The organism is Rhizobium zaerense, from assembly GCF_051810725.1.
Taxonomy (GTDB): Bacteria; Pseudomonadota; Alphaproteobacteria; order Rhizobiales; family Rhizobiaceae; genus Rhizobium; species Rhizobium leguminosarum_I.
In genome coordinates this window covers 111,898-169,568 of the sequence record NZ_JBPWQY020000005.1, presented here as the reverse complement: position 1 = coordinate 169,568, position 57,671 = coordinate 111,898, and the positions used below count along the sequence as shown (strand labels likewise).

Here is a 57,671-nt window from a genome sequence, read left to right as displayed (position 1 = left end):
GCAGGGCGCCGATGGTAGGCTTGGCAACGATCACATTGAGATCAAAACCATCACGCCATTCAAGTCCAATGACGAGGTTTCCGTAAAGGTGTCAGGCAATTTCAGCAAGCTGCTCGTCGTGAAGATCAATGCCGACTTTGAAGTCTCATCCCGGATGGTCGATCGCTCGAAGCTTCCTAAAACGGCTAAACCTCTCTTGAGGATAAGGTGGAGTGATCTGCCTCACATCGGATGACGACTTCATCAGCAACCAACGGATCGGTTCTTTCGTGAGCGGATTTTCAGTGATCATAGCAGAGATCGCGGAGGGTCCGTACCGGAAGAGATGATGGCCGACGTAGCCTTGGTGCATGTCGGCCTGACCCTTGAAGAGTGAAAGGCCGGTTTCCCCACGAATTGTCCGGTGGCCAGCTGCAGCGCGTCGCCATCGCCCGCGCGCTGATCCCGCAACCCCGCCTGCTGGTGGCCGATGAACCGGTCTCAATGGTCGATGCATCGCTGCGCATGGCCATCGTCAACCTCTTCGGCCGGCTGAAAGCTGAGCTTGGGCTTTCCATCGTCTACATCACCCACGACCTCGCCACCGCCTATTACATCAGCGACAACATTATCATCATGCGCAAAGGCGAAATCGTCGAGCGAGGACAGGCGCGCAGTGTCTTGGACAACCCGCAGCATCCCTATTCGCGGGCGTTGAAGGATGCGGTGCTGGCGGCGGACTTCAGCGCGGCGACATAAGCGCTGCGGGCAAGATGCGGGAATGCTACGTCTGTTACCCCGGATCCAGGACGAACAGGCAATTTTCCTTTATAGGACGCCGGCAGGTTTAGCGTTGCCTTAAAGAAACCGTGCAAGGATGAGGGCTTCTCATCCACGCCGGCAACCTGATGAAACTTCGAAGAAATCTCGCTCGCTCTGTCATAAGCCATATCAGCGCATTCGCTCCGGCAATATTTGCGGCCATTATTGCGGCAATCGTCGTCTGGATGGCAACGAACTGGCGGCTGGAGCGATCGCTGGCCGATGAACGCTCGATCGTTGCCGGCGAGCTTGCCACCATATCCTCACGGCTTCAGACAAACCTCAACAGCAATGTGAAGCTGTTGCAGGGGCTGGCGGCTGGCATCGCAGTCAATCCGGCGATGGACCAGAACGGATTTTCCAAACTTGCCGCTGAGATCCTGAAGCCCGATTCACAATTGCGAAGCTTCGCCGCCGCGCCCGGCATGGTGGTCAGGTGGGTTTATCCGGAGAAAGGAAACGAAAAGGCCATCGGGCTCGACTACCGAACCAATGAGAAGCAACGGGCTGCCGCGATGCTGGCGCGCAACACGCACAATATTGTTCTGACAGGCCCGGTGGAGCTTATCCAAGGTGGAACCGGTTTTGTGGTCAGGTACCCTATCTACATCAATGACGGAAAAAGCCAGAATTTTTGGGGCCTGCTTTCCGGGATAGTCGACATACCCAAGCTTTACCAGGAAAGTGGCCTTGCTTCGACCGAGCTCGAGATTGCTATCAGCACCGTACCGGAGCCGAATGCGCCCAAACAGGTTTTCTTCGGCAGCCTGGCAACGTTTTCCAGGAAACCGGTCCAGGCATCCGTCGATATAACCTATGGCCGATGGGCTCTCGCCGCACTGCCAAAGCAGGGTTGGGGCCAAAATAATGGGATCGGCATTTTTGAATTCTACGCGAGCCTGTTGGCATTATGTGTCGTTGCGCCGATTGTCTGGATCGGCTTTCTGACAAAATCGCGCCAAAGAACGATCGAAAAGCTTCGCCTTCACAAGAAAAAGCTCGTTCGCGCACGACAGCGGCTGGAGTACCTGTCATTGCATGACGCATTGACAGGGCTTCCCAACCGACGATTTGTCGACCGGATGATCTCGCAACCGCCGAGACCCAGTCCACAAGATTGTCTGATATTCATTCATATCGACCTGGATCGATTTAAAGAGATCAACGACACCAAAGGGCATGCCGGCGGTGACGCGGTCTTGCAAGCAACGGCTTCGCGCCTTGCCGATTTGGCTGGTCCCAACGACGTAGCGGCTCGCATCGGTGGAGATGAATTCATCTTCGCCAGCTGGAGTACCGATCCGGAGCCGAAGGCAAACGCGTTGGCCCGGCAAATTGTCGATACGCTCGACCAACCCCTGTTCATTGACGGTGCGGCCTGTGTTGTCGGGGCAAGTGTCGGGGTCGCCTGGGAGAGTGAAGGTGCCCTCGGGCGGGACCTCGGCCAATTGCTTCTTAATGCCGATTTGGCTCTGTACGAGGCGAAGAAGGCGGGCCGCGGCCGCGCGGCGGTTTTTACGGAAGAGCTTCGCAGCGCCGCGATCCATGCGAAAGAATTGGCGGACGAATTCAACCATGCGCTCGATCGCGATGAGCTCGTTGCATTCTTCCAACCGCAGTTCGATGCAGACACATTGGATATTGTCGGCGTCGAGACACTTGCCCGTTGGGATCACCCGCAAAAAGGTCTGCTCGCCCCGGACAAATTTCTTGAGGTCGCGGAAAGGCTGGGGCGCACCGGCGACATGGATAGGCTGATCCTGCAAAAGGCCCTGTTTGAGCTGACAAGATGGGACAGCTTGGGAATGCAAATTCCCCGTGTTTCGGTCAACATTTCAGCGCGTCGACTGGCGCAGGCAAATCTGCTTGCCGAACTGTCCGAGCTTCCCATAGCGAAGGGTCGCTTGTGTTTCGAGCTGCTCGAGACAATCTCCTTTAATGCTCTTCAACCTGTTCTCAACGAGATCATTCCCGCCGTCAAAAAGCTTGGCATCGAAATCGAGATCGATGACTTCGGCACCGAACATGCCAGTATCGTCAGCCTGCTTCGATTTGAGCCGCGACGGCTGAAGATCGATCGCGAAATTATCAAGCCGATCATCGCGTCTCCATCGCAGCGCCGCCTGGTCTCCTCCATTATCGAAATCGGCCGATCGCAGAACATCGACATCGTTGCAGAGGGCGTGGAGACCATGGAGCATGCGAAAATCCTGAAAGACCTCGGTTGCCATATACTGCAAGGTTACGCTCTGGCACGACCAATGCCCTCGGGGCAGTTGATCGAATTTTGCCGTATAAAGGACAAAGGAATGACAGAGGCAGGCCGATAGCCAAACCCTGTATTCCGGGTATGAGTATTTTTCGTCCGTGTTTCTCTATTGTTTTGTGGCCGCCTTTAGCACGCACTGCGGGAAAGATGCGGCAATGTCTGTCACCCGGCGCGATCTTTTTTCGGGCGCACCGAAATACGATCGATCCGGGCTTCACCTTCCAAAGACTTTACAGTTGCGCCGAAAGCTCTTCCGCGGATATCACCCCTGACCATGACGGGCGCGATATTCGATCTCAATCTGGTTCATGTGATTTTCTCAAGTTTCTCTCTGACGACCGTTCCAGGCAGTAGAAACGTTGTTCATTCTAACATCCGAGTTTGTTCGAGCCGGCACTGCGCAGCTTATGAATGTACATTTTGAGATACAACTAAGAGTTCAATATTTGCTTATTTTTCTCAAGTGGGACGAAAAATATCGGGCGTTCATTCGAAATGACTATCGTCTACTGAGGCCATTCCGGTGAATGCCGGTCCTTGCCACAGATTTCAGCCGGCGATGTAAGCGCCGCATGGAAGATGCGGCGAGTGCGGGCGTCTGCCACCGGATTGGTAGTCAATCGACGAGGATCGGTTCTGCAAAGTTTCAATTGACCGTTTCCGATGGCGAGGCGACACTCGCAACCTGTAGCGAGGCAGGAGGAAAACGATGGACGACACAGACCGCTGGCGCGACATGGTAAGCGCACCGAGAGACGGTAGCCGGATCCTCGTCACGATTCGCCCGTCCGAACAGGGGCCGGCAGAAGTTGACCTCGCCTACTGGTCGCATGGCGATCAGTTCGGTGCAGAAGGCTGGCGCGCTTCTGATTCCTCGCCCGGGCACATCATCGAATATGCCGAGCCGGAATTGAAGTGTTGGATGCCGATGCCATCGGCCAACCTCAACCGCACCTCGATGCCCTCCCCCTGGGAAGGCGACGATGACCAGGAGCTCTACGGGTCAGGGATCTGAGAACGCGCGCGATGGTGCGTTGTTGCGATACGCGGCGGGTGACAAATCCAGTTGAAAATGACCCGAGGCCGCCAACTCAGCGGCGCCTTAAGGCAGCCGCGCGAACGGCGTGTCGTCGATTCCGGCTTCCGTTCCACTTCAACGCAGGTGCCGTTTTCAATCGTGATTGGACATCGGCTGCGACCTGAGCGACGCTGTCTTCGGGAGGCGGACCATCTATTTTTCCGGAGATAGGAGGCCGAAATGGAACAGTACGCATTAGACCAGTTGAAAAGCATCGCAACTGTCAGCCCGACCTGCAAGCGCCTTGAAATGACTTGGCGCGAACGGCTTGAACGCTGGGCCGAAAGTCTCGAAGGCAGCCCCAGACCGTTTCTCAAGACACTTCACGAAACCGAGTATCAGCCGATGGCCGATCGGCTTGCTCTCAGGGCTGACGGCACGCCGATCTCTGTTGCATTCGCTGATCCCATGCTGCGGGCGGCAGGAATGGAAAACGACAGTTATGGAGAGGCCAAACGGTTCTTCGAACTCGGCGATGAGCAATTGCATGATCTTGTGTGCTTCTGCCATTTCGGTGAACGCGTCAGCGCGGCAGTCGTCGCTCGCCGTTTGCGAAAGATGGCAGGCTGCAAACCAAGCGGGTTTTTCGCTCAACTTCGTGCGTTCTTTGGTTGATTGAGGCGAAAGGCCACCATCTGACGTGCTGGTCGGAGATGCATCGATCCCCGTCGCGGGTGGCACGCGCGACGCCCCACGCCGGATCGGTCGGGTCGTCGCTCCTGCGGCATAGACTATCGCTGACATTTTGAGGGGGCAGATTTCTGGAGCAGTTGGCTCCCGCAGGTCAACTGGCGGGTCCAGGGTTTCTGCCCTGGCCGACCACGCCCCCAAGGGACTTGGGTCAGGGCGTCCACCAACAGCACCCACATTCTATGTCAGCGTGCCGTGAAAGATGCCTCGCCGAGCGACTATCCAGTCAGGCAGACGCTTGAAGAGGCCGTATCGCTACTTACCGCAAGCTAACCACGCGCTTGCCATTGTAGGTGATTTAACGGAAAGTCCTCGGCGTGGCCCTTGAGGCCTGGGCAGCCTGCCATGAACGGAGAACGCCGTGCCTCTGAAAAACATTTTTGCCGCAGCAGCAATCGTCTTCATGACACTCTCAGGATGCGCAACCAGTGGATCGGACAACACGACCTATGCACAGCCGCTGGGGATTGGCCCAGTTCGCGGCAATATCGGCGGTTACTAGCCGATAGAGGGTGTTTCGACCGCTTTAGAAACACAGCCTGGCTGTTTACGACGAACCAACCTCGGCGCTCGATCCGATGTCATGGTCGCTGTCGCGCAGGAAGGCGTGACGATGATGATGGTGACCCACGAAATGGGCTTTGCCCGCGAGGTCGCGCAACGCGTGGTGTTCATGGATGCCGGCGGCAAGATCCTGCGCCACTCGTTCCGCCCGTTACGTGACTCGGTCACGGCTCCGACGAGACCTCACCGCGTTTACCACCCAAGGATCGCAGGTGACAGTCTCGATGGGGGATATCTGGAATGTCGATCTTGCTCAGAGGTTTGTCGTCCCTATTGGTCGGACTAACATTGGCGGCGCCCGCCTCTGGCAATTGCTTGAGCGCTAAAGAAACCAGGCAGGGCGTGCTGCTTACCAGAGAAGTGCCTTTCTTTTCCGCGTTCTACAAGCCGGACGGTCCGGGCCTCACCGAACAACGGCTGATGGAGCGTAACCGTTCACTGCAGCCGGTGTCGGCTGTATATTTGCACCCCTTGCTCGTCGAAAAGAGAGTTAGTGCCAGCGGGACGCATGAGCTGAAATACGCGAATGCGATTACGTTAGACGATCTACCACAGAAGAAGAACTGGCAATCCGAGACTACGCTTTTCATCAATGGCAAAAAATCCGTTTCGGGCGCGACTATTATTAGGTTCGACGGCTGGGGAGAAGAAACGATCGCGTCTTGTTCCTACAAAGTTTGGGCCGTCAACAGCCGTCTCGAACTGACGGGATTGCCTCCGATTATTTTTGAACAATACTATTCCCCCGAGCTCCGTCTCGTTCTTCGTTCGGTAAGGCTGGGCCCCTCCAACCAGCCGTTGAGCGAGGTTCGATTTGATCGGTTCCAAATTGGCTGGGGCAACTGATTGATCGTGAGGTCAGACTGCCAGTACGAAAGCAGCTTCGCATCAATTTCCTGAATGCTGAGCGACCGCCTCCGAACTAAACTGATCTTCGGGAGACGGCCATGAGCTATCGAGTAGATCCGATCGACAAAGCCAACCACGTGCGGGACCAACTCCGACTGATCGAAACGGCATCACACGTCTTTGGTCAAAGAAACTGTGTCGGCCGCGTGGACACCACGTCGATTTGTTCTCTCGGATCTCGCACTGCCAACCTTCTTAGCACCACTCGTCATTCTTAAGGTCAAGTTGTTCGTGAGCGCGGTTCCTTTAAATCAGTCGGCTTCATCGCCTGTCTTTGGAAATAGGTACAGGACATTCGATCCGTTCGCGCGTGACAGTCCCAGTCGTTCGACGGCCGGAGCTTCGTTCTCCCACGCTTTGGATCGCCGATACGAGCCCCTCACGCTGGCGATAGTAGTCAGGCTTGGTAGGCAGCGTCAGACCGAACTGTTCGAGCATGCGCTCAATCAGGTCCATGGCCTCGGCTGCAAGACCCGCATAACCTTCCTGGCGCTTTTCAAAGAAGCCATCGTACCCGGGCCTAGAGAGATCGAGGCTATCCAACGCATAGTTGAGGTTCTTGACCCGGTTCGACAGCCACAAGATTTCGTCTGACAACTCGGTAGCGAAAAGCTTCCAATCGGCGTCCTTCGGAAGCGAAAGGACAGGATCCGGAACGTGAAACACGAATTCGCCTTCATCCATCGGATTGAATTCTGGGATGTCCCGGACTGCCGCATAGCTCGCTCCGGCGAAGTCGTCGAGCGCCAACACCGTCATCATTGCCAGATTTCTCGCCTCGCTTCTGGGGCGTCGATTGATCTGCTTTTTTGCGAGCTGAATTACCGTGGGGATGCAGGCGCCAGCTGTTAAGCCAGCGGCAGCAATCAGCGCTCCCATTACCATTATTCCTTGAGTAGTTTCGAAGAATTGCGTCAAAAGTCACCTCATTCGATTGGAGATGCGGGTCACGTCAAAAGCACGCGCAGACGGAATCAGAGCTGGTTTCCCTGACGTCACTAGGCGTCTTTGCTGAGCACCGGCGGCAGCTTCTTTGGCAAGGAGCTGTCAGTTCAAAATTGAAGTCAGCATATCAAGTGAGATCGAACGGTATCGCTTTCAAGGACCATTTGTTGATTGAGTAGATCGGCTTCATCCTCACGCAAAGAGCCCCGCGGTTGTTGCGACCGCGGGGCTCCTTGACGCCTTACCCGGGAGAGGGGATCAGGCGGCCTGTACCTTGCGGGCCGTGCGCGCCCATTCGGGCAGCCAGTCGCCGTGGGTGGCGAGCAGATCGTCGACCAGCGACCAGATCTGGTCGAGGTCGAGTTCGGCGGCCGTATGCGGGTCCATCATCGCGGCGTGATAGATGTGCTCGCGATTCTCGGTCGTCAGCGCCTGCACCGTCAGCTCCTGGACGTTGATATTGGTGCCCCCTCCAACGCTCGATCTGCTCGATGCAGCGCTTCGGATATTCGTTGAGCGGAATACTGAATTTCTCGATCAGGTCCTCGCGGCCCTCCTTGATGAAGAGCATACGCCAAACAGCATGGTGAGCCAGAAGCGATGCGGCCGGGCATGCGTCGCGGGTTTGAAGAGCGCATGATTATCAAGCCGCAGTCCAACAACCGATTCATAAATTAGCATCGCCGCACGAAAAGCTTGCATGCAAGCTATAAATCGGATGTCCTGAGAAAGGCTTCTGTGGTGTTGGGCGACCCGGCATGAAAAACCTCGACGCGCGAATTCGGTTTACAGGTGAGCGGCGACAGGTCACTGCCCTTTTCTATGACATCGTCGGCTCGACGGAGCTCTTGTTGCGGAGCGAGCCGGAGAAATTCTTTCGCTCCGTGTCGGCTTTACATCAGAGCGCCGAGACGATCATAAAAAAGCATGGAGGCTTTCTTCATCAGCGGCTCGGTGATGGGGGATGCTGTTTCTTCGGATATCCCGATCAATCCGAAGATGCGGCTGAAAGTGCGGTACAGGCTTCGTTGGAATTGTTGGGCATTGCAACGAGCACCAAGGGCAAGGCGCGCACCGCTTTCAGGCTGCGGATCGGGGTTGCCACAGGTCTTGTCGTATTCTCCACGCAAGGAGACGAGATCGTCGGCACAGCACCGATCCTGGCGGCTCGCTTGCAAGCAGAGGCCGAACCGAATTCGGTCCTGGTCGCAGATTCGACCGTTCAGCTCACGCGACACAAGTTCAACTATAGCCTGGTGCGGAAGGCCAAACTCAAAGGCTTCGAAGAGCCGTTTGCGCTCTGGCGCCCGCAGGAACTCGATCGATCAACGGCCGCGCTGTCGCCATCCAATGAATGGGACCGGCCGATAAGAGGCAGGGAAAGAGAGCTTGCCGCTCTTTCGAGCGCCTGGAATTCAGCTCTCGACGGCAAAGGCAGTTCGATCACCGTGGTCGGAGAGGCAGGCATCGGCAAATCCAGACTGATGGGCGAATTCGCCCGCAGTCTATCGCAAACTTCGCACGAGACCCTGATCTTTCAGTGCGGCAGGCGCCTCGAGAGCCAGCCTCTGCACCCTTTTATGTCGTTTCTTGAGAGGCTTGTGGCCGAACCTTCGGTTCTGAAGGATGGCGACAGGGGCGCTTTCATGCAGGCTCTTGAAGCATCCGGCCGAGACGTCGACGCAGGCATCGTCGACACCATTCTCTCATTTACGTCAGACCGATCGCCGGCGACCTCGCGCAATATTCGCGTGTCGGATCTGTCGGGGCGGGCATTCAGACGGAAGGTCATCGAAGCCGCTGCCGACATCCTGACGTGCAAAGCGACTGGCATTCCGACGCTCCTCGTCTTCGAGGATGTGCACTGGGCTGACGGCATGACGTTGGAACTGATCGATCGGCTTGGGTTGCTCGCAGGCAGGTTGCCGATCCTCGTCGTTCAGACATCGAGGATCAGACGATCCCTGGCACTGGCGACCGAGATAGAATTATCCGGATTGGCATCTGCGGCGGTTCGCGATCTCGTCGCCTCGGTCTGGCGTGAGCGTCCCCCGCCGGGCCTGTCCGATTTCATTCTGGATCAATGCGATGGCATGCCGCTCTACGCGGAAGAACTGGCCAACTTCTTCCTGGGAAGGCAACCCTTGGGCAAGGCCGCATCCGAATGGAAAGGGCTGCTTCTGGAAGGTGGCGTCAGCTCGCTGAATGATCTGCTTTCCGCCAGACTCGCGGCGACCGGATCCGCACGACGGGCGGCGCAATTTGCGAGCGTCATCGGCCGCGAATTCAACATCTCGCTGCTCGCCTACCTTCTCGAAGGGGTCAGCCGGCAGACGGTGGAGGTCGCGGTCGAGCGGCTTGTTTCCCAAGGCATCATCGAGCCTTCATCCGCCACGCCCGGCTCCTTTCAGTTCCGGCACGTACTCACTCAGGAAGCGGCCTACAGCAGCCTTCTCAAAAGCGACAGACGACGCATACACAGGCGGATCGCCGAACTCCTGATCGGAGAAGCAAAACCCAGTCTGCCGGCTGCCATCGCGGCCTGGCAATGCGCCGAAGCAGGCTTGCACGACGCCGCGGCCAGGTTTGCCCTGGCGGCGGCCGAGGCGAGCGTTCTGCGCTCCGCCATGCACGAGGCGAACGTGTCGCTCGAGCTCGGCACGCAGGAGGTCGACAGCCTTTCGCGGCGCCATCCCGATCACACCGAACTGGCATTGGGCCTGCTCGAACTTCAGGGGGTCGTTGCGACCGCACTGGAGGGAGAGGGCTCGGAAAGCGCGCGCCGGGCCTACTCCCGCGCAATGCAGCTTTTGAGGAAACAGGCCTCGGCTGTCCGGTCGAAACATTTCCCGGTCTATTGGGGATGGTGGTTCACGGCGCCCAATATTCTGACGCAGCAGTCTCGTGCGCGCATCCTCGTCGGCGACATGCAAGCGGTCGAAGATCAGGAGACGCGGCTGCAATCCTATCACTGCGGATGGGCGACGAGCTTCCATGCCGGCGAGCACGAATTCTGCCTCGATTGCGTCGCCAGAGGCCTTGATCTTTACGACCCAGAAAGCGCGGTCAGAAATCGCGCCTTCTTCGGCGGACATGATGCCAAGGTCTGCGGCTTGGGCGAGAGCGCCCTGTCCTACCTGCTTCTCAACGATGCCGATGCCAGTGAACATGCGATCAGACAGTGCCTGGACTGGGCGGCCTCGACCGATCATGCCGGGAGCATGGTTCACGCGCTTTATTACGCCATCGTCCTTCGCCGCTGCCAAAGCAGATATGACGATGTCCATGACCTCGGCGAACAAATGCTGGCGCTTGCCGAGCGACACGGCCTCGCCGCCAGCCAGGCGCGCGCCAACATGTATTGCGGCTGGGCGGAGCTGATGACGTCGTTTGCCGAACGGGGTGAAGAGCGATTCCAACACGGTCTGCTGCTCCAGCAGCAGTTGGGCACCGACGATAATTTTTCCATGCACAGCGACATGCATGCGCAGGTGCTGCAGCGGCTCGGCAAGCCTGCTGAAGCCCTGGCGACCATTCACAATGCGATCAATGTCGGCCGCAACAGCGGTCAACGGTTCTGGCTGGCCGAACTCTACCGCCTCAGCGCAAGACTGAGACGAGATCTGAACGACCCTCCATCCTTGATAAGGAGAGACCTGATGAGGGCGGTGCAGATTGCCGAAGGACAAAAAGCCGCCTGGCTGGCCGAAAGGGCAAAGCGCGCCTTAGACGGACTGCCAAGGTCGTAGGGCCAGGAGGAGGCGATGGACCACGGGGTGCTAGACAACATCTTTGATGCCCCTACCCTCTCGCCCCCTGATCCCTGGCAGACGGTGCGGCGCATCCTGGCGCGCAAGCACGAATACGGGATCACCAGGCTGGGCTCGGTAACAGAGCTCGACCGGATCGGCATCCCCGTCGTCCAAGTTATCAGGCCGCGCTCCCTTTCCGTCGCAGTCAGCCAAGGAAAGGGTTTGACCCTTCCGCTTGCGGCGATATCGGGCCTGATGGAATCCCTGGAGGGATGGGCCTCGGAGCGGAATGCCCCAGAGCGCGTCTTCAAAGCGGCTTTCCGCGAGATGAACGAGCAGAAATTCTGGTCGCACCTCGGCTTCGGGCGAGAGGCGGAGAGGCTTTCCTGGATCGACGGGCTGGATCTCGCTTCGGGCCGGAGAACCCCTGTCCCGCTTGCCCTTGTCGACTCCGCCTACACCGTCCCCTCGCCTCATCCGCATTGGATGCCCAGAGACACAACGGGTCTGGCAGCCGGCACCAGCCTGCAAAGCGCGGCCTTGCATGCCTGCCGGGAGATTCTGGAGCGACAGGCGCGATGCACGGCGATGAAAACGCCGCATTTCTTCGACCGCTTCCAGATCGACTCCCGGTCGGTCCACTCAGGCAGCGCCGGGGAAATCATGCGACGGCTGGCCAAGGCGGGGTTTGTCGTCGGCATCTGGAAAATCCCGGCGCCGCACGCGCTGCCGATCTACTGGTGCCACGTGATGGAAGATGCAAGCAGAGCCCCCTTTGCGCCCTTGCCGGCAGAAGGCTTCGGCTGCGACTTCAGCCATGATCGCGCGCTGACGAGCGCATTGCTCGAAGCGTGTCAATCGCGGCTGGGGGTGATCTCGGCTGCGCGCGACGATATTAGCAGCGAAGTCTACGCATATGCCGATGCTTCGGAGCTTGCCGCATGGCGCGCGCAACTCGTAAAGGGCGGCAGCTCCTACCGCCCCGATGAAGGTCCTGTCGCCAGCGGCCGCTCCATCCTGGCGATCGCCGAGGCGTTGAAGCTGGCCGGCGCAAAGGCGGCGATCCTTGTGGTTCTTCATTCGGATGATCGCATCCCTCTTCACATCGTCCGGGTGGTTGCTCCTCCGCTGGAAACAAATCCGGAGGCGGATCTTGCGTGACGATGTCGTAGTCTTTCTCGGCCCCACCCTCTCCACGACGGAAGCGCGGAAATACCTGGAGGCGATCTATCTACCTCCGGTCGGCTGCGGTGATGTCGTGCGCGCCGTGGCGGACTACGCTCCGTCGGCGATCGTGCTGATCGACGGCGTCTTCGCGCAGCGCCCCGCCGTTCGCCACCAGGAAATTCTCTGGGCGATGGCCCGAGGGCTCCGCATATACGGCGCGGCCAGCATAGGCGCGCTCAGAGCAGCGGAGCTCGCTCCCCAGGGAATGCTCGGGCATGGGCTGATCTACCGGTGGTACCGACGGCAGCCGCTCGCCGACGATGCCGATGTCACGGTGCCGATGGCTCCCGTCGAGCTGGGCTCGCGCGCATTTGGTGATGCTCTCATCGACATCAGGCTGAGCCTGAAAGAAGCGGAACGCGTCGGGATCATCGAAAGACGGCTGAGACATCAGCTTGAGTTCCTGGCACGCTCGCTGCACTTCAGCGAAAGGTCGTTCGCCAGGCTTTTCGCAGCGGCAGAAAACAATCTCAGCGATGTGGACCAGCTCGCAGTTCTAAAGGCGTGGTTGAAAGCCGGAGCCATAAACCAGAAGCAAACCGACGCTGTAAATCTCCTGATATATCTGGCCGATCACAAGATCAATGTTCTGAACGAGCCTCTTTCCTTCGAGTTTGAACTTACGGAATCATTCGCCAACGACATGGAGTACTACGGAATGCTCGACATGCTATTGTCGAAATGCCAGTAGTACTGGTATAGTTCAAGATCGCTCGGCGCTGGGCAACGAGCGGTGGGGGCAGCTTTGGATGCCATCGCACATTCACGGGGAGCAGGCGACAGGTCGGCTTTGGAGCGGCCGCTCGGAACGCGTTTCCTTGTCTTTCCGCAGCCATCCTTCATTTCCGGTTACGAAAAGCCTGAAGTGGTATGGATCGGACCTTCAGCGGGACCCATCCTGGCAGGGCCGTCCGACAGCCGGATCTATGTGGCAAATCCCATCGAACCGAAATCGCCCTATGCCGCGCCTTATATCCCTCCCTATCCCGGCCTTTTGCAGCCGCCTGCAGAGCCCGGCCCCGACGGGCATTTCGATCACATAGGGCCTGGCTCACCGGCATTTCTTTCGACACACAGCTATGCCTGCGCCCGCCGGATTCTCGATATCTGCGAGAGCTATGCTGGGCGCCCGATTGCCTGGTTCTTCGAGCCGACGCTGGAACGGCTGGAAATCGTTCCCCGCATTCCCCATTGGCAGAATGCGCAATCCGGCTTCGGCTTTCTGGAACTCGGCGAGAGCGAGCCGGAAAGCCCGACATCCTGTTTCGCGCTGAATTTCGACGCGGTTGCCCATGAAATGGGGCATCTCATTCTGCTGAGTGAACTTGGGATCCTCGAAGGCGACGGATCCGGCAGCGACTTCTTTTCCTACCACGAAGCGATCGCCGATTTCATATCGCTCTTGGGATTGCTGCAATTCGATACCGCGCTCGACCGGCTGCTTCGGCGCACAAGAGGCAATCTGCTCCTGCACAACGAACTCGACAAATTTGCCGAACTCAGCGACGAAAAGCAGCTTAGATCGCTCAACAACTCGCTTCGCATCGGCGATGTCAGCCAGGAAGTGCACGACCGATCGAAGCCCTTTGCGGCGGGCCTGTTCGACTGCCTCATCGAGGTCTACCAGTCGCTGCTGTTCGAGCGCGGACTGTCGAAGATCAATCCCAGGAAGTTCAGCGATCTTCGCCAGCAGATGGCGCCGGCGCTGATAGAAGAAGGATTTCGGGCATCGGCGACATCCTATGACGTCACGCATTTCGCCACGAAAGCCGCTCTGCAGGAGGCACGGGACGTGGTGGGCGAAGCTGTGACGCGCTCCTGGACGTATCTCGACCCCGATAGCCTGACCTTCGAGGCTGCGGCTTCGGCCTTGCTCGAGGCCGCCTGGCGGGGGCGCGGGCGGACTTATATCGACCAGCTGGAAGATTGCATGAGGTGGCGCGGCATTCTTTAACCAAACGACGGGAGGCATCGATGATAGACGACAGCGTTCCAGCACCTTCACTTCCTGGACTCCCCTATGTGGCGGGCCAGATCATACTCTACGGCATAGACTTGAACGACGCCCACGGCATTACCCACCTGGATGTCGGGATGGCGGGAAAGGCGGAACTGCAGATAAAACTCGCAAGCGGAGTCGGCATCACCGGATCGACAGTCCTTGCTTACGGCTATGCGTTTGAGGGTCACTGCTACAGGCTGGATTCCAACCGCATTTTCGTTGTCACAGGTCCGCATGCCGAGCCGGCTGCCGGCTGCGGCTTTGACCCCACGTTGGGGTACAAAATGTGGCGGCTGACGGCATCCTCGCAAATCCTCGAGATCTCGACGGCTTTCGGCGACGCCAGGACGCTTATTCTGGATGCCCAGTTGCCCGGCAAGAGGTCTCCGAGCTCCTACGCTATCACACTCAGAATGGCCCATCGCAATGGTCGCCTCAGCAACGATTAAACTTCCAACGGGGGAGAACAATCATGCCATGTGACGTGACAATAGACGTGACGGAAGCCTTCACCGCTTTCACAGTGGACGATGGGCTTAGTCCCTACGTGGACAAAAAGGGTCAAAAGCTCGAGAACTTAGCTGTGAGCCCCGGAACTTTCGACATGTCGGTTGCGCTAGATAGCAACAACGAAGCTATGGTCTTCGTCCGGGCGACGGATGCCAAATCAGCACAGCGAATATTCAAATACAACATTCCCGATGAACGCGATGCCGGCGGGAAGATCTATGTTCCCAAGATAGTGGCGACATCGCAAGCGGCATCGCAAAGCGATCTCGACGAGCTGGCCGAAGAGGTCGAGAGCTTGAAGGAGCGTATGGCAGGCGGTCCAAGGTAGACAATTGCTGATCCCGGCCGTCCCGCCCATCCTCACGCAAAGAGCCCCGCGGTTGTTGCCACCGCGGGGCTCCTTGACGCCTTGCCCGGGAGAGGGGGTCAGGCGGCCTGTACTTTGCGGGTCGTGCGTGCCCATTCGGGCAGCCAGTCGCCGTGGGTGGCGAGCAGATCGTCGACCAGCGACCAGATCTGGTCGAGGTCGAGTTCGGCTGCCGTATGCGGGTCCATCATCGCGGCATGATAGATATGCTCGCGATTCTCGGTCATCAGCGCCTGCACCGTCAGCTCCTGGACGTTGATATTGGTGCGGATCAGCGCCGTCAGCTGCGGCGGCAGGTCGCCGATAAAGGTCGGCTGGATGCCGGAAGCATCGACGAGGCAGGGCACCTCGGCGGCGCAATTGGTCGGCAGCGAAGTGATGCAGCCATTGTTGCGGACATTGCCGTAGATCACCGAGGGCTCGCCGGTCCAGACCGAGTTGATGATCGAGGAGGCATATTCCTTCGACGGCGCGACCTCGATCTTGTCGGCCGAACGATAGGCCTCCGCCTGCCCTTTCCAGCGCTCGATCTGCTCGATGCAACGCTTCGGATATTCGTCGAGCGGAATACCGAATTTCTCGATCAGGTCGTCGCGACCCTCCTTAATGAAATAGGGCGTGTATTCGGCGAAATGCTCCGAGCTTTCGGTGACGAAATAGCCGAGCCGCGTCAGCATCTCGTAGCGCACCTTGTTCGGGCAGCGCGGGTTCCAGCCGGGCTTCGGCGCCCTACCCTCGCGATAGGCGCGAAGCAGGTCGGGATAGAGATTGCGGTAGGAACCGTCCGGCTGGCGATGCTCGAATTTGAGATAGAAGGCCATGTGGTTGATGCCGGCCGCACGGTAGCGGATTTCCTCGTAGGGAATGTCGAGGTCATGCGCCAGTTCCATCGCCGTGCCCTGCACCGAGTGGCAGAGTCCGACCTGGCGAATGGTCGGATATTTCTCCGATATCGCCCAGGTGTTGATCGCCATCGGGTTGACATATTGCAGCATGATCGCCTCGGGGCAGACGGCGAGCATGTCCTCGCAGACCTTCCAGAGATGCGGCACGGTGCGAAGCCCGCGCATGATGCCGCCGACGCCGAGCGTATCGGCGATCGTCTGGCGCAGCCCGTATTTCTTCGGGACTTCGAAATCGGTGACCGTGCAGGGCTCATAGCCGCCGATCTGGAAGGCGACGACGACGAAATCGGCGCCCGAAAGCGCCTTGCGCTGGTCGGAATAGGTTTCCGCCTTCGCCTTCACGCCAAGCGTCGAGATCAGCTTGTTGACGACGACGGCGCTTTCCTCCAGCCGCTGCGGGTTGAGATCCATCAAGGCGATCGTCGCACCCGACAGCGCCGGGCGCTGCAGCACGTCGCCGACGATGTTCTTCATGAAGACGGTGGAGCCTGCTCCGATAAAGGTGATTTTGGGATTTCTTGCCATTATAGCCTCCGGCATTCGGTAATCATGCTACCTCGAAAGCGGCCTTGACGAGCCGTTCGGTGTAGGCGGTCTTGGGATGGGTGAGAACCTCGTTGACAGGACCCTCTTCGACGATCTTGCCATGCTGCATGACGATGACGCGATGGCAGAGCGCCCTGACGACCTTGAGATCGTGGGAGATGAAAAGGTAGCTCAGGCCGCGCTCGTCCTGCAGCTTGCGCAGGAGTTCGATGATCTGCGCCTGTACGGAAAGATCGAGCGCCGATGTCGGCTCGTCGAGCAGGATGAACTCCGGCTCCAGCGCGATGGCGCGGGCAATGGCGATGCGCTGGCGCTGGCCGCCGGAAAATTCGTGCGGGAAGCGCGACAGGATATTGCCCGGCATGCCGGCGGCGACAAGCGCCTCACGCACCCGGTCCTGGCGTTCGGCCTTGGTCGCGCCCAGCCTGTTGACGACGAGCCCCTCCTCGATGATCTGGCCGATCGTCATGCGCGGATTGAGCGATGAGAAAGGATCCTGGAACACCACCTGCATGCGGGCGCGCAAGGGCCGCATCTCGGCTCTGGAAAGGCCATGGATCGGCTGGTGGTCGAAATGGATCTCGCCGCTGTCGGGCGTGTTCAGCCGCAGGATCGCCTGGCCGAACGTCGTCTTGCCGGAGCCGGATTCGCCCACCAGCCCCAGAGTCTCGTGACGGCGAAGCGTCAGGTCGAGGCTGTCGACGGCGACAAGCTCGCGCATCGCCGGCTTCAGAAAAGTACCGTGACGCATCATGAAGGAGACCCGCACGCCCTTGGCATCGAGGATGACGTCAGACCCTTCGGGCAGCGGATTCGCCTGGCCACGCGGCTCGGAGGCAAGCAGATGCTTGGTATAGGCGTCCTGCGGATTGGCAAACAGCGCTTCGGTGGTGTTGTGCTCGCGCACTTCGCCGTACTGCATCACATAGACGTAATCGGAAAACTGCCGCACCACGGTCAGGTCGTGAGTGATGAGGATGACGGCCATCCCCAGCTCCTTCTGCAGGTTGCGGATCAGGTTCAGGATCTGCGCCTGCACGGTGACGTCGAGCGCCGTCGTCGGCTCGTCGGCAATCAAAACGTCGGGATCGTTGGCAAGCGCCATGGCGATCATCACGCGCTGGCGCTGGCCGCCGGAAAGCTGATGCGGATATTGCATGAGCCGCGCGGCGGGATCAGGGATCTGAACATGTTCGAGCAGCTCGAGCGCCCGCTTTTGCGCATCCCTCTTGCTGATCCGGCGATGCACGCGGATTGCCTCGACGATCTGGCTGCCGATCGTATAGATCGGGTTCAGCGAGCTCATCGGCTCCTGGAAGATCATCGAGATGCGGTCGCCGCGCAGCTTGCGGCGCGCCCGCTCGGAAAATTTCAGGATGTTGCTGCCGTCATAGGCAACCGTCGATTTCTCGGAGACGACGGCGCGCTTCGACAACAGTCCCATCACCGTTCGCGCCGTTACCGATTTGCCCGAACCGGATTCGCCGACGATTGCGATCGTCTCGCCGCGATAGAGCTGAAACGAGACATCCTTGACGGCTTCGACCATGCCGTCTTCGACCTTGAAATTCACCGCCACATTGCGGGCGTCGATGATCGGCGTGTCCGAACGGCCATCATGGTCGTGGCGGACGGGCGGGGCGAAGGAATTGACCAGTGCAAGAGCCATCTTCATCACCTCAATAAGGATCGACCGCGTCGCGCAATCCGTCGCCGAGCGCATTGAATGCGAAGACGGTGACAAGCACGAAGCCGACTGGGGAGAGAATCCAAGGATAGGAGCCGATGACAGAATAGGTCGCCGTATCCTGCAGCATCAGCCCCCAGGAAATCAGCGGCGGCTTGACCGCGAAGCCGAGGAACCCGAGGAAGGATTCCAAGAGCACGACGCTCGGTATATGCAGCGTCACCGCGACGATGACATGGCTCATCACGTTCGGGAAGATGTGCTGCATGATGATGCGCGTGTCGGTGGCGCCGACGGCCATTGCTGCCCTGACATAATCGATGCGGGCAAGTGCTAAGGTCTTGCCGCGCACCTCGCGCGACATCTGCGCCCAGCCGAGCGCCGACATCACGGCGATGACGAAGGCCAGGAAGACGTTGGTCGGCGCCGTCACCGGAATTAGTGATGTCAGCGCCAGATAGAGCGGCAGTTGCGGGAAGGCGAGCACCAGTTCGACGAAACGCTGCAACCAGATATCGAATGTGCCACCGAAATAGCCCGACACCATGCCGACGGTCGTGCCGATGATGGTGACGATGAAGACCACCGTCAGGGCAATGGTCAGCGAAATGCGCGAGCCGATGATGGCGCGCGACAGCACGTCGCGGCCGAACTTGTCGGTGCCGAGGAAATGCACCGGCTGGCCGTCGGTCGAGCCGAAGAAGTGCCGGCTGGCCGGGATTAGGCCGAAAAGCCGGTATTCCGCGCCCTTGACGAAGAAGCCGAGCAGCCGCGGATTGTCGTAATCCATGCCGACGATCGGCTGGAAGGTGACGGGGTCGAGCTCTTCGGAATCGGAGAGCGCATAGACGCGCGGCTGGAAGACGAAATTGCCGTCCTTGTCGTGGAAGCTCATCATCTGCGGCGGCGCGAAGCCGACATCGGTCGCCTTCGGGTCCATCGGCGCAAAGAAATCGGCGAAGATCGCCATGACGATCAGCAGCACGACGAGCACGAGCCCTGCCATGCCGGTCCAGGAGCGTCTCAGCCGGCGCCAGACAAGGGCGATATAGCTTTCATGCCCACGCGATGGCTTGTTGATGGAAAGTTCTGTCGTCGGCGGAGGCGGCGCGGAGTCGAAAGCCAGCATCTCAGGCTCCTCCATATTGGCGGACACGGGGATCGAGCAGGGCGAGCAGCATGTCGGCGATGATGTTGCCGACGATCAGCGTCGCCGACAGCACCATCATGAAGGTGGCGGTGACATAGACGTCGCCGACCGCCATCGAGCCGACGATCGCCGGGCCGACGGTCGGCAATGCGAAAATGATCGCGGTTTCGATCTCGCCGGTCAGCATGTAGGGCAGCACGACGCCTTGGTACATCACCAGCGGGTGCAGCGCGTTCGGCACCGCATGGCGCATCACCACGGCTGCGCCCGAAAGCCCCTTGGCCTTGGCCGTCTCGACATATTGGGCATTCAGCGTATCAAGCAGATTGCCGCGCATGACGCGCATATTGTAGGCGAGCCCGCCGAAGGTGGCGATCGCCACGACCGGCCAGACATGGTGAACCAGATCGGCGAACTTCGCCCAGGACCAGGGCGCTCCGCCATATTGCGGGGAGAAGAAGCTGCCGATTTCGGAGACGTTAAGCTGGAAAACCAGGAGATAGACGATGATCAGCGCCATCAGGAAGCGCGGCACCGTCATGCCGAGGAAAGAAATTCCCGAAAGCAGGCTGTCGATCCAGCTATATTGTCGCGTCGCCGCCCAGATGCCGAAGCCGATGCCGAGCACCGAGGCAAGGAGATGGCAGACGAGCGCCAGAAGCAATGTCCGCGGCAGGCGTTCGCCGACGACATCGGCGACCGGCTTGTTGTAAAACATGCTGTAGCCGAAATCACCGCGGGTCACTATCCCGCCGATCCAGTTGACGTATTGAACGACCATCGGCTTATCGAGGCCGTGTTCGACCCGGTAGAGCTGCGCCTGCGCTTCGGCCTGGGCATAGGACGCGCCGCCCTGGTTGATCAGCTGGGATCTTATATAATCGGCGTAGTCGCCGGGCGGGGCCTGGATGATCGCGAAGGTCACCACGCTCAGGATGAAGAGAATGGGAATCGCTGAGGCTATGCGCACGAGCAGGAATCGTAACATCGAACGGTTCGCTTCTCCTTGCCGCCAGTCGCTCCTTGTCAGCGCGGCCGGCTTGTTGGTCATGTCAGGCCGCGCGCAGCACGCGCGGCCTGGAGCTCACTTCAGCTGGGAGGGAGCTTAGTTGATCGGGCCCTTTTCGCCGGGCTTGCCGGGCAGTTGTTCAGGGAACAGCTCGTATTTGCCCTGCTTGTCCGCAGCCACCCACAGGCGTTCGCGGATCACCGAATCTTCAGCCCAGTTGAACATCATGATTGGCGTACCCTGGGGCACGTTGGAGAACCGCTTGTTGACGATCAGGGCGCCCGGATACTCCGTCAGGCCGACGGTGTTGACGTGCTCCGTCGAGATCTTCTGATACTGCTTCATCAGATCGACGCGTTCGTCGTTGTTCTGGCTCGTCCTGAACTTGTTGACGACATCGACAAGCTCCTTTTCGAAGGGCATCAGATCAAGCTGGTCATCCTTGCCGGCGCGATGGTGCCAGCTGGTGCGCGGACCGACAGGGGCGAGCTGCTCGGTGTTCTGCACCACCGACGACAGCTCCGTCGTGTTGCGCTGGATCAGCCAGTCGAAGCGGCCGGCATAATGGGCGTCGTCACGCTTGGCACCGTCGAGCGCATTGATGACGATCTTCAGCCCGAGCTTCTCCATCTGGCCGACGACACCTTCGGCAAGGCTCTTGTCGGTCGTGTACTGATTGTTGATCAGCATGACGATTTCGACATCCTTGCCGCCCGCCGTGCCGGCCGGGAAGTTCACGATGCCATTGCCATCCGTATCCTTGAGGCCGGCTTTGGCGAGTTCCGCCTTGGCGCCCTTAAGATCAAAGGGATAGTAGACGGTGGAATTGCGGTCGTAGAAGCTGGTGCCGGAGGAAAGCCCGCCTGGATAGATCGCGGTGAACGGCCCCTTGACCAGCGAGTCGCCGATCGCCTTGCGGTCGAGCGCCATGGTGACGGCCTTCCGGAAGTCTTCGTTGCGGTTCAATTCGCGGATCGCCTCACCGCGCTCGTCCGGGTTGCCCCAGCCGTTGGCGGAGAAGTTCATGCGCAAGTTATAGCCGATCAGGCGCGGGCCGAAGGCAAGCCGGGCGGGCGCCGTTTTTTCGGCGGCGCGCTTCAGCGACGCGACGAAGTTTTCCGGCTGCTCGAGGTTGGAGAAATCGGCGGATCCTGCGACGGCCTGAACGTCACGGTCGGCCCAGGTCGAGAGCTTGTAGTGCAGCTCATTGAGATAAGGCAGTTGATCGCCCTTCTCGTCGACCTTCCAATAATAGGGGTTGCGGCGCATGACGATGATGTCGTCCGGGCGATATTCCACCGGTACCCAAGCGCCCATGACCGGCATGTTCATGAACTCTGGCGGGAAGGCGTTCTTGAACTGGTCGTAGGTGTTCTTCGAGTATTTCGGATGCTGCGCCTTCAGGATGTGCGACGGACCCGGGCAGAAATTCGGGTAGGACATGGTGTAGAGATATTGCTTCGGGAAGGCCTCCTTGAAGGTCCATTCGACGGTGTAATCGTCGACCTTCTTCAGCGTCGTCCCGGCGCCGAAGGCTTCCGGCGAGGCGCCGCCGCCGAGCGGCGAGACGTTCGGGTCGATGACTTCATCATCCCAGTAGAACATGATGTCGTCGGCGTTGAACGGCGCGCCGTCGGACCATTTGGCGCCTTCGATCAGGTGCATGGTCAGCTTGTGGCCGTCTTGCGACCAATCCCAGCTCTTGGCAAGGTTCGGCAGCGGCTCGGTGTCGGAGGCCTGCACCTGGAACAGCGGCGCGGTGCGCGTCAGGCATTCGGAAAGGCCGATATCGATGCCGCCCCAGCCCTGCGTCTGGCCGGCGCCGTAGTTCCAGCCTTCCGGCCGGCCGCCGATGACGTGGCGCATGGTATCGCCGTAGACGCCAATGCCGTCGGGCATATTGCCGGTCTTGAAGACCAGCGGTTCCTTCGGCAGCCGGTCCTTGACCGGCGGCAGCTTGCCGGTGGCGACGAAATTCTTCGTGACCCAGTCGGGCTCGTGATATTCGGGCAGCGCCTTGAACTCCAGGATGGAGTCGCGCGCGACATAGTTGATCTTGCCTTCGGCCGGAAAGTCCGCCGGTTTCGGTGGAACGGTTGGCTCGGAGGCATATGCATTCAGCGCCGCGGCTGAGACGCTGAGCGCCAGTCCGGCCAGAATGCCTGCGTTACGAAAATTCATCATCGTTTCTCCCTCTTGTTCCGGAGCGCGATCACGCGGCTCCTTTCTCCTCGAACACACGAAACCGGGCCGGACGCCGCGGATTTCCCTCCCGGAAACCCCCGGCAACCCGTGCTTCACGAAAATCAGACGGCCTTTTTCAGCGCCGCCTTTTCCGCCCGCAGCTCCTCGATCGAGCGAACGTTGCGGCGTGCGGCCCCCGCCCAGTCGCGGGTCTGCACCTTCGATTTCGACAGCCGCTCCTTGGCGGCCGGCACGGCATGGGCATATTGCGGCAGCCAGGGCGCCTGGGCAACGACCATCTCGTCGACCATCTGCCAGACCTCTTCCGGCGTCGAGACGGCGCCGACCAGCGGATCGTGCAGCACGGCAAGCTTCAGAAGGTCGATATCGCCCGATATGGCGGCATGCACCGACATGCGCTGGACGTTGATCGAGGAAATGCAGGTGGCCGCACAGGCTTCCGGCAGGGTGACGCCGGAGACCATGTTGATCCCGAAGCGATCGACGAAGCCGGGCGATTCGATGATCGCATCTGACGGCAGATTGGTGATAACACCATTGTTCTTGACGTTGAAATGGCCGCGATAGACCCGGTTCGTCTCCAGCGCCTCGAGGATGTGGCTCGCATGTTCGTTCGAGCGCTTGGCAGGATCGATCGGCTGCGAGGCGGATTCCAGGAATTGCGGATATTCCGTCTCGAACCAGTTGCGCGTTTCCGTCGAATGACGAAGGTAGCCGCCGGTCTCGCCGTGTATCCAGTCGGACATGTCGATCCAGCGGGTGATTTCATCCGGCCGCTTACGATACCACGGCAGATACTCCGAGAGATGGCCGTTGCTTTCGGTGGAATAGACGCCGAAACGCTTCAGCACGTCGATGCGCAGCTTCTCCTGCTGCGAATAGACCGGATGCGCCTCGAAGGCGGCGATCAGCTCGTCCTTGCCGATCTTGCGGCCGTTGAGGCGAAGGTCGATGAACCAGGTCTGGTGGTTGATGCCGGAGCAGATATAGTCGAGCTCGCTCACCGACTTCGCGCCGAGCACCTCGGCGATCTGCTCGGCGCCGTGCTGGACGCCGTGGCACAGGCCGACGGTGTCGACCTTGCCGTATTCGATCGCCGCCCAGGTGTTCATCGCCATCGGGTTGGCATAGTTCAGGAATTTCGCGCCGGGCTCCGCCACTTCGCGGATATCCTTGCAGAAGTCGAGAATGACCGGGATGTTGCGCTGACCATAGAGGATGCCGCCGGCGCAGATCGTATCGCCGACGCACTGATCGATGCCGTATTTCAATGGAATGCGGATATCATCGGCATAGGCCTCGAGCCCACCGACCCGGACGCAGCTGATGATGTAGCGTGCGCCTTCCAGCGCCTGGCGCCGGTTGGTCGTCGCCGTCACCTTCGTCGGCAGTCCGTTCGCCTCGACGACGCGATCGAGGATCGCCTTGATCATTTCCAGATTGTGTTCGCTGATATCGGTCAGTGCAAACTCGATGTCGCGAAACTCCGGAACGCACAATATGTCGGTGAACAGCTTCTTGGTGAAACCGACGCTGCCCGCACCGATGATAGCGATTTTGAAACTCATGATCTTCACCTCGACCCAATCGAATGCTAAGGAAAAGAAGGCCATGGAGGATCAGGCCGCATGCCGACGCATGTGGCTGAAAACGCCGCAAAATCTGCCTTTTTCCTCCCGGCCGCTCTGTCGGCCGTGGTCTCTTCCTCTTGTCGAGCGGGATTATGCCCGAAATCGACAGGGCGACCAGAGAAGGATTATGCTTTCAGGGGTAATTTTGTGCTGCAGAATTTGATCGCAAACGGACAGTCGATGAGGACGGTGTCGCTGCCCCGCGGCCGCCAGCGTTTGCATGCCATGCCGACCAGCGCCGGCTATGAAGTGCGCGAAAACGAGAGCTATGACTGGGACGGTCGTCGGCGCGGCCAGACCCCCTTCACCGTGCTGCAGCACACGATCAGCGGCAGCGGCCAGTTGCGCTACCAGAACCGCAACTATCGCCTTCAGGGCGGCGACACGCTGCTCGTTCTGGTGCCGCACAATCATCGCTACTGGCTGGAGAAGGGCGACCGCTGGGAATATTTCTGGCTCTCGATGAATGGCGAGGAAACACTGCGCATCCACCAGATGGTGCTGTCGACCGCCGGCCCGGTGCTGAAGCTGCAGCCCTCGACCATTGATCATCTTGCCGATTGCAGCCTGCGCCTGGTCAAGGGCGCGACATCGCCGGGTGCCGCCTCGGCGATCGCCTACGAAGCGGCGATGGCGCTTTACGACGACGTCTTCGGCTCGCCGGCCTTTGCCGCCGAGCTCAGCCTCATGCAGCCGGTGATCGACCATATCAACACCAATCTCGAAAAGCCGCTGCCGGTCAGCGAGCTTGCCGGCATCATCGGCCTCAGCCGCGCGCATTTCTCGCGCAGCTTTGCCGAGAGCGAGGGTATGCCGCCAGCCGAATTCGTGCTGCAGCAGCGCCTGCAGCGTGCCGTCAAGCTTTTAACCAAGGCGGATTTCCTGCCGGTCAAGGAAGTCGCCATCATGTGCGGCTTCGAAGACCCCAACTATTTCTCAAAGGTCTTCCGCCGCGTCTACGGCACCAACCCAACCGAATTCCGCACGACCGGCATGTATGCCAGCATCGGAAAACTGAGATAGCCTGCCACCTGCTAAACCAGTTGCGTCAGGCCCGCACCTCGAACACCATGTTGAACGGCGTTTCCGTGGCGCGACGGAAATGGGTGAACCCGGCGTCGAGCGCGACCTTTCGGAGTTTCATTTCTCCCGCCTGCGCGCCAAGCCCAAGCCCCACCTCCTGGGAGAGCGATGCCGGCGTGCAGATCATCGTCGACGCGCCGTAATAGACGCGTCCCACAGGATTGAGATTGTCCTTGAGATGGTCATGGGCAAAAGGCTCAACGATCAGCCATGTCCCGTTCGGCCCAAGCGTTTCCTTGACATGCCGGCCGGCGCCGACCGGATCGCCCATGTCGTGAAGGCAGTCGAACATGGCGACCATGTCATAGCCGCGCCCCGGAAATTCCGCCGCCGAGCCCTGCTGGAAGGTCACACGACCGGCGACACCGGCATATTTTGCGGCCACCTTTGCTCTTTCGATCGACGGGCCGTGATAGTCGAAGCCGGTAAAGCGGGACGCGGGATAGGCCTGCGCCATCAGGATGGTCGAGGCGCCATGGCCGCAGCCGACATCGGCGACACTGGCGCCGGCCTTGAGCTTTTCTTCGACCCCGGCAAGAGCCGGTATCCATTCGTTGACGAGATGGCTGTTGTAGCCAGGTCGAAAGAACCGCTCGGTTCCCCGAAAGAGGCAGGTGCTGTGCTCATGCCAGCCGAGACCCTTGCCGGTGCGGAAGGCATCGGCGACCTTCGGCTCGTCCATCCACATGGATTGGACGACCTCGAAGGCGCCGACGAAAAAGGCGGGGCTGTTTTCCTCGGCAAATACCATCGCCTGTTCCGGCGTCAGGCTGAAACGATCCGTCTTTTCATCGTAAGCGACATAGTCCGCGGCCGCCTGGGCGCTTAGCCACTCCCTGAGATAACGCTCCTTTATCCCTGTCTTCTTGGCAAGATCCTGGACGCTCATCGGCGTTCCGTCGGCCATCGCCTTGAAGATTCCGACCTTATCGCCAAGCACGACCAATACACCGGAAACGGCCGCGCCGACGTCGCCAACAAGACGACCGACAAGTGCATCGAGTTTTTGCATATCTGGCTCACGCATTATAACCTCCCGAGTGCGTGATAAAGACAATCTAAATTAGACTCTAATAATATTCAGTCAATCAATCTTCCCTTTCGCCAGATGTTAAAGGTCGAAAGGATGGAATAGGCAGGTCCATTCAAAGGCTCACAACGTCCTATCCCGTCATGCACCTGCTCTCGTCATCGCTTGTATCGAGATTGCATTTTTAATATAATCTGCCCGAGGCAGAATCACACTTTTGATGCAAGGTTATTGGTTTGTATCTATCCTCCGCTCAATGCCGCGCGGCTCGGGCCCTTTTGGCATGGTCTCAGGATGATCTCTCATCCGCCTCGAAAGTCGCCAAAGCGACGATTGCTAATTTCGAGGCCGGCAAGCGCGCTCCCTATGATCGGACCCTTCAGGATGTGAAGCACGCGCTGGAAGTCGCAGGCGTTGTTTTCATCCCTGAAAATGGTGGGGGTGCGGGCGTTCGCCTTGCAAAGCGCGCGGATGCCTCGATCGACACGAATGAGACCGAGACGGTTCAATATGAAGAATATCTCAAAAACGACGCACCGCCCGGTGCAGGTGGCTGAATGATGGCGAAAAAGAAAAAGCTCGAACACTCCGAACTGGCGGGAGAATTCACCGACGACGGGATCACCGTGCTCGTCGATATCTTCCGCACATCGGGCAGCAATGAAGACTGGACGATGGAAGTGGTCACGCAAACGGAAGACCTGATCCGCTGGGACGAGCCATTTGCGACTGACCGGGATGCCTTCGACGAATTCATGGCCGTCGTCGCGCGCGACGGCATTCGATCGTTTCTCGAAGACGACGAGCCATCCGTCCATTGAGGGTATCCCGTGAAAAGCATCAATGATCTCGTCGCATCAGCGAAAACCGTCTGCGACCGATACCGGGCGGGGCGGATGGAGCGCGAAACGGTGCGCGAATGGGTTCTCGGACTCGGCGCCTATCCGTCGCCGCATGGAGAGCGTGTACGCGAAGCGGCGGAATGGTTCCGCTTGCACAATCGTGAGCCCGTTTCCGAAGACATCGTGTTGGTGGACATCGACCGGCTTGCGGCGATTTCAGCGCCGTGATCCCGGGGCGCGCGAGCGGAAAGGCCGGTTGCAAGGGCTCGCCCATATCCGATTTTAGTCAGTCATTGCCAGACCGTTCGATGCGGAATGGATCACAGCAGTGCCGGCGCTGTTTGGCGGTTGCCTCGCCGCCTCGATCCGGACTGGCGCAATTACGCCGGTACTAGGCGGCGTAGGACCAATGACGATCATGAGCCTTATGCATAATACCCTCATCGCAGCTGCCATGCGGAGCGGTCTGGGGGTTCCGCAGCTTCGGCAAATGTGACACTCCTTACGAGGCTGGCATGACTGCTGCATCTCGCGCGCGAAGCGTACGTCAAGCGCGGCTAGGGTATTTTAATTCGTGCGATAAATAGAAGGAACAGCACGTGGCAGCATTTCCGGAAAAGGCGAAGGTCGTCATCATCGGGCTCGGCGGTATCGTCGGCGCCTCCATCGCGCATCATCTCGTCGAGCGGGGATGGGACGATATCGTCGGCATCGATAAGTCGGGCATACCGACGGATATCGGCTCGACAGCCCATGCCTCGGACTTCTGTTACACCACCAGCCACGACTACCTGTCCGTCTGGACCACGCAATATTCGATCGATTTCTACGAGAAGATGGGCCATTACGCCCGCATCGGCGGCCTCGAAGTGGCGCGCACCGGCGACCATGCCTGGATGGAGGAAATCAAGCGCAAGCTTTCCTCGGCGCGGGCTTTCGGCACGCGCGCCCAGTATGTCAGCCCCTCCGAGATCAAGGAGAAGTTCCCGCTGATCGAGGAAGATCAGGTGATGGGCGGCCTTTTCGATCCGGATGCCGGCCTCGTCATTCCGCGCTCGCAGACCGTTGCCGGCAAGCTGGTCGATGCTGCCGAAAAGGCCGGCAAGCTCAAGGTATTCGGCAACACGCCGGCGAAGTCGCTGATCGTCGAAGGCGGCCGCATCAAGGGCGTCGTCACCCATCGCGGCACCATCATGGCCGACCACGTCATCGTCTGTGCCGGCCTTTGGGGGCGCCTGATCGCGGAGATGGTCGGCGAAGACCTGCCGGTCATGCCGGTCGACCATCCGCTCACATTCTTCGGTCCCTATAACGAATTTGAAGGCACCGGCAAGGAAATCGGCTTCCCGCTGCTGCGCGACCAGGGCAACTCGGCCTATATGCGCGATACCGGCGACCCGGCGACGACGGAGGGCGGTCAGATCGAGTGGGGCTACTACGAAGCCACCAATCCGCGCATGTGCCATCCGCGCGATCTTCTCGAAAAACACGAAGCGCGCCTTTCGCCCTCGCAGCGTGATCTCGAAATGGAACAGATCATCGAGCCGCTCGAACGCGCCATGGAACTGACGCCGATTCTCGGCGAACTCGGCTATAACGAAGGTCACTCCTTCAACGGCCTGCTGCAAGTTTCCGCCGGCGGCGGCGCATCCTGCGGCGAGAGCCAGAAGGTGCGCGGCCTCTGGTATTGCGTTGCCATCTGGGTCAAAGACGGCCCGGGCTACGGCAAGCTGATCGCCGACTGGATGACCGATGGCCGTACTGAAATCGATCACAACAGCATCGACTACGCCCGCTTCTATCCGCATCAGTTGACGGAAGAGTTCATCGAGGGCCGGTGCTTTGAAGCCGCCCAGAAGATCTATTTCCCGGCCGTTCACACCCGCGAACCCTATGCATCCGGCCGCAACGCCAAACGCTCGCCCTTCTACGAGCGCGAAAAGGAGCTTGGCGGCTACTTCATGGAACTTGGCGGCTGGGAGCGTGCGCATGGCTACGCCGCCAACGAGCACCTTCTGGAGAAATACGCCGACCGCGTCCCGGTTCGCGAGAATGAATGGGACAGCCGCCATTTCTGGCGCGTATCGAATGCCGAGCATCTGGCGATGAGCGAGGATTGCGGCATCGTCAATCTCAGCCACTTCCACATGGTCGATATCGAGGGCCCTGACCACGTCGAACTGATGGAATGGCTTTGCGCCGCCAAGATCGGCGGCGACGCAAACATCGGCAAGGGCATTTACACCCACTTCCTCGACGACGAAGGCATGGTGCGCGCTGACTTCACGGTCTTCCGCATGGCCGACCGGTGCCGTCTCGTCAACGGCGCCGATGCCGGCCCGCGCGACTTGCACTACATGAAGCGCGTCGCCGAAGACCGCGGCCTTGACGTCATCATCACAGACGTCTCGGAAAAATTCGTGACGATCGGCATCTGGGGTCCGAACGCGCGCGACACGCTGAAGAAGGCTGTGGCCGATCCGGCTGGGCTCGATCAGGAAAACTTCGCCTTCGGGGCGATCAAGCCGATCGAAATCGCTGGCAAGCCTGTCACCGCCTTCCGCATCTCCTATGTCGGCGAGCAGGGCTGGGAATTGCATATGAAGTACGAAGACGGCCTCGCCGTCTGGGATGCGCTGCGCGCGACCGGTGTGATGGCTTTCGGCGTCGAGACCTATGCGAACTCGCGCCGCATGGAAAAGAGCCTGCGCCTGCAGAACGCCGACCTCCTGACCCAGTACAACCTGATCGAAGCCGATCTCGCCCGTCCGAAGGTCAAGGAAGCCGATTTCCGCGGCAAGGCAAAACATCTGGAATACAAGGCGCGTGAGCACCAGCCGGCCATGCTCTGCACGCTTGTGATGACCGAGAATACCGACAAGTCGGGCGTGAAGCGTTATCCCGTCGGAAACCTGCCGGTTGTCGATCTCGCCACGGGAGAGGTTCTGGTCGACGAGCTCGGCCGCCGGTCCTACACGACCTCGATCGCCTATGGCCCGACGGTCGGCAAGAACATTGCCTTGGCCTATCTGCCCTGGTCGCATTGCCAGGTCGGACGCAAGTTGAATGTCGAGTATTTTGCCGAGAGCTATCCGGTGGAGGTCGTCGGCGTCGGCTACAAGCCGATCTATGACCCAGAAAATCTGAAGCCGCGCAGCTAACGCGTCGGCGCGAAGATCGGACTCGATTTTCGGGAAAGCCGATGCGAGGATTGAATGTGTTACAGCGCCGCCCGTCTGAAGAGACGCGCGGCGCTGTAAGCGCTCAAGTGGGTAGACGATGCTCGATAATCTCACATGGTCCGGAGTGCTTGCCGATCCTGTCGTCCAGGCCGGGACGCTGGCCGTGGTCGGCGCGGTGATCACCCGAATAGCCCTTCGGCCCTTCCCAAGCTGGAAGCTCGCCGGCCAGGTGTTCTTCTTCGCGGCGCTGACCGTCCTGCTGCTCTATCACGACATCGTACCCTACGAAGTCGGGCCGGCGCCGGCTTCGACCTTCGAACGCGTCTTCATCGCCCTTGCCAAGGTGGTCTGGTGGATCAATGCCGCCTGGGCGTTGATCGCCTTCGTCCGCGTCTTCCTGATCTTCGAGCGTCAACCACGCGAAGGACGCCTCGTTCAGGATCTGGTCATCGGCCTGATCTACCTCGGCGCGATTCTCTCGGTGGTCGCCTATGTCTTCAGCTTTCCCGTCGGCACGCTGATCGCCACATCAGGCGTCCTTGCCGTCATCCTCGGCCTGGCGATGCAAAGCACCCTGAGCGACGTCTTTTCCGGCATCGCGCTCAATCTCGGCCGGCCCTATACGATCGGCGACTGGATCGTCCTGAATGACGGCATTGAAGGCCGTGTCGTCGAAACCAACTGGCGCTCCACCCATCTGCTGAACGGCTCCAACGACCTCGTCATCTTGCCCAACAGTTTTCTGGCCAAGGTCGGGCTGACCAATCTCAGCAGTCCCGACCGAAGTCACGGCGCGACGCTGACGGTCCGCGTCGTGCCGACGATCGGGCCGTCGGCGATCATCGACGTCATGCGCGCCGTGCTATTGAGCAGCGACTCGATCCTGGCCGAGCCGAAACCCGGCGTTCAGATAAAATCGCTGACATCGGATGCAGTGGAGCTGGAACTCTCCTTCCGCGTCAGGGATATCGGCCAGACGGGACCGGCAAAGAACGAGATATTCGATCTCATTTACCGCCATATCAAGGCCGCCGGCCTCATCTTGGCACGACCGCTCGACGCCGCAGGCCCTCCGCCCGACCAGTTGCAGTCGGAAGAGGTGATGAGGCCGCACCGGCCGACGCCGCTCAAGCTTCTCGACGCCATCCCGTTGTTTTCCTCACTGACCGAGGACGAGAAGGAAACGCTCGCGGCCTCGATGACGCGGCGGACCTTCAAGAAGGATGCCATCCTCATCGAACAGGGCGATACGGTTGCATCGCTGATGATCGTGCGCAGCGGTGCGCTCATCGCGACAAGGCAGGAAGGCCATAAGGAAATCGAACTCGGCCGGCTGGCGCCGGGCGATTATTTCGGCGAAAGCGGACTGCTGATCGGCGTCGGCGAGGCCGCCAGCCTGCGGGCGCTGACCTTCGTCGTTGTCTACGAGATTGCCCAGGCAAGCCTGACGCCGCTGCTGCACGACCGACCCGCCATCGCCGAAGAGCTTGCCGCCACCCTCGCACACCGGATCGAGACCGGTCAGCATTCCTTCGCGGCCGAGGGCGCGACGTTGCATGGCCGCTCGGTGAGTTCGCTGGTGACGCGTATCCGCCACCTGTTCAAAGTGCCGCAATAGCTGTCCCAGACGCGCGGCGCTGTAGACTAGAGCGTATCCGGATTTAGTTGAATCGGAAGGGATTCCGTTTTTGTGTGTTTTGTGATTCAAGATGCTGGCTGGAGTGGAGGCCAGCATCGAATGACGCGACCTCTTTCCAATGATCTTCGTGAGCGTGTTGTTGCTGCAATCGAAGCCGGTGAGAGCTGCCGGTCGGTTGCGGCGCGGTTCGGTATTGCCGTGTCTTCAGCGGTAAAGTGGTCGCAGCGTTATCGTTCGAGCGGATCTGTCGCGCCTGGGAAGATGGGCGGCCACCGCAAGCGGGTTCTGGAGCCGCATCGGGCGTTTATCGTGGAGCGGATCAACCAGACGCCGCATGTGTCACTGCACAGGTTGAAGGAAGAGCTGGCCGCGCGAGGGGTGAAGGTATCCCACGATACGGTATGGCAGTTCCTGCGGCGTGAGGGATTGCGGTTCAAAAAAAACACTGTTCGCCCTTGAGCAGGCGCGCGCTGACGTCGCGCGACGGCGACAGCGCTGGCGATCCTGGCAGGCTGGCCTCGATCCAAGACGGCTGGTCTTCATCGATGAAACCTGGATCAAGACCAACATGGCGCCGCTTCGAGGGTGGGGGCCGAAGGGCAAACGCCTGCGCAGCTTCGCGCCGCACGGACATTGGCGCACCCTGACTTTCCTCGGCGCGTTGCGCTGCGATCGGCTTACCGCACCCTGTGTCTTCGATGGACCGATCAACGGTGAGTGCTTTCGCGCCTATGTCGAGCAGCAACTCGTACCGGTGCTCAAACCCGGCGACATCGTCGTGATGGATAATCTCGGCTCCCACAAGTCGGCCGCCATCCGTCAGATGATCCGCAACGCTGGTGCTCGGCTCTGGTACTTGCCGCCATACTCCCCCGACCTCAATCCGATCGAACAGGCTTTCGCCAAAATCAAGCACTGGATGCGCCTGGCTCAGAAGCGAACCATCGATGACACCTGGCGCCACATCGGACACCTCGTCACAACCATCGAGCCCAGCGAATGCAGCAACTACTTCGACAATGCCGGATACGCTTCCGTCAAAACCTGAAACGCTCTATTTCCGCTGAAACTTCTTCCGTGCCGCGCGCGCCAGGCTCTCGGCAAGGATCAGCAGGCAGGCGAGCAGAAAAAGAACGGCAACAAGCAGCGCGTCGACGTGGACGAATATCACCAGAACGGCGACGGCGGCGATCAGCAGCAGCGCCAACAGCGCCAGGGCGCCGTCGTCGATGAACATGCCGAGGAGTTCCTTGAGCGCGATGGTAAGAATATTCATCACGCGGTGACCTCGGCGCGGGTATTGAAATACTGGCGCAGCATCCGGACTGCAGCGAAGGAAAAGACGGCGAGGACGGCAAGAATCGCCAGGAGCGAAAGGTCGGCGCCCGGCCAGTCGGCGCCCACCCCCTCGCCAACCCAGAATATGCCGAAGGCGCTGAGCAGCAGGCCGACGACGAATTTCAGGCTGTTTTCCGGAACCGCAGAGAGCGGTTTGTGCACGAAGATGCCGATGACGAGTACCAACAGGCAGGCTGCGGCCGCACCGAGGCTGGCATAGCCGATCATGCCGTGCCCGGCGCCGGTGGCGATGACGATGAACACCACTTCGATCCCCTCCAGCAGCACGGCCTTGAAAGCCGCGGTCCCCGCCAGGAAATTGGCACGGCGCTCGGCGGATTGGCGCCGCAGGCTATCGGCCTCGGCCGCGAAGGCCTTCTCCTCGTCGTGCAGCGCGATGAAGCCTGAAGCCCGCAGGATCGCCTTGCGCAACCAGCGCAGGCCGAAAAGAACGAGCAGCGTCCCGATCACGAACTGCATCAGCTCGATCGGAATAAGGCCGAGCAGCGGACCGAGCGCCAGCACGAGAAGGGCGAGAAGGGCAAGCGCAAGACCGGTGCCGATGAAGGCCGGACGCCAGCTCTGCGTGACGCCGACGGCGAGGATGATGGTGAAGGCTTCAACGACCTCGACGAAGGAGCCGAGAAACGCGGCCGTGACCGTCGAGGTGATCGTTGTCAAAGTCGTCATGGTGCTTGTCCGCTATGCCGGGGAATCACGTATCGGCCCTACTTTTCTTACTGTTTTCCCGCTTCCGCAACATCATCTGGCACGCGGCTCGGAACGAACCGCTTCGAAATCAGCCAGCAGCCGAGCGCCCAGAGCGCGCCGGCGCACCATCCTGCCAAGACGTCAGTGGGGTAATGGACACCGAGATAGATCCGACTCAAACCGATGATGACGGCGAGAAAGACGCCGGTGCCCATAACGAAAATTCGTGTCGACTTGTAACGCTGCGTTCGCGCCAGCAGCGCGCCCAGCGTCAGATAGGTCACTGCCGAGACCATCGCATGTCCGGAGGGAAAACTGAGATCGCTCACCTCGACCAGGTGCGGCACGATATCGGGGCGCGGCCGAGCGACGAGGATCTTCAGGAGCGTGCTCGCGAGCCAGCCGGTCAGCACGGAGGAAAAGACAAAGATCGCGATCGGCCAGCGCCGGTCGAGCAGAAGATAGACGGTAACGAGAACGGTCATTAGCGAGAGAACGGTGATGCCGCCGAGGCTGGTGATATCGTCGACGGCATGCGTCAGCCAGCCAGGCCCAATCGGCACGGCAAGTTCGCCCGGCCGTCGCAAAGCCAACAGGATCGCCTCGTCGAAGCGGAATGTCTCACCCTCCAGGACTTCGCTCGTCAGCCGCTGGAGCACGAACAGTCCACCGGCGATCGATGCCACCATGATCAGTGTCAGCGGCTCATATGCATTGAGCCTCGCCAAGAATCCCCGTCGTTGAACCTCACTCATGCCTGCCGTAGAACCTCCCTTATATTAACGTCGGTCCTCGCCAGATTGGCAATGCAGAACGAGGATTCAAGGCCTTACTGCCATCAAGGCGCTCCCGAGAGGAGTTTTTCGGTTGGCGAGGCCAGCGATTATGCTTCATCAACGCCATTGGCGAGATGGTGATCGCCCTGAATCGGTCGCGGTCCGGCAAAGGACTGCTGCCGATGCAACGCCGACCGTCGTTCTTCGAGCGCGCATGGTCTTCGGCCCTATCAGGTCACAATCCCAACGCCTTGTTGATGGCCGCAATCAGCGCGGCTCCGGAAAACTGCTTCTGCAGATAAGCAACGCATCCCACCTTTTCCGCCTCTGCCTTCACGGAGGCGGTTTCCAGTGCCGTGATGAAAATCACCGGAAGGGTTGTCCCCTCGGCCTTCAGCCTGCGTTGCAGATCGATGCCGGACATGCCACCGAGGTCGATATCAAGGACAAGGCAGTCTATCGCGGTTTTGGGATCGCGAGCGAGAAAGGCCTCGGCGGATGCAAACTCCATGGCCAGAAAACCGTAGGCGTTGAGCAACCGCCCCAGGCTGCGCCGCAGGCTTGCGTCATCGTCGACGACAGCGACCGTGCGGCGAAGGTTCTCCACCTCATGCCCCCTCTTTCGAACATATGAGAGACTAACGGTTGCCGGTCAAATTAGCCCGCTTGGAAGCCGATTGATATTGTCCTAAGGGGAAGGAGCCCGATCACCCCAGCGGCGATGCCGTTTCCTGGTCGGTGAGACCGATATTTGCCGCGATCGACACCGCCTCAGCCAGCGAGCGCACGCCGAGCTTTTCCATGACCTGATGGCGATGCACCTTCACCGTCCGCTCGGAGATGCCGAGTGCATAAGCGATCTGCTTGTTGAGACGGCCGCGAATGACGAGCTGGAACACTTCGGCCTCACGCGGACTGAGGCCCGCCACCAGGGCCTGCTGGGCTTGAAGACGGTCGTGTCCGGCCCGCTGTCTTTCGTATTGGATGAGCGCCCGATCGATCGCCTCCATCAATGTCGCCGCGGTCGATCCCTTCTCCAGAAAATCCTTGGCACCCGTCTTCATCGCCTCGACGCTTGCCTTTATGTCTCCTTCCCCTGTGAGGAACACGACCGGCAATTGCGGTGCCAGCTCGCACAGGCGGCGTTGTATCTGCAGGCCGGACTGGCCGGGCATCTGCAGGTCGAGGAGAACGCAGCCCGGCTCGCAAGCGGAAAGCCGGGCGAGAAACTCGTCTCCGGATTCATAGACTTCGACCCTCAGACCATGTGCGGAAAGCAGCCTTGCGGTCGCCGTCCGATAGGATTTGTCGTCATCGACGATATGGATAACCGGTTTCATCTCGATCGCTCCTGTCGGCGGGCAAGCGGCAGGGCCACACGAAAGACCGCGCCGCCTTCCGGGCGGTTGTCGGCACGGATGGTGCCGCCATAGGTCTCGACAATGGCGCGGGCTATGGAGAGCCCGAGGCCCGTGCCTGCTTTCTTGGTGGTGTAGAATGGCTCGAAGATGTTATTCAGTCTCTCTCTGGGAATACCGTCGCCGGTATCGGAGACCCGCAGCTCCGCCTTCTCGTTCGCCAGTTCCGTTGCAAAGGTGAGCGTTCTCCCGGCCGGGACGGCGTCCAGCATGGAATCCATCGCGTTGATCGCCAGGTTGAGGATGACCTGCTGCACATGAACTTTGTCGGCACGCACCGGCAGCCCGCCGGGCAGTTGGTTCGACGTCAGCTTGATTCCGCGTCGTTCCGCCTCGCCATGAATGATGTGGATCGCGCTCGACGTGACATCGTTCAGGTCGAACTCCTGCCAATCGATCTCGTCTCTCTTCTTGAGCAATCCTCTCATCCGGCTGATAATATCGCCTGCGCGCTGATCGTCCTCCTGGATGTCGAGAAGAATCTGCTGGATCAGTTCGTGATCCGGGTTCTCGTTTCGAAGCAGCACCGACGCTGCCTCGGCATTGTTGCGAATAGCCGAGAGGGGCTGGTTCAGTTCGTGAGCGATCGACGAGGACAATGCGCCGGCTGTCGCGGACTGGTTGAGATGAACGGCTTCGAGTAAATGCAGACGCGAGCTGCGCTCGGCGTCGCGGCGGCGCCTCCGCTCGAGCAGAAGCACCGAGATGATGCTGGCCTGCGCCAGCACGAGGCCACCCCCCGCTACCAACACGACCCAATGTTCCGCCCAGAGGCTCCTCTCCTTGTGCATCTGGATCGTGCCCGGTGGCAGATCCTTTTCGGCAAGCCCCCAGCGCTGGAGTTGCCGGGCATCGGCAATGTAGGTCTGCGGCGCTTCGAGATCCGACACCGGCTTGCCGGCAATCGCATCGATGACGAGGTCGCCGACGGTCCGGCCCAGCGCTTCGAATGTGACGGTGTTGCCCCCGACGACGCCATGATCGATGTAAGTCTCGTAGGGGCCGTAGACAGGCGCGCTGGCGGTCGCAGCGATCTGACCGATCGCGTCGCGCGGAACGAAATTGCGCCCTGCCCGATCCTTAAACACCGTCAATGCCAGGATGATGCTGTCGGGCGGCACTCGGGATGCCCGCTCGGCGAATTCGTCGATCGTCAAATCTTCCAGATAGGTCGTCTCGTAGGATTTCGAGAACTGCTCGAGAGCCGCGCGGGCCGTCGTCAGCCAGCCGCGGTCGAAGTCGGACGAACCGCCGACAATGTAGAGGTGGCGCGCATTGGGCTGCAGGCTGCGGGCCATCTCGGCGGTCTTCAGAATGTCGAATGTCGTGAAGGCTCCGATCACGTCATCCGGCAAGCTGATCTTCTCGGCGGTGGCTGTGCCGAAACCGGCAGCGACGATCTTTGCGCCAGGCGCTATCGTGCCGCGGTTCGCGGTTACGAAGCTCGCCGATTCCTTGCCGAGGGCCACAACCACGTCCGGACGGCGCGACGCGTATTTCTCGCCGAGATACCGTGCCATGCGCGCGACATGGTCGCCTTCCGGAAACCGCGAAAGATCCAGGAACTCTGAAAACAAGTCGATCTTGCCGTTTGTCGCCTCCAGCAAACGGCTCCGCAGCGCCTCTCCGGCAGCGGTCGTCGCCGCGATCCTCTCATCATAGGGATAGAGGACGAGCACGCGGGGAACCCGGTCGACGATGGCAATCGAGGTGTCGTAGGCTGCGACATGGCGACTGGGCACACTCAGGGCGACCACCGCCAACAAAAAGGCAGTGCAGCACAATCGACCTGACCATTCGCCCAAGCCCATCCGCTTTCCCCCCAAAGCCGTGCGACAATAACAGCTTCTCGCTGCGCCGTCATCTGCGCATCACTACTTTCGATTGCTTACTGTGAGAAGGATTCCCCAAAGTACAATATCGGGCGAAGACCGTATTGGCTAAGGTCCAGCACGCCGCGGCAGAGATGCCGTCGGCTTCGCAAACCCCACCGGAGGCAGCTCCGGCAGGATCGTCATTTTCAAAGCAGCCCGTTTGAGCTGACGCAGGCGATCGCAGGCCTTTGCCGCGAGCGACACCGTCATCAACCGGACTCCAATGGAGGGATTTGACATGAACGGCAGAATCCTTGTCCGCTGCATCGGAGCCTTGGCTTCATCCACCATTCTCTGGTGTGCGGCCTCGCCCCTGCAAGCGCAGGACTCCCAACGAAAGCCCAACATCCTGTTCATCGTGTCGGACGATACCGGCTACGGCGATCTCGGCCCCTATGGCGGCGGTGAAGGTCGCGGGATGCCGACCCCAAACATCGACAAGCTCGCCGACGAAGGCATGACCTTCTTTTCCTTTTACGCGCAGCCAAGCTGCACACCTGGGCGTGCGGCCATGCAGACCGGGCGCATTCCGAACCGCAGCGGCATGACCACGGTGGCGTTTCAGGGTCAGGGCGGCGGCCTTCCGGCGGCCGAATGGACATTGGGATCAGTGCTGAAGCGCGGCGGATATCACACCTACTTCACGGGCAAGTGGCATCTTGGCGAGGCGGACTACGCGCTGCCGACCGCACAGGGCTACGACGAGATGAAATATGCCGGTCTCTACCATCTCAACGCCTACACCTACGCTGATCCGACCTGGTTTCCGGATATGGATCCGAAGCTGCGGGAGATGTTCCAAAGGGTGACGAAGGGCGCGCTTTCCGGCAAGGCCGGGGGACCTGTCACTGAAGATTTCAAGGTCAACGGTCAATATGTCGACACCCCGATTATCGACGGCAAGGAAGGCGTCGTCGGCATCCCCTACTTCGACAGCTATGTCGAAAAGGCAGCCGTCGAATTTCTCGACGAAGCCGCAAAGAAGCCGGATGAGCCCTTCTATATCAACGTGAACTTCATGAAGGTGCACCAGCCAAATATGCCGGCGCCGGAATTCGAGCACAAGTCACTGTCGAAGAGCAAGTATGCCGACTCGATCGTGGAACTGGACACCCGTATCGGCCGGATCATGGACAAATTGCGGGAAACCGGAATGGACCGGAACACACTGGTCTTCTACACCACGGACAATGGCGCCTGGCAGGACGTCTATCCGGACGCTGGGTACACGCCGTTTCGTGGCACGAAGGGTACGTTGCGCGAGGGCGGCAATCGCGTCCCTGCGATCGCCGTCTGGCCGGGTAAGATCAAACCCCGCACCAAGAACCACGACATCGTCGGCGGTCTCGATCTGATGGCAACATTCGCTGCCGTCGGCGCGGTCCCCCTTCCGACCGAGGACCGCGAAAACAAGCCGATCATTTTCGACAGCTACGACATGTCGCCGATCCTCCTCGGCACGGGGAAATCGGAACGGAAATCCTGGTTCTATTTCACCGAAAATGAGCTGTCGCCAGGTGCCATCAGGGTCAATAACTACAAGTTTGCGTTCAATCTTCGCGGCGACGACGGAGCGCAGACCGGCGGACTGGCAGTCGATTCCAATCTCGGCTGGAAAGGCCCGGACAAATACGTGGCAACGGTTCCCCAGGTGTTCGACCTCTGGCAGGATCCGCAGGAACGCTACGACATTTTCATGAACAACTTCACCGAACGTACATGGATGGGCGTTGTCATGGGCGAAGAACTCCAGAAAATCATGGCGACCTACGTCAAGTATCCTCCGAGAAAGATGCAAAGCGTCGGCTACACGGGTCCGATCACGCTCTCGAACTACGAGCGCTTTCAGTGGGTGCGTGATCAGCTCGCCAAGGAAGGTGTGACGCTCACCCTCCCGACCGGGAACTGACCGAAGAGCGGCGGCTCTGCGAGGGGCCGCCGCCCGTATTCTTTTTCTCCCTGTTGCCAACCCCGGAGGATGACCGATGTCTTTTGTCCGCTCGGCGCCGCGATTGATCTGCCTGATGATCATTGCGCTCGGTGTCGCACTGGTTCATGCCACTTCTGCATTCTCTCAAAGCGATCCTTTGCCCTCCTGGAACGATACAGCTTCGAAGGTTGCCATCGTCTCTTTCGTCGAAAAGGTCACTGGCCAGGGATCGCCCGACTTCGTCCCGGAAACCGAACGGATTGCCGTATTCGACAATGACGGTACCCTGTGGGTGGAGCATCCCATGTACGTCCAATTGGCCTTCGCTTTGGACCGCGTGAAGACGCTTGCTCCGCAGCATCCGGAATGGAAGGAGACGCAGCCATTCAAGGCTGTGCTTGACGGCGACATGAAGACGCTTGCGGCGTCGGGCGAAAAGGGCCTCGTCGAGCTCATCATGACCACGCATGCCGGAATGACCAGCAGCGATTTCCAGAAGATCGTCACCGATTGGCTGGCGGCGGCCCGTGACCCAAAATTCAAGCGGCCTTACACAGAACTCGTCTATCAGCCGATGGTCGAGCTTCTCGCCTATCTCCGCGCCAACGGTTTCAAGACCTTCATCGTTTCAGGCGGAGGCATAGAGTTCATGCGGCCATGGGCGGAAAAAGTCTACGGCGTCCCGCCCGAGCAGGTAATCGGCTCGTCGATCAAGACCGAGTTCAGGATGCAGGACGACATGCCAACCCTCTACCGCCTCCCCGAAGTCAACTTCATCGACGACAAGGCCGGCAAACCCGTCGGGATCAACCAGCAGATCGGCCGGCGGCCGATTGCCGCCTTCGGCAATTCCGACGGAGATTTCCAAATGCTGCAATGGACGACCATGGCAGGCGCCCCGGCCAGACTCGGCGTGCTGATTCATCACACCGATGCGGAGCGTGAATATGCCTACGACCGCGATACCGAATTCGGCCGCCTCGACAAGGCGCTCGATGCGGCCGCAATCACCGGCTGGACCGTCGTCGATATGAAGGCTGACTGGAAACAAGTTTTCAAGGATTAGGAATGCGCCTCACGCCAGAAGTTTGAACAATGGCGACCCCGACCTTCTAAAACGTCAACAGGGAGCGATTGAGTGGCAGCATCTGTTCGGCCAGCAGCAGTGGGACGAATAGCTGTCCTGCTTTTCCTGTTGCTCGCGCCTGCCGGGCGCAGCCTTGCGACTGACGACATCTCGACATCCAGGGCCGACCCGCAGATATCGATCCATGAGGGCTTCGTGGATGAAAGGACGTGCACATCCTGCCACGCCGATCAGGCCGCGGCCTTTTCGAAGTCCCACCATGCAAAGGCCATGGCATTGGCCGACGACGAAACGGTGCGCGGCAAATTCGACAATACCAGGTTCGATCATGACGGCGTCGTCACGACCCTCACCCGCCGCGATGGCCACTTCTTCGTCAACACCGAAGGAGCGGACGGCGGCCAGGCCGAGTTCAAAGTCAAATATACCTTTGCCTACGAGCCCCTGCAGCAATACCTCGTCGACATCGGAGGCGGACGGCTGCAGGCGCTCGATATTGCCTGGGATACGGCCAAAGGGCAGTGGTTCTGGCTCGGCGACGGCACCCCGACCAAGCCCGGATCGACCTATCATTGGACAGGTCCTTTCTATCGCTGGAACCGCACCTGCATCGATTGTCATTCGACCGATCCCCAGGCGAAGTTTCAACCGCAGACGAACGAATACAAGTCGAGCTACGTCGCCACCAGCATCGGCTGTCAGTCCTGTCACGGCCCCGGAGCCAAGCACGTCGCTTCGGCGCAATCGGGCAATCTCTCATCCTCGATACCGGATATCGGTCTGCCGAAAGTCGATGCGGGCATCTGCTTTGCCTGCCATGCCAGGCGCACCAAGCTGCTGAACGGCTACCAGCCGGGAAAGCCCTTTCTCGACTATTTCTCCCCTGCCCTGCTCCGGCAGGATCTCTATTTCCCCGACGGGCAGATCCTTGACGAGGTCTTCGAGTATGGCTCGTTTCAGCAAAGCAAGATGGCAAGGGCGGGCGTGACCTGTCTCGACTGTCATCGGCCGCACGAGGCCGGGCTTAAGGCCGAGGGCAATGCGCTGTGCACGCAATGCCACACCGAAAGGAAGCCGGAGCGCTTCGTCCGGCAGGATCCAAGTGGGCTGTTCGACACTCCCGCCCATACCCGCCATCAGGCCGGTTCGACCGGAGCGCAATGCGCCAACTGCCATATGCCGGAACGCACCTACATGAAGGTCGACCCGCGCCGCGACCACTCCTTCGTCATCCCCCGGCCGGACCTGTCGGCAACGCTTGGAACGCCGAATGCGTGCACGACCTGCCATGTCGGCAGAACGAATGATTGGGCAGCCGAGACAATGGACAAATGGTACGGGACGCAGTGGCGCAAACGCCCGTCGATCGCCCATGCCTTCGCCGGAGCTGCGAACGGCGATGAGGCCGCGATAGAGGCTTTGCGCACGCTTGTCAGCGATCAGGACCAGGCGGGAATTGTCAGGGGCAGCGCCATCGCCGCAATGAGTGGCATCGACGGCATGGATATCACCACCGACATCCGCACTGCCGCAGTCGATGCAGATCCGCTCGTCAGGCTCGGCGCTGCGGAAGCGGCGGGCAACATACCGCCTGAACGCAGGCTGGAGGCGGTCGGCAATCTGCTCGGCGATCAAACGCGCGCGGTCCGCGTTGCTGCCGCCAACGCACTCGCCGGCACTCCTCCCCACCTCTTTGGCGATCAGCAAGGCAATTTCGAAGCCGCTGTCGCGGACCTGCGCGCCTACGTCGAGGCGAACGCCGACGTCGCGGAAACACAAAGCAATTACGGCTTCTTCCTGTTCGCCCGGCAGCGTACGGCCGAGGCCGAAGCCGCGTTCCGGCGGGCGATTTCGCTCGATCCGACACTGGAGGGAATGCGCGTTAATCTCGCCGAGTTCTACCGCGCTTCCGGCCAGAAGGATAGGTCGGAGCAGACTTATGCCGAAGCGATCGCCATGGCGCCCGAACGCGCGGATCTGCGCTACGGCCATGCGTTGTCTCTGGTGCGGAAACAGGCATTGACCGATGCTATTACGGAACTCGAAGAGGCCGTGCGGCTCGATCCGCAGAACTCCCAGTACAAAACGACCTTTGCCGTCGCTCTCGATTCGGCTGGCCGGACGGGGGAGGCATTGGACAGGCTCGATGGTTGGGCAGCGGGTAAAGACGCCGACATCATAGGCCTTGCATTGCAATACAGTCTCAAGCTTCGACGCTTGCCCGAGGCGCTGAAACACGCGGAGGTCCTAGCGCGACTGAGACCTGAGGACCAGCAGATTTCAGGCCTCATCGGGCAGTTGACGCAGGCGATCAACGAAAAATAGGTATTTTAGCTTGTCGAAATCTACTTCTCGCTGCACAGTGCCGACTCGGGACAGCAGTGCCGAGGCGAAACGAGATCGGGGGATTCTCATGAAGGCCATATACTTGCGTGCCATTCTATTGGTGACGGGCATTTGCGCGGCGTCGGCCGGCAACGCCGCCGATATTACGCCGCTCACGCCGGAAGCAAAAACAATCGAGAGCCAGAGCGGCTGGGAATTCACCTTCGCGCCATATTTCTGGGCTGCCGGCATATCCGGCGATATTGGGCAATTTGGGCTGCCGGAAGTTCATGTCGACGCGGATTTCGGCGATATCCTCAATAACCTCGACTTCGCTTTCATGGCGGCAGGTGAAGCAAGATACGACCGTTTCAGCATCGTTGGTGACGTGATCTACACCAAGCTCGGTGCCGACGCCGACACACCTGCCGGCGTCCTTGCCGATAGCGTCGATGTGACATCGAAGACCTTCGCGGGATTACTTGGCGTCGGTTACGCCGTGCTCGAAGATCAAAATGGCCACCTCGACGTGGTCGGTGGCATGAGGGTCTGGTCGGCCAAGACCGAGATCTCCTTCAATGGCGGCATTCTGGACGGAGTGGATGTCGAAGACAGCGCCACATGGGTCGATGCCGTCGCTGGCGTCCGAGGAAACTACTTCTTCACGCCGGAAATCTATGTCACCGGGTGGGGCCTGCTGGGCGCCGGCGGCGCCGATATCGACTGGGATGTGGCGTTGGGCCTCGGCTACAAGTTCAACGACACCATCTCAGCGGTCGCCGGATATCGTGCACTCGGCGTCAATTACGATAATGACGGGTTCGTCTTCGACGTCGTCCAGCAGGGGCCGATTATCGGAGTCGCCATCCGGTTCTAACGGGCGGACTGGCGAACTTCGTACTGTTGGCGATTATCCTTCCAGTATGCTCGCCTTTTGAAGACCTGGTGTCCTCGAGGAGCCGGAACAACGACCTCTCCCAGGAAGCAGAGAGCCGCCGTGACAGCGGCTCACAGTTCGGTATCCAACAGGATCGACCGGGGGGATATCGTTTCGTTTCGGAGGAACCCTGCCTTGCGGGCTGGATTCAATCGGATCATGGAGGCATTGGTGAAGAAAGTCGCTTCTTGGGTAGTACTGGTTGTCGCGCCGCTCGGTGTCTGGACAGGGACGGCAGCCGCCCAGTCGAGTGAAGACCTGGCGAAGAAGCTGTCGAACCCGATCGCCTCGCTGATCAGCGTGCCGTTCCAGTTCAACTACGATCACGGCTATGGTCCAGACGACGGCGACAAGGCGACGCTGAACATTCAGCCGGTCATTCCCTTCAAGATAAACGAGGACTGGAACGTCATCTCGCGCACCATCCTGCCAGTGACATGGCAGAACGACATTGCCGGACCGTCGGGAACGCAGTTCGGTCTGGGCGACACCACGCAAAGCTTCTTCTTCTCGCCGTCCAAGCCGACCGAGAGCGGCATCGTCTGGGGCGTCGGCCCGGTGTTCCTGCTGCCAACGGCGACGGACGAGCTCCTCGGAAGCGGCAAGTGGGGCGCGGGTCCGACAGCGGTCGTCCTCAAGCAACAAGGCCCGTGGACTTACGGCTTTCTCGGGAACCACATCTGGTCCTTCGCTGGTCAAAGCGACCGGGAGGATGTGAGTTCGACGTTCCTCCAGCCGTTCCTCTCCTACACGACCAAGGACGCCTGGACGTTCTCGCTGAATACGGAATCCACCTATAACTGGGAAACGAACGACTGGTCGGTGCCGATCAACTTCGCCGTCGCCAAGCTGATCACCATCGACAAGCAGCCAATCAGCCTGACGGCGGGCATACGATATTGGGCGGCGGCTCCAGACAATGGGCCGGAAGGACTGGGCTTTCGCGTCGCGGTCACGTTCCTCTTCCCGAAGTGAATCCGCAGTCGACGACGCGCGCGGCGGCTGTAGTAGCAAAAGCTCAACCTTCTTTTGCTATCGCTAGAGCCGATTGTGTTGGAGATGATGTTGGCGATGAAAATTCTCGCGGCTATGGTTTTGATGGCGGCCATCGTGCAGCCGGTCTGCGCCTTCGGCGAGACCGAATGGATGGGCGGGGCGAGACAATGGTCGGTCGGCTTTGCGAATGAGGGCCCACATCCCTATTGCCGCCTGCTGTGGGACAGCGAGATCGGCAAGACCATGGAATTCCGCCAGAACGCGACCGAGACGTTCTGGCTGGTTTCAAAGAACACGTGGGACATTCTGGCCAATACCAAGACCGAGGTGACGCTGACCAACCGGACAGTGACGAAAGTGGTCGCCGCCGAATACTTCGACAAGTACACGCTTCGCCTCTGGGGTCCGGCCAGCAAGGGGAGCGGCGGACTGAAGAAGATCATCAAGAATTCCTTTGCCGGAACACCTGACGTGCAGCTTACCTTTGCCGGCGACGAAGGCGACTGGACGCTTCCGCTCTCGCGGGTCGATCAACTCTACCCGACTTATCTCCAGTGCCTCAAACGTCTCGAGGCCGGCGAAAGGCCCAAGCGGAATTCCGAAACCAGCAAGCCGTTCTGACAGCGGTCTTCGGTTCAACCAATCGGCGGCGGCGCGGTATCACGGATCAGGCTGCGCACGGCTTCGATATCGCTGTTGAGCGGGCGCTCGTCGCCATAATGGGAAACATGTTCCCGCACTGCCTTATAGACCAGGTCCGTGCCTGCCGCCCGCGGCGCCGTCGCTGCCAGGAAATCATGCGCCTGGGCAGCAGCCATCAGCTCGATCGCCAGGATATATTCGGCGTTGTCAATGACGGCGAGCAGCTTGCCGGCGGCAGCCGTCGGATGCGCGAGGAAATCCTCCTGCAGGCCGGAGGTCAGCCCGCCGTCCATGGCCGCGGGTGCGGCAAGGCGGCGGTTCTCGTTGCTCAGTGCGGCTGCGGTATATTGGGCAATCATGAAGCCGGAATGGCTGCCGGCATCGCTCGCCAAAAAGGGCGGCAGACCGCTCACCAGCGGATTAACGAGCCGGTCCATGCGCCGTTCGCTGATCGCGCCGATCTGTGCCAGCGCAATCGCCAGGCTATCGGCCGCCTGCCCGAGTGCCGGGGCAACGGCATGGGCCTCGGAGGAGACGATCGGATGTTCCGGCGTGCCTGAGACCGCCGGATTGTCCGTCACCGAAGCAAGTTCCTGATTGACGACGCGGGCGGAATTGTCGAAGACGTCGCGGGCGGCCCCATGCGCATGCGGCACCGCACGAAGGCTGAGCGCATCCTGCGTGCGCCGGCCGAAGGCGGCGGCGACAAGACCGCTGCCTTGAAGCCGCGCGCGCAGGCTCGCTCCGACTTTCTCGATTCCCGCCGATGGGCGCAGCGCCAGCACCGCCGCGTCGAAGGCGGCAATCTGGCAGCCAGCCGCTTCCAGCGTCAGTGCTGAGATCGCATCGGCCCAGTCGAGCAGCCGTTCGGCGCGGGAAAGCGCCACAGCGGTCAGGCCGGTGGCGCAGGCCGTTCCGTTGACAAGGCTCAAGCCTTCCTTGGCGCCAAGCACCAGTGGTTCGAGGCCGATCGCGGCGAGCGCCTCGCGACCGCTCATGCGCCGGCCGTCCAGGTGAGCGCTGCCTTCGCCGATCAAAACAAGGGCGATATGGGCATTGTGGACGAGGTAACCGGCAGAGCCCTTGGAGGGCACGTCGGGAATACAATCATGTTCCAGCATGGCCGCAAGATGCTGGACGATCTCGTCCCGCACGCCGGAATGACCATGGGCGAAATTGGCAATCTGTGTGGCGATGATGGCGCGCACCTCGCGGGCGGCCAGCGATGGCCCGACGCCGCAGGCATGGCTGAGCACGATGCTGCGCGACAACAGGCTCTGCGAGGCACGATCGACCACCGTATCCGCCAGTGCCCCGACGCCGGTGTTGACGCCGTAGGCGCGCACGCCTGTCTCGACGATGCGCGCAACGATGCGGCTTGCCTGCTCGACGCGGGCCGAGGCGGCCGGCGACAGCGCCAGCGCTTCCCCTGCCCCGACGCGGGCGACATCGCGCCAGGTCAACACGGACTCGATGGCGATTGTCATTGACCGCTTCCGAAATGGCCGATGAATTGGCGAAAGGCGGGTGTGGCGCCGCCGGTGAACATTTCGTCGGGCTTGCCGCTGCTTTCGATCAGCCCTTCGCGCATGAAGACGACGCGGTTCGAGACGTTGCGGGCAAAGCTCATCTCATGGGTGACGACGAGCATGGTCATCCCCTCCTCGGCCAGCGCACGCATGACGCGCAGCACTTCGCCGACAAGCTCCGGATCGAGCGCCGAGGTCGGTTCGTCGAAGAGCATCACCTTCGGCTTCATCGCCAGCGCACGGGCGATTGCGGCACGCTGCTGCTGGCCGCCGGAGAGATGGGCCGGATAGGCATGGCGCTTATCTGATATGCCGACCTTTTCGAGCAGGGCTTCGGCCTCGGCGATGCAGTCGGCGCGCGGGCGCTTCAGCACATGGATCGGCCCTTCGATGACGTTCTGCAGGATCGTCATGTGGGACCAGAGATTGAAGGACTGGAACACCATGCCGAGTTCAGAGCGGATATGGTCCACCTGCTTCTGGCTGGCCGGCTTGCTTCGCCCGCCCTTGTGCACCATGCGGACCTCCTCGCCGTCGACCCAGATCTCGCCGTCGCTGGCGGTTTCGAGCATGTTGATACAGCGCAGAAACGTCGACTTGCCGGAGCCGGAGGCCCCCAGCAGCGAGATCACATCGCCGTCTTCCGCATCGAGGGAAATGCCGCGCAAGACCTCGTGCGTACCGAAGCTCTTGCGGATATTGCGGACCGATAGTCGGGTTACGCCTGGCATGGGTGCTCCAATCGGGTCAAAAGCTACTACGCTTTCAGCGGCTGCGGGGCCGCGCGGCGGTGTCGGGAGAGCGAATATTCGAGCAAGGCCATGCCCTGCAGGATGATGAAGTTGAGGACGAGATAGATGATCGCCGCACAGAGAAAGACTTCCATTGTGCGGTAGGTCTGCGAGATCAGCCGCTGCGCCACGCCGGTGACCTCCCAGACGGTGACGAGGCTTGCGAGCGCCGTCGACTTCATCATCAGCACGATCTCGGTGGAATAGGCCGGCAGCGCGTGGCGGAAGGCGATCGGCGCCAGGATACGGCGCACCAGCAGGAAGCCGGACATGCCGATCGAGCGCGCCGCTTCGATCTCCTTCGGCGAGACGGCACGAATGCCGCCACGGAAGATCTCCGCCGAGTAGCCGGCGGTGCAGAGCGCCAGCGACAGTACGGCGCAGACCATCGGCTCACGCAGGAACGGCCACAGGAAGGAATAGCGGATGAAGCCGAACTGGCCGAGGCCGTAGAATACCAGGAACATCTGGATCAAAAGCGGCGAGCCGCGGAAGACGAAGATATAGCCTTTGGCAAAGCCCGAAAGCACTTTGTTGCCACTGGTCCGCATCCAGACGATGACAAGCGCCAGCAGGCCGCCGGAGACGATCGACAGGGAAAACAGGATGAGCGTCGTCGGCACGGCCTTGAGCAGAGTGACCATGGTCGAGGCGATGAAGGTGAAATCCATTGTCGCCTCCTTACGCCTGGCCCATGGCGGATGCCGGCATGCTGCGATTGGCGCGGCGCTCCGCCCCGTTGAAGATGCGGTCCGAAAGGCTGGTCAGGATGAGATAGAGGCAGCCGCCGGCGATGAAGAACAGGAAATATTGCCGGGTCGAGCCCGCCGCCACCTGGCTGGTGCGCATCAGCTCGGCAAGACCGGTGACGGAGATCAGCGCCGAATCCTTGAGACTGAGCTGCCAGACGTTACCGAGGCCGGGGATGGCGAGGCGAAACACCTGCGGCATGATGATGCGGCGAAGGCGCATGCCGCGATGCATGCCGATCGCCGAGGCGGCCTCAAGCTCGCCCTTGGAGATGGCAAGAAAAGAGCCGCGAAACACCTCCGCCTGGTAGGCGCCGGAGATGATGCCGACGGCTAGCGCGCCGGCGACAAAGGAAGGCAAGCCGAGGAACCCTTCGTAACCCAACGACTGGCCGATCGAGGTGACGGCCGACGAACCGCCGAAATAGATGAGATAGATGATCAGCAGTTCCGGCACGCCGCGAAACACGGTCGTGTAGACATTGCCGAGCGTGACAAGGACAAGATTGCCGGAGAGTTTCGCGGCCGCGACGATCGCGCCCAGCACCGCGCCGATCGCCAGTGCCGTCGCCGTGACAGCCAGCGTCATCAAGGCGGCGGCAACGAGCAGCGCGCCCCATCCGGTCGAGCCGAAGCCGAGAAGTTCCAAGCTTGCCATATCGTCCGTTCCCCGTCCGTGGCAGTGTTTTGCGGATTGACAATACCAGAGCATGATGCCGAAAAGTACCAGCGGTTTTCGGATGACATCATGCTCTAACTCTTTATTTAGAACAGGATTCAGTTTTAGGCCGACCGGGCCAAAAATCATCCTGTTCGTGCATGCGGTCTCCGGCGATAAAGCCGGAGACCGGCGTTTGCGGCCGAAAGGCCGAAATGCTTATTGCGGGCTGACGTCGACCTTGAACCACTTCATCGAGAGGTTCTTGACGGTGCCGTCGGCAAGTGCGGACTTGATTGCTTCGCTGAACTTGTCGCGCAGGTCCGTATCCGCCTTGCGGACACCCAGGCCTTCGCCCTCGCCCCAGATCGAACCGGCGATCTCGGGACCGGTGAAGTCGAGTGCGCCGTTGGCGGACGCAAAGGCATTGGCGAAATAGACGGCGTCATCGAAGCCGAGGTCGATGCGGCCGTTCTGTAGGTCGAGGTCGCGGTCGGCACCGGTCTTGTATTCGCGGATCTCGGCAATATCGCCGAAATTGTCATAGACGAACTTGGCGTAAACGGTCGCCGCCTGAATGCCGATCGTCTTTCCCTTGAAGGCCGCCTTCAGCGCGTCGATCTCCTTCACGCCGGTCTGGCCGGGCGTCATCTTGATCGTGGTGCCGGTGCCGGCGGCCTTTGCCAGCGGGCTGTCCTTGGCGGTGGCAAAGGCGGCAGGCGTGGCGGCATAGGGAATGGTGAAGTCGATGACCTGCTTGCGCTCCTCGGTGATCGACAGCGCATCCATGATGACGTCAAACTTGCCGGCGTTGAGCGCCGGGATCATGCCGTCCCAATCGGAGGCGACCAGCGTGCATTCGATCTTGGCGCGTTCGCACAGCACCTTGGCGAGTTCCGGTTCGAAGCCGCCGAGCGTGCCGTCGGCATTGGTGAGGTTCCAGGGCGCATAGGCGCCTTCGAGTGTGATGGTCGCCTTCGTCCAGTCTTTGGAAAAGGCAGGCGCGGCGAAGGCGGAAAAAGCCGCCACGCCACAAAGCAGGATTGCGCTGAATTTCATTTGTGAATTCTCCTCTGGAGTTGAAACAGACCTTGCGGCACCACGGCCGATCTTCGCCGGCTTGCCCTTTCCTGTCCTATTTCTGTTTCAAGGACCGATTGGGAGGTTGTATATGGTACCATATGAGATATTTTGTGATATGCAAGGGGAAAGTCGAATTATGTGGCGAATTCCATTTGTGCAAAAGGAATAGGCAATGAAGCGTCCCGGCGAGATGAAGCGCGAACTGGCGCAGAATGATAGCACCCCTCTCTATGCCGGCGTCAAGCAGGTGATCCTCGACCGCATCCACAGCGGCGAGTGGCCGCCGAAATATCGCGTGCCCTCGGAAAACGAACTGGTGGTCGAGCTCGGCGTCAGCAAGATGACTGCCAACCGGGCGCTGCGCGAACTTGCCAACGAGGGCGAACTCATCCGCATCCAGGGCGTCGGCTCCTTCGTTGCCGAGCGCAAGGGCTATTCGGCGCTGTTCGAGGTCCGCAACATCGCCGAGGAAATTGCCGAACGCGGTCATACCCATGAGGCCTCCGTCATTGTTCTCGCCCAGGAAACCGCCTCTCCGGAGATTGCCGACGCGCTCGAACTGCCGATCGGTGCTGCGGTTTTCCACTCGCTGATCGTCCACAGCGAAAACGGTGTTCCCGTGCAGATCGAGGACCGTTTCGTCCATCCGGAGGCCGCCCCTGAATATCTCGACCAGGATTTTTCGACGCTGACGCCGAACGCTTATCTGACGGCCGCAGCCCCGCTCAGCGGCTCCGAGCACGTTGTCGAAGCGGCGATGCCACAGGCCTGGGAATGCAAGCTGCTGACCATCATGAAGACCGAACCGTGCCTGACGATCCGCCGGCGTACCTGGTCGGCAAAGCAGGTGGTCTCGACCGCTCGCCTCGTCTATCCTGGCCACCGCTACCGGCTGGAAGCGCGCAGCGGCAAGATGTTCGAGGAATGAAAACACTGCTCACGTTGTATATGGAACATGGGCGACTTATTGTGATGCTGGCGTGAAACGCGCCACCAATGCATGACGATCGCCCGGATAGGTGAAACGCACATGCGTCACCGGGCCGGCGCCGCTCCAGGTGCGGCGTTCGACGACGAGGCAGGCGGTATTGCGCGCTATGTCGAGGACGGCTGCCACTTCTGCATTGGCGGAGACGGCGTGGATCCGGTGTTCGGCCGTGCTCCACGGCACCTGGTTGAGCAACCATGGCCCCGGCGCCATCGTCAGGAAATCGGCATTGGCGGCCTCCGGCACCGTCGCAAGGCTGATCAGCCGCTCCTCCAGGCAAAAGGGCCGCATGCCGGCATTGTGGATGCAGACGACCTCGACGACAGAGGACGCCACCGGCAGCTCCAGCCTTCGGCTGTCTTCCGCCTTGGCCTTACGGCTCGTCTTCTTCGATACCGCATAGGAATAGGGCAGGTTCAGCGACTGCACCTCGGCCTTGATGTCGTGGATTTCGAGAACAGCCGATTGCGCCTTCGGCTGGGTGACGAAGCTGCCGGACTTCTTGCGGCGCTCGATCAGGCCGGCCTTTGCGAGCTGGGTCAGCACCTTGTTCACCGTCATGCGCGAGCAGTCATACTGCATGGCGAGATCGACTTCGAAGGGAATGCGGTACCCCGGCGGCCAATCGCCCGAGACGATACGGCCCTCGATGTCGCTGAGGATGCGCTGATGCAAGGTGGGATCCCTGCTTTGGTTCATCGCCACGTTCCGACTGGTCTCCCGTTATCTCTTTGTTTTTACTAAAATCCAGACGAAAGACCACTACACATTTTTGCTGGAATTGCTCTAATTCGAATGGCCGGACAGGAAAAGCTCTTTCTCAGGCGCTCAGCAATTCGCTCATGACCGCCAGGAAACGCCGGTCGATGGCATCGCGCCTGAGATGGCGTCCACCCTCCACTTGCTTGCGGCCATGCGCCCAGACGCAATCGACGGCGACGCCGCCGGCAAACACCCAATGGTCGAGGATCTGGTCGCCTGCGAGATAAGGAACGGCCGTCGTATCGAGCGAAACGATATCGGCGGAATGGCCCACGGCGAGCCCGGCCGGCGCCTTTAGCGCGGCGCCACCACCGGCCAGTGCATGTGTGAACAGCGAAAGCGCCGTCGAACCACCGGGTGCAGCCACGACGTTGCGAGCGCGAAGCGCCAGGCGCTGCGAATATTCGAGCTGGCGCAGTTCCTCCGGCACGGAGATCAGCACGTTGGAATCCGAGCCGATGCCGTAAAGCCCGCCGTCTTCGAGGAAAAGCGGCGCGGCAAAGGCACCGTCGCCGAGATTGGCTTCGGTGATCGGGCAGAGGCCAGCGATCGCACCGCTTTTCGCCATCCGCCGCGTTTCGTCCTCGGTCATGTGCGTTGCATGGATCAGGCACCAGCGCTCATCCACAGGCGCATGATCGAGCAGCCATTCCACAGGCCGCGCGCCGGACCAGGCGACGCAGTCCTCGACCTCCTTCACCTGCTCGGCGACATGGATATGGATGGGACCGTCGCCGGCCATCGGCACGAGCTTTATAAGCTCGTCCGGTGTCGCCGCGCGCAGGCTGTGCGGCGCCAGCCCGAGCTCGGCGCCGTCGAGCCGGCCAGTGACTGCCCGGCATCCCTCCATCAGCCTTTCGAAGCTTTCGAGCGAATTGATGAAACGCCGCTGACCATCGATGGGGGCAGCTCCGCCGAAGCCGGAATGAGCATAGAAGACCGGCAGCAACGTCAGGCCGATACCGGTCTCTTCGCTTGCCGCGCCGATGCGTTCGGCAAGCTCGGCGATATTGGCGTAAGTGCTGCCGTCCCTGTCATGGTGAAGATAGTGGAACTCGCCGACGCGGGAAAACCCGGCCTCCAGCATTTCCGCATAAAGCTTGGCCGCGACCGCTTCGACATGCTCCGGCGTCATCGCCAGGGCAAACTTGTACATGACCGTGCGCCAGCTCCAGAAGCTGTCATTGGCCGGGCCGCGCACTTCGGCAAGGCCGGCCATCGCCCGCTGGAAGGCATGGCTGTGCAGGTTCGCCATGGCGGGAACGAGGAGAGCGTGGCATTCATCGCTCGGTCCCGGAGAAGTCCCGATTTCGACCCGCGCGATGCGCCCGGCTTCAAGCATCAGCCGCACATCTTTATGCCAGCCTTGCGGCGTCAGCGCCGTGCCTGCGTGAAGTGTGGTCATGGCCTTCCCTCTCCTTTTGCCGCGTCGCCGATCTTTCTTTTCCAGAAAAGCGCGCAAAATTTCTCTTGTCACCCGCCGATTATGTATATACATGTTATTGGCATAAGGAAAGGCGCAAAGCTGATGCCCGGGAACAATTTTTCAGAGGAAACCTCATCCGCCGACCCCCGTCCGGCGCTTTGGCGCAATGCGCGGCTGGCCACGCTTACGCCTGGTAAAGAAGGACTCGGCATCGTCGAAAAGGGCGCCGTGCTGACCGAAAATGGCCGCATCGCCTTTGCCGGCGCCGAAAGCGACCTGCCGGCATCGGCCATCGAACACTCCGAAATCGTCGATCTCGAAGGCCGCTGGGTGACGCCCGGCCTCGTCGACTGCCACACCCATATCGTCCACGGCGGGAACCGCGCCCGCGAGTTCGAAATGCGCCTTGCAGGCGCCACCTATGAGGAGGTCGCCCGCGCCGGCGGCGGCATCGTCTCCTCGGTGAAGGCGACCAACGCGCTGTCGGTCGAAGAGCTCGTCGCCGAGGCTCTGCCGCGGCTCGATACGCTGCTTGCCGAAGGTGTGACGACGATCGAGGTCAAGTCCGGTTATGGGCTGAACCGAACCGGCGAAGTGAAGATGCTGCAGAGCGCCCGCCTGCTCGGCCATATCAGACCGGTCCGCGTCGCCACCAGCTATCTCGGCGCCCATGCGACGCCGGTGGAATATAAGGGTCGCAACGGTGATTATCTCGATGATGTCGTCCTGCCCGGTCTCGACGACATGCACAATCTCGGTCTTGCCGATGCGGTCGACGGCTTCTGCGAGGGCATCGCCTTTTCCACGGCCGAGATCGCCCGCGTCTTCGACAAGGCGAAGGCGCTCGGCCTACCGGTCAAGCTGCATGCCGAGCAGCTCTCCAATCTTGGCGGCGCCAGGCTCGCCGCGTCATACGGCGCGCTATCGGCCGATCATCTCGAATATCTCGACGAAGATGGCGTTGCGGCGATGGCCGCAGCCGGCACCGTCGCCGTGCTGCTGCCCGGCGCCTTCTACGCTATCCATGAAAAGCAGAAGCCGCCGGTAGAGGCGTTGCGGCGGGCAGGTGTGCCGATTGCGATTGCCACCGATTGCAATCCCGGCACCTCGCCGCTCACCTCGATGCTGCTCACCATGAACATGGCGGCCACGCTTTTCGGCCTCACCGTCGAGGAATGCATCGCCGGCGCCACCCGCGAAGGCGCCCGCGCGCTCGGTCTGCTCGACAAGACGGGAACGCTCGAACCCGGCAAATTCGCCGATCTCGCCATATGGAATATCGAAAGCCTCGCCGAGCTCGTCTACCGCATCGGCTTCAATCCGCTTCACACACGCGTCTTCAAGGGCGAAAGGAACGGTCGATGACCATCACGCTCCACCCGGGCTCCGTCTCGCTCAAAGATTTGGAAACCATCTACTGGACGGGCGCACCGGCAAGGCTCGATCCCGCCTTCGATGCCGGCATCACCAAGGCCGCTGCCCGTATCGCCGAGATCGCCGCCGGCAATGCGCCGGTCTACGGTATCAATACCGGCTTCGGCAAACTCGCCTCGATCAAGATCGACAGCGCCGATGTGACCACCTTGCAGCGCAATCTCATCCTGTCGCATTGCTGCGGCGTCGGCGCGCCACTGCCTAAGAATATCGTGCGGCTGATCATGGCGCTGAAACTGGTCTCGCTCGGGCGCGGCGCCTCCGGCGTGCGGCTGGAGCTGGTGCGGCTGATCGAAGGCATGCTGGATAAGGGCGTCATCCCGCTGATCCCGGAAAAGGGCTCGGTCGGCGCCTCCGGCGATCTTGCGCCCCTTGCCCATATGGCGGCGGTGATGATGGGCGAGGCCGAAGCCTTCTTCGCCGGCGAACGCCTCTCAGGCGCGCAAGCCCTCGAAAGGGCCGGCCTCAGACCGGTCGTGCTCGCCGCCAAGGAGGGCCTGGCGCTGATCAACGGCACCCAGACCTCGACGGCGCTGGCGCTTGCCGGCCTCTTCCGCGCCCATCGTGCGGCACAGGCAGCGCTCATCACCGGCGCGATGTCCACCGATGCCGCCATGGGCTCTTCGGCGCCCTTTCATCCGGATATTCACACATTGCGTGGCCACAAGGGTCAGATCGACACGGCTGCCGCGCTTCGCGCCCTGCTCGAAAACTCCATCATTCGCCAAAGCCACATCGAGGGCGATGAGCGTGTGCAGGATCCCTATTGCATTCGCTGCCAGCCGCAGGTCGACGGCGCCTGCCTCGATCTGCTGCGCTCGGTTGCCCGCACGCTTGAAATCGAGGCTAATGCGGTCACCGACAATCCGCTGGTGCTGTCGGACAATTCCGTCGTCTCCGGCGGCAATTTCCACGCCGAACCCGTGGCCTTCGCCGCCGACCAGATCGCACTTGCCGTCTGCGAGATCGGCGCGATTTCGCAGCGCCGCATCGCGCTGCTGGTCGATCCGACCCTTTCCTACGGCCTGCCGGCCTTCCTCGCCAAGAAGCCGGGCTTGAACTCCGGCCTGATGATCGCCGAGGTGACGTCTGCGGCGCTGATGTCGGAAAACAAGCAGATGTCGCACCCGGCCTCGGTCGATTCGACGCCGACATCGGCCAACCAGGAAGACCATGTCTCCATGGCCTGCCATGGTGCCCGCCGCCTGCTTGGCATGACCGAGAACCTGTTCGGCATCATCGGCATCGAGGCGCTGACCGCCGCCCAAGGCGTCGAACTGCGCGCACCGCTATCGACCAGCCCGGAACTTTCGAAGGCCATCGCCGCAATCCGCAGCAAGGTGCCGAGCCTCGACAGCGACCGCTATATGGCCAATGACCTCGCCGCGGCGGCCGAACTGGTGGCGACGGGCGCGCTGAACGCCGCCGTTTCGGATGGCATTCTGCCGGTTTTGGAAGGTTGAGATGATGATGGAAAAAGTCCCCTCCCCAACCCCTCCCCACAAGGGGGAGGGGCTTAACCTGCGGCCCCGGCTGCATTCAATCTTGAACGCAGAGCGTGCGGCTGGCTCTAGCCCCTCCCCCTTGTGGGGAGGGGTTGGGGAGGGGTTTTTGCCATGACCGCACCATACGAAATCCATCGGGGCACCTCCCCCGTCATCCTCGGTTTCCCCCATACCGGCACCAACGTGCCGGCTGAGATTGCCGACCGCCTCAACGACAACGGCAGGATGCTGGCCGACACCGACTGGCACATCCATCGGCTCTATGACGGGCTGCTCGACAATGTCACGACCGTGCGCGCCACCTTCCACCGCTATGTGATCGACGCCAATCGCGATCCGGCCGGCGTCAGCCTCTATCCCGGCCAAAACACCACCGGCCTTATTCCCCAGACGGATTTCGACGGCAAGGCGATCTGGAGGGATGGGCAGGCGCCTGACGAAGCTGACGTCGCGGCGCGGCTGCGGGACTTTCATGCCCCCTATCATGCGGCACTTGCCGCCGAGATCGAGCGCGTGAGAGCAATCCATGGCGTCGCAATTCTCTACGACTGCCACTCGATCCGCTCCCACATTCCCTTCCTCTTCGAAGGCAAGTTGCCGGATTTCAATATCGGCACCGACATGGGCAAGACGTGCGACAGCGCCATCGAGCAGGCGACGCTCACCGTCGTCGAAGCCGCCGAAGGTTA

General features: G+C 60.5%; 50 protein-coding genes and 3 pseudogenes (2 of these 53 only partly in view). 31 read left to right on the top strand and 22 right to left on the bottom strand.

Going from position 1 to position 57,671, the window contains the following annotated elements; translation table 11 throughout:
- The 7 genes and pseudogenes from ACS4RR_RS31675 to ACS4RR_RS31645 form a co-directional block, all read left to right on the top strand.
- Window positions 1-235 carry the 3' end of a hypothetical protein gene (locus ACS4RR_RS31675; RefSeq protein ID WP_260111977.1) on the top strand. It extends 263 nt beyond the left edge of the window, so the window shows 235 of its 498 coding nt (coding positions 264-498); the start codon falls outside the window, past its left edge; its stop codon occupies window positions 233-235.
- Window positions 236-322: 87 nt separating this feature from the next.
- Window positions 323-738, top strand: a pseudogene (locus ACS4RR_RS31670) (ATP-binding cassette domain-containing protein); the annotation flags it as partial.
- 149 nt (window positions 739-887) lie between these two features.
- Window positions 888-3,131: a bifunctional diguanylate cyclase/phosphodiesterase gene (locus tag ACS4RR_RS31665; protein ID WP_456190702.1), complete on the top strand. Its 2,244-nt coding sequence runs from the start codon at window positions 888-890 to the stop codon at window positions 3,129-3,131.
- Window positions 3,132-3,779: 648 nt separating this feature from the next.
- The gene (locus ACS4RR_RS31660; protein ID WP_260111975.1) at window positions 3,780-4,085 is read left to right on the top strand and encodes a hypothetical protein; all 306 of its coding nucleotides are present in this window, start codon (window positions 3,780-3,782) and stop codon (window positions 4,083-4,085) included.
- A gap of 243 nt (window positions 4,086-4,328) precedes the next feature.
- Window positions 4,329-4,763 carry a hypothetical protein gene (locus ACS4RR_RS31655; protein ID WP_017968299.1) on the top strand — a complete coding sequence of 145 codons (435 nt, stop codon included), beginning with the start codon at window positions 4,329-4,331 and terminating at the stop codon, window positions 4,761-4,763.
- 620 nt (window positions 4,764-5,383) lie between these two features.
- Window positions 5,384-5,688: pseudogene (locus ACS4RR_RS31650) on the top strand (hypothetical protein); the annotation flags it as partial.
- The gene (locus tag ACS4RR_RS31645; RefSeq protein WP_456190701.1) at window positions 5,643-6,248 is read left to right on the top strand and encodes a hypothetical protein; all 606 of its coding nucleotides are present in this window, start codon (window positions 5,643-5,645) and stop codon (window positions 6,246-6,248) included. The pseudogene ACS4RR_RS31650 and the gene ACS4RR_RS31645, both read left to right, overlap by 46 nt.
- Window positions 6,249-6,572: 324 nt before the next feature.
- Here the strand turns inward: ACS4RR_RS31645 and ACS4RR_RS31640 are convergent, their stop codons facing one another.
- Both ACS4RR_RS31640 and ACS4RR_RS31635 read right to left on the bottom strand, forming a co-directional pair.
- The gene (locus ACS4RR_RS31640) at window positions 6,573-7,190 is read right to left on the bottom strand and encodes a hypothetical protein (protein WP_456190700.1); all 618 of its coding nucleotides are present in this window, start codon (window positions 7,188-7,190) and stop codon (window positions 6,573-6,575) included.
- Between the two features lie 324 nt (window positions 7,191-7,514).
- Window positions 7,515-7,845: pseudogene (locus tag ACS4RR_RS31635) on the bottom strand (family 4 glycosyl hydrolase); the annotation flags it as partial.
- Window positions 7,846-8,014: 169 nt separating this feature from the next.
- Between ACS4RR_RS31635 and ACS4RR_RS31630 the strand changes: the two are divergent.
- The 6 genes from ACS4RR_RS31630 to ACS4RR_RS31605 are packed head-to-tail and all read left to right on the top strand — an operon-like array spanning window position 8,015 to window position 15,075.
- Complete coding sequence (locus tag ACS4RR_RS31630; protein ID WP_456190699.1) at window positions 8,015-11,005, top strand: ATP-binding protein; 2,991 nt, start codon at window positions 8,015-8,017, stop codon at window positions 11,003-11,005.
- A 15-nt stretch (window positions 11,006-11,020) separates the two neighbouring features.
- Entirely contained in the window at window positions 11,021-12,169 is a 1,149-nt protein-coding gene (locus ACS4RR_RS31625; protein WP_456190698.1) for a YcaO-like family protein, read from the top strand.
- A complete protein-coding gene (locus tag ACS4RR_RS31620; protein WP_456190697.1) occupies window positions 12,162-12,926 on the top strand; it encodes a TfuA-like protein in 765 nt (254 codons plus the stop codon). Before ACS4RR_RS31625 ends, ACS4RR_RS31620 begins: the two co-directional genes overlap by 8 nt.
- Before the next feature lie 54 nt (window positions 12,927-12,980).
- Window positions 12,981-14,189, top strand: a complete 1,209-nt coding sequence (locus ACS4RR_RS31615; RefSeq protein ID WP_456190696.1) for a gluzincin family metallopeptidase — start codon at window positions 12,981-12,983, stop codon at window positions 14,187-14,189.
- 20 nt (window positions 14,190-14,209) lie between these two features.
- Window positions 14,210-14,686, top strand: coding sequence for a hypothetical protein (locus ACS4RR_RS31610; RefSeq protein WP_222333681.1), 477 nt, complete (start codon window positions 14,210-14,212; stop codon window positions 14,684-14,686).
- A 23-nt stretch (window positions 14,687-14,709) separates the two neighbouring features.
- Entirely contained in the window at window positions 14,710-15,075 is a 366-nt protein-coding gene (locus ACS4RR_RS31605; protein WP_260111967.1) for a hypothetical protein, read from the top strand.
- Between the two features lie 98 nt (window positions 15,076-15,173).
- On the opposite strand, the gene ACS4RR_RS31600 is transcribed toward ACS4RR_RS31605, so the two are convergent.
- From ACS4RR_RS31600 to ACS4RR_RS31575, 6 genes are all read right to left on the bottom strand, one after another.
- A complete protein-coding gene (locus ACS4RR_RS31600) occupies window positions 15,174-16,544 on the bottom strand; it encodes an alpha-glucosidase/alpha-galactosidase (protein ID WP_334546346.1) in 1,371 nt (456 codons plus the stop codon).
- Window positions 16,545-16,566: 22 nt separating this feature from the next.
- Window positions 16,567-18,234: an ABC transporter ATP-binding protein gene (locus ACS4RR_RS31595; RefSeq protein ID WP_456190695.1), complete on the bottom strand. Its 1,668-nt coding sequence runs from the start codon at window positions 18,232-18,234 to the stop codon at window positions 16,567-16,569.
- Window positions 18,235-18,244: 10 nt separating this feature from the next.
- On the bottom strand, window positions 18,245-19,381 hold the full coding sequence (locus ACS4RR_RS31590) for an ABC transporter permease (RefSeq protein WP_260111964.1): 1,137 nt from the start codon (window positions 19,379-19,381) through the stop codon (window positions 18,245-18,247).
- A gap of 1 nt (window position 19,382) precedes the next feature.
- Window positions 19,383-20,390, bottom strand: a complete 1,008-nt coding sequence (locus ACS4RR_RS31585; RefSeq protein WP_170256541.1) for an ABC transporter permease — start codon at window positions 20,388-20,390, stop codon at window positions 19,383-19,385.
- 117 nt (window positions 20,391-20,507) lie between these two features.
- Entirely contained in the window at window positions 20,508-22,595 is a 2,088-nt protein-coding gene (locus ACS4RR_RS31580; RefSeq protein ID WP_170260519.1) for an ABC transporter substrate-binding protein, read from the bottom strand.
- 122 nt (window positions 22,596-22,717) lie between these two features.
- On the bottom strand, window positions 22,718-24,184 hold the full coding sequence (locus ACS4RR_RS31575) for an alpha-glucosidase/alpha-galactosidase (RefSeq protein WP_260111963.1): 1,467 nt from the start codon (window positions 24,182-24,184) through the stop codon (window positions 22,718-22,720).
- Between the two features lie 60 nt (window positions 24,185-24,244).
- Between ACS4RR_RS31575 and ACS4RR_RS31570 the strand changes: the two genes are divergently transcribed.
- Complete coding sequence (locus ACS4RR_RS31570; RefSeq protein ID WP_456190694.1) at window positions 24,245-25,270, top strand: AraC family ligand binding domain-containing protein; 1,026 nt, start codon at window positions 24,245-24,247, stop codon at window positions 25,268-25,270.
- A 25-nt stretch (window positions 25,271-25,295) separates the two neighbouring features.
- Here the strand turns inward: ACS4RR_RS31570 and ACS4RR_RS31565 are convergent, their stop codons facing one another.
- Entirely contained in the window at window positions 25,296-26,357 is a 1,062-nt protein-coding gene (locus ACS4RR_RS31565; RefSeq protein ID WP_456190693.1) for a class I SAM-dependent methyltransferase, read from the bottom strand.
- Between the two features lie 239 nt (window positions 26,358-26,596).
- Between ACS4RR_RS31565 and ACS4RR_RS31560 the strand changes: the two genes are divergently transcribed.
- From ACS4RR_RS31560 to ACS4RR_RS31530, 7 genes are all read left to right on the top strand, one after another.
- A complete protein-coding gene (locus ACS4RR_RS31560) occupies window positions 26,597-26,917 on the top strand; it encodes a helix-turn-helix domain-containing protein (protein WP_222386906.1) in 321 nt (106 codons plus the stop codon).
- A gap of 3 nt (window positions 26,918-26,920) precedes the next feature.
- Window positions 26,921-27,181, top strand: a complete 261-nt coding sequence (locus tag ACS4RR_RS31555) for a hypothetical protein (protein ID WP_456190709.1) — start codon at window positions 26,921-26,923, stop codon at window positions 27,179-27,181.
- 9 nt (window positions 27,182-27,190) lie between these two features.
- Window positions 27,191-27,430 (top strand): hypothetical protein, encoded by a 240-nt coding sequence (locus ACS4RR_RS31550; protein ID WP_130660470.1) that lies wholly within the window; start codon window positions 27,191-27,193, stop codon window positions 27,428-27,430.
- A 181-nt stretch (window positions 27,431-27,611) separates the two neighbouring features.
- Complete coding sequence (locus ACS4RR_RS32875) at window positions 27,612-27,698, top strand: hypothetical protein (RefSeq protein WP_080634368.1); 87 nt, start codon at window positions 27,612-27,614, stop codon at window positions 27,696-27,698.
- A 103-nt stretch (window positions 27,699-27,801) separates the two neighbouring features.
- Entirely contained in the window at window positions 27,802-30,363 is a 2,562-nt protein-coding gene (locus ACS4RR_RS31540) for a GcvT family protein (RefSeq protein ID WP_456190692.1), read from the top strand.
- Window positions 30,364-30,481: 118 nt separating this feature from the next.
- On the top strand, window positions 30,482-32,002 hold the full coding sequence (locus ACS4RR_RS31535; RefSeq protein WP_017968284.1) for a mechanosensitive ion channel family protein: 1,521 nt from the start codon (window positions 30,482-30,484) through the stop codon (window positions 32,000-32,002).
- Window positions 32,003-32,122: 120 nt separating this feature from the next.
- Window positions 32,123-33,071 (top strand): IS630 family transposase gene (locus ACS4RR_RS31530; protein WP_260109160.1). Its coding sequence is split into 2 segments (ribosomal slippage): window positions 32,123-32,458 and window positions 32,460-33,071, totalling 948 coding nucleotides; the frame shifts between segments, so codons are not numbered across the junction.
- Between the two features lie 6 nt (window positions 33,072-33,077).
- Here the strand turns inward: ACS4RR_RS31530 and ACS4RR_RS31525 are convergent.
- The 6 genes from ACS4RR_RS31525 to ACS4RR_RS31500 all read right to left on the bottom strand — a co-directional run bounded on the left by ACS4RR_RS31525 (window position 33,078) and on the right by ACS4RR_RS31500 (window position 38,077).
- Window positions 33,078-33,302 (bottom strand): hypothetical protein, encoded by a 225-nt coding sequence (locus tag ACS4RR_RS31525; protein ID WP_456190691.1) that lies wholly within the window; start codon window positions 33,300-33,302, stop codon window positions 33,078-33,080.
- Complete coding sequence (locus ACS4RR_RS31520) at window positions 33,299-34,051, bottom strand: COG4280 domain-containing protein (protein WP_170256507.1); 753 nt, start codon at window positions 34,049-34,051, stop codon at window positions 33,299-33,301. Before ACS4RR_RS31520 ends, ACS4RR_RS31525 begins: the two co-directional genes overlap by 4 nt.
- A gap of 47 nt (window positions 34,052-34,098) precedes the next feature.
- On the bottom strand, window positions 34,099-34,827 hold the full coding sequence (locus ACS4RR_RS31515) for a phosphatase PAP2 family protein (protein WP_456190690.1): 729 nt from the start codon (window positions 34,825-34,827) through the stop codon (window positions 34,099-34,101).
- 256 nt (window positions 34,828-35,083) lie between these two features.
- Complete coding sequence (locus tag ACS4RR_RS31510; RefSeq protein ID WP_017968280.1) at window positions 35,084-35,455, bottom strand: response regulator transcription factor; 372 nt, start codon at window positions 35,453-35,455, stop codon at window positions 35,084-35,086.
- A gap of 100 nt (window positions 35,456-35,555) precedes the next feature.
- On the bottom strand, window positions 35,556-36,188 hold the full coding sequence (locus tag ACS4RR_RS31505; protein WP_456190689.1) for a response regulator transcription factor: 633 nt from the start codon (window positions 36,186-36,188) through the stop codon (window positions 35,556-35,558).
- Window positions 36,185-38,077, bottom strand: coding sequence for a sensor histidine kinase (locus tag ACS4RR_RS31500; RefSeq protein WP_456190688.1), 1,893 nt, complete (start codon window positions 38,075-38,077; stop codon window positions 36,185-36,187). The genes ACS4RR_RS31505 and ACS4RR_RS31500 overlap by 4 nt, the downstream gene beginning before the upstream one ends.
- Before the next feature lie 301 nt (window positions 38,078-38,378).
- Here ACS4RR_RS31500 and ACS4RR_RS31495 point away from each other — a divergent pair, with 301 nt between their 5' ends.
- The 6 genes from ACS4RR_RS31495 (at window position 38,379) to ACS4RR_RS31470 (ending at window position 46,036) form a co-directional block, all read left to right on the top strand.
- Window positions 38,379-40,049, top strand: coding sequence for an arylsulfatase (locus tag ACS4RR_RS31495; RefSeq protein WP_170260532.1), 1,671 nt, complete (start codon window positions 38,379-38,381; stop codon window positions 40,047-40,049).
- Window positions 40,050-40,164: 115 nt separating this feature from the next.
- Window positions 40,165-41,136, top strand: coding sequence for an HAD family hydrolase (locus ACS4RR_RS31490; RefSeq protein ID WP_260112006.1), 972 nt, complete (start codon window positions 40,165-40,167; stop codon window positions 41,134-41,136).
- Between the two features lie 72 nt (window positions 41,137-41,208).
- A complete protein-coding gene (locus ACS4RR_RS31485; RefSeq protein WP_260111959.1) occupies window positions 41,209-43,482 on the top strand; it encodes a tetratricopeptide repeat protein in 2,274 nt (757 codons plus the stop codon).
- 88 nt (window positions 43,483-43,570) lie between these two features.
- Window positions 43,571-44,359 carry a DUF481 domain-containing protein gene (locus ACS4RR_RS31480; protein ID WP_222386896.1) on the top strand — a complete coding sequence of 263 codons (789 nt, stop codon included), beginning with the start codon at window positions 43,571-43,573 and terminating at the stop codon, window positions 44,357-44,359.
- A gap of 219 nt (window positions 44,360-44,578) precedes the next feature.
- On the top strand, window positions 44,579-45,394 hold the full coding sequence (locus ACS4RR_RS31475; RefSeq protein WP_017968274.1) for a hypothetical protein: 816 nt from the start codon (window positions 44,579-44,581) through the stop codon (window positions 45,392-45,394).
- A gap of 96 nt (window positions 45,395-45,490) precedes the next feature.
- Window positions 45,491-46,036 (top strand): hypothetical protein, encoded by a 546-nt coding sequence (locus tag ACS4RR_RS31470; protein WP_260111958.1) that lies wholly within the window; start codon window positions 45,491-45,493, stop codon window positions 46,034-46,036.
- A gap of 14 nt (window positions 46,037-46,050) precedes the next feature.
- On the opposite strand, the gene ACS4RR_RS31465 is transcribed toward ACS4RR_RS31470, so the two are convergent.
- The 5 genes from ACS4RR_RS31465 to ACS4RR_RS31445 form a co-directional block, all read right to left on the bottom strand.
- Window positions 46,051-47,544, bottom strand: a complete 1,494-nt coding sequence (locus ACS4RR_RS31465) for an HAL/PAL/TAL family ammonia-lyase (protein WP_456190687.1) — start codon at window positions 47,542-47,544, stop codon at window positions 46,051-46,053.
- Window positions 47,541-48,317: an ABC transporter ATP-binding protein gene (locus ACS4RR_RS31460; protein ID WP_017968271.1), complete on the bottom strand. Its 777-nt coding sequence runs from the start codon at window positions 48,315-48,317 to the stop codon at window positions 47,541-47,543. Before ACS4RR_RS31460 ends, ACS4RR_RS31465 begins: the two co-directional genes overlap by 4 nt.
- A 26-nt stretch (window positions 48,318-48,343) precedes the next feature.
- Window positions 48,344-49,048 carry an ABC transporter permease gene (locus ACS4RR_RS31455; protein ID WP_222386893.1) on the bottom strand — a complete coding sequence of 235 codons (705 nt, stop codon included), beginning with the start codon at window positions 49,046-49,048 and terminating at the stop codon, window positions 48,344-48,346.
- 10 nt (window positions 49,049-49,058) lie between these two features.
- Window positions 49,059-49,784: an ABC transporter permease gene (locus tag ACS4RR_RS31450; protein ID WP_017968269.1), complete on the bottom strand. Its 726-nt coding sequence runs from the start codon at window positions 49,782-49,784 to the stop codon at window positions 49,059-49,061.
- 219 nt (window positions 49,785-50,003) lie between these two features.
- Complete coding sequence (locus ACS4RR_RS31445; protein ID WP_017968268.1) at window positions 50,004-50,843, bottom strand: transporter substrate-binding domain-containing protein; 840 nt, start codon at window positions 50,841-50,843, stop codon at window positions 50,004-50,006.
- Window positions 50,844-51,039: 196 nt separating this feature from the next.
- Between ACS4RR_RS31445 and hutC (ACS4RR_RS31440) the strand changes: the two genes are divergently transcribed.
- Complete coding sequence (gene hutC / locus ACS4RR_RS31440; RefSeq protein ID WP_162115230.1) at window positions 51,040-51,795, top strand: histidine utilization transcriptional repressor HutC; 756 nt, start codon at window positions 51,040-51,042, stop codon at window positions 51,793-51,795.
- A 36-nt stretch (window positions 51,796-51,831) separates the two neighbouring features.
- Here hutC (ACS4RR_RS31440) and hutC (ACS4RR_RS31435) read toward each other — a convergent pair whose 3' ends face one another.
- Both hutC (ACS4RR_RS31435) and ACS4RR_RS31430 read right to left on the bottom strand, forming a co-directional pair.
- Window positions 51,832-52,554 carry a histidine utilization transcriptional repressor HutC gene (gene hutC / locus ACS4RR_RS31435; RefSeq protein WP_162115229.1) on the bottom strand — a complete coding sequence of 241 codons (723 nt, stop codon included), beginning with the start codon at window positions 52,552-52,554 and terminating at the stop codon, window positions 51,832-51,834.
- A gap of 121 nt (window positions 52,555-52,675) precedes the next feature.
- The gene (locus ACS4RR_RS31430) at window positions 52,676-54,022 is read right to left on the bottom strand and encodes a formimidoylglutamate deiminase (RefSeq protein WP_456190686.1); all 1,347 of its coding nucleotides are present in this window, start codon (window positions 54,020-54,022) and stop codon (window positions 52,676-52,678) included.
- A gap of 123 nt (window positions 54,023-54,145) precedes the next feature.
- Between ACS4RR_RS31430 and hutI the strand changes: the two genes are divergently transcribed.
- The 3 genes from hutI to hutG form a co-directional block, all read left to right on the top strand.
- Entirely contained in the window at window positions 54,146-55,408 is a 1,263-nt protein-coding gene (hutI, locus tag ACS4RR_RS31425; RefSeq protein ID WP_260111955.1) for an imidazolonepropionase, read from the top strand.
- Window positions 55,405-56,940: a histidine ammonia-lyase gene (hutH, locus tag ACS4RR_RS31420; RefSeq protein WP_260111954.1), complete on the top strand. Its 1,536-nt coding sequence runs from the start codon at window positions 55,405-55,407 to the stop codon at window positions 56,938-56,940. Before hutI ends, hutH begins: the two co-directional genes overlap by 4 nt.
- Window positions 56,941-57,093: 153 nt before the next feature.
- Window positions 57,094-57,671, top strand: the 5' portion of a protein-coding gene (hutG, locus tag ACS4RR_RS31415; RefSeq protein WP_456190685.1) for an N-formylglutamate deformylase. 226 nt of this gene lie beyond the right edge of the window; only the first 578 of its 804 coding nucleotides appear in the window; the start codon lies at window positions 57,094-57,096; its stop codon lies beyond the right edge, outside the window.

Coding starts and splice junctions, on each gene's coding strand:
- ACS4RR_RS31665 (WP_456190702.1), top strand. CDS start 888: ATGAAACTTCGAAGAAATCTCGCTCGCTCTGTCATAAGCCATATCAGC.
- ACS4RR_RS31660 (WP_260111975.1), top strand. CDS start 3,780: ATGGACGACACAGACCGCTGGCGCGACATGGTAAGCGCACCGAGAGAC.
- ACS4RR_RS31655 (WP_017968299.1), top strand. CDS start 4,329: ATGGAACAGTACGCATTAGACCAGTTGAAAAGCATCGCAACTGTCAGC.
- ACS4RR_RS31645 (WP_456190701.1), top strand. CDS start 5,643: ATGTCGATCTTGCTCAGAGGTTTGTCGTCCCTATTGGTCGGACTAACA.
- ACS4RR_RS31640 (WP_456190700.1), bottom strand. CDS start 7,190: ATGGGAGCGCTGATTGCTGCCGCTGGCTTAACAGCTGGCGCCTGCATC.
- ACS4RR_RS31630 (WP_456190699.1), top strand. CDS start 8,015: ATGAAAAACCTCGACGCGCGAATTCGGTTTACAGGTGAGCGGCGACAG.
- ACS4RR_RS31625 (WP_456190698.1), top strand. CDS start 11,021: ATGGACCACGGGGTGCTAGACAACATCTTTGATGCCCCTACCCTCTCG.
- ACS4RR_RS31610 (WP_222333681.1), top strand. CDS start 14,210: ATGATAGACGACAGCGTTCCAGCACCTTCACTTCCTGGACTCCCCTAT.
- ACS4RR_RS31605 (WP_260111967.1), top strand. CDS start 14,710: ATGCCATGTGACGTGACAATAGACGTGACGGAAGCCTTCACCGCTTTC.
- ACS4RR_RS31600 (WP_334546346.1), bottom strand. CDS start 16,544: ATGGCAAGAAATCCCAAAATCACCTTTATCGGAGCAGGCTCCACCGTC.
- ACS4RR_RS31595 (WP_456190695.1), bottom strand. CDS start 18,234: ATGGCTCTTGCACTGGTCAATTCCTTCGCCCCGCCCGTCCGCCACGAC.
- ACS4RR_RS31590 (WP_260111964.1), bottom strand. CDS start 19,381: ATGCTGGCTTTCGACTCCGCGCCGCCTCCGCCGACGACAGAACTTTCC.
- ACS4RR_RS31585 (WP_170256541.1), bottom strand. CDS start 20,390: ATGTTACGATTCCTGCTCGTGCGCATAGCCTCAGCGATTCCCATTCTC.
- ACS4RR_RS31580 (WP_170260519.1), bottom strand. CDS start 22,595: ATGATGAATTTTCGTAACGCAGGCATTCTGGCCGGACTGGCGCTCAGC.
- ACS4RR_RS31575 (WP_260111963.1), bottom strand. CDS start 24,184: ATGAGTTTCAAAATCGCTATCATCGGTGCGGGCAGCGTCGGTTTCACC.
- ACS4RR_RS31570 (WP_456190694.1), top strand. CDS start 24,245: ATGCCGACGCATGTGGCTGAAAACGCCGCAAAATCTGCCTTTTTCCTC.
- ACS4RR_RS31565 (WP_456190693.1), bottom strand. CDS start 26,357: ATGCGTGAGCCAGATATGCAAAAACTCGATGCACTTGTCGGTCGTCTT.
- ACS4RR_RS31555 (WP_456190709.1), top strand. CDS start 26,921: ATGGCGAAAAAGAAAAAGCTCGAACACTCCGAACTGGCGGGAGAATTC.
- ACS4RR_RS32875 (WP_080634368.1), top strand. CDS start 27,612: ATGACGATCATGAGCCTTATGCATAATACCCTCATCGCAGCTGCCATG.
- ACS4RR_RS31535 (WP_017968284.1), top strand. CDS start 30,482: ATGCTCGATAATCTCACATGGTCCGGAGTGCTTGCCGATCCTGTCGTC.
- ACS4RR_RS31520 (WP_170256507.1), bottom strand. CDS start 34,051: ATGACGACTTTGACAACGATCACCTCGACGGTCACGGCCGCGTTTCTC.
- ACS4RR_RS31515 (WP_456190690.1), bottom strand. CDS start 34,827: ATGAGTGAGGTTCAACGACGGGGATTCTTGGCGAGGCTCAATGCATAT.
- ACS4RR_RS31505 (WP_456190689.1), bottom strand. CDS start 36,188: ATGAAACCGGTTATCCATATCGTCGATGACGACAAATCCTATCGGACG.
- ACS4RR_RS31500 (WP_456190688.1), bottom strand. CDS start 38,077: ATGGGCTTGGGCGAATGGTCAGGTCGATTGTGCTGCACTGCCTTTTTG.
- ACS4RR_RS31495 (WP_170260532.1), top strand. CDS start 38,379: ATGAACGGCAGAATCCTTGTCCGCTGCATCGGAGCCTTGGCTTCATCC.
- ACS4RR_RS31490 (WP_260112006.1), top strand. CDS start 40,165: ATGATCATTGCGCTCGGTGTCGCACTGGTTCATGCCACTTCTGCATTC.
- ACS4RR_RS31480 (WP_222386896.1), top strand. CDS start 43,571: ATGAAGGCCATATACTTGCGTGCCATTCTATTGGTGACGGGCATTTGC.
- ACS4RR_RS31475 (WP_017968274.1), top strand. CDS start 44,579: ATGGAGGCATTGGTGAAGAAAGTCGCTTCTTGGGTAGTACTGGTTGTC.
- ACS4RR_RS31470 (WP_260111958.1), top strand. CDS start 45,491: ATGAAAATTCTCGCGGCTATGGTTTTGATGGCGGCCATCGTGCAGCCG.
- ACS4RR_RS31465 (WP_456190687.1), bottom strand. CDS start 47,544: ATGACAATCGCCATCGAGTCCGTGTTGACCTGGCGCGATGTCGCCCGC.
- ACS4RR_RS31460 (WP_017968271.1), bottom strand. CDS start 48,317: ATGCCAGGCGTAACCCGACTATCGGTCCGCAATATCCGCAAGAGCTTC.
- ACS4RR_RS31455 (WP_222386893.1), bottom strand. CDS start 49,048: ATGGATTTCACCTTCATCGCCTCGACCATGGTCACTCTGCTCAAGGCC.
- ACS4RR_RS31450 (WP_017968269.1), bottom strand. CDS start 49,784: ATGGCAAGCTTGGAACTTCTCGGCTTCGGCTCGACCGGATGGGGCGCG.
- ACS4RR_RS31445 (WP_017968268.1), bottom strand. CDS start 50,843: ATGAAATTCAGCGCAATCCTGCTTTGTGGCGTGGCGGCTTTTTCCGCC.
- hutC (WP_162115230.1), top strand. CDS start 51,040: ATGAAGCGTCCCGGCGAGATGAAGCGCGAACTGGCGCAGAATGATAGC.
- hutC (WP_162115229.1), bottom strand. CDS start 52,554: ATGAACCAAAGCAGGGATCCCACCTTGCATCAGCGCATCCTCAGCGAC.
- ACS4RR_RS31430 (WP_456190686.1), bottom strand. CDS start 54,022: ATGACCACACTTCACGCAGGCACGGCGCTGACGCCGCAAGGCTGGCAT.
- hutI (WP_260111955.1), top strand. CDS start 54,146: ATGCCCGGGAACAATTTTTCAGAGGAAACCTCATCCGCCGACCCCCGT.
- hutH (WP_260111954.1), top strand. CDS start 55,405: ATGACCATCACGCTCCACCCGGGCTCCGTCTCGCTCAAAGATTTGGAA.